Source organism: Bradyrhizobium sp. AT1, from assembly GCF_001590795.1.
In the GTDB taxonomy this organism is placed as follows: Bacteria; Pseudomonadota; Alphaproteobacteria; order Rhizobiales; family Xanthobacteraceae; genus Bradyrhizobium.
The window spans coordinates 2,460,834-2,514,702 of record NZ_JXDL01000001.1 but is presented as its reverse complement, the minus strand read 5'-3'; the positions used below and the strand labels follow the sequence as shown (position 1 = coordinate 2,514,702).

Here is a 53,869-nt window from a genome sequence, read left to right as displayed (position 1 = left end):
AGGCCATCGGCGTCATCGGCTTCCTCAAGCTGGAGGAATCCATTCCCGCGCTCACCGCGCTGATCAACGATCCCGATGCTCATGTGCGCCGGGCTGCCGTAAGCGCGCTGGCATTCTCGCAGTTGAAACCTGCGGCCGAAACCATCACGCGAGCGCTGAAGGACGCCGACTGGATGGTTCGCGAGATGGCCGCGGAGACGCTGGGTCTCAACGTCAACGGGGCGCTGGCCGCCGACCAGCTCATCGCCTGCCTTGCCGACGAGTTCTGGCAAGTGCGGCTGAAGGCGATCCGCAGCCTCGGCCGAATGAAGATCGAGCGCGCGGTGCGGCCGATCGGGAATGGCATCAATCACGATCAGGCGAACTTGCGGAAAGAGGCGGCCGCCGCGCTCGGCGAGATCGCTCATCCTGATGGCGAGGTCTTCCTGGCCGTGATCGCCGACGATCCCGATCCCGATGTGCGCAAGAACGCACGTTGGGCGCTGCAGCAGATCGCGGCGAGGAAGGCGCGGGCAGGAGCATAGCAGCGGGGCATCCTGCCGCTCTGGACTTCCCCGGCCAGACGTTTATTGGTCTTCGCCAATGGGACCGGCTGCTGCAAAGACGCCGGTCCTTAGAAACAGCGAGGGCGCGGCCATGACGACATTGACGGTGAAGGACCTTCTCCCCGAGGATGGAACGAAGGGGACGCTGGTCGGCCGCGTCTGGCTGCCGCAGGTGAATGGTCCGGCCGTCGTCGCGGTGCGCGGTGATGGCGTGTTTGACGTCACCTCGAGCTTTCCGACCGTCAGCGCACTGTGCGAGGAAGACAATCCGGCCAAGGCGCTTGGCGCGACCAGGGGCGAACGCATCGGCGAACTCGAGGCTATCGTGGCCAACACCGCTCCCGACGGGCGTGATCCGAACAAGCCCTGGTTGCTCGCGCCTGTCGATCTCCAGACATTGAAGGCGGCCGGGGTCACCTTCGCGATCTCGATGCTGGAACGCGTGATCGAGGAACGCGCCAAGGGTAATCCGGCCTCTGCCGAAGCCATCCGCAAAGAGGTGACGCGGCTGATCGGCGACGATCTGTCGAAGCTCAAGCCGGGCTCGGACCAGGCGATGCATCTGAAGCAGGTGCTGATCGATCAGAATGCCTGGAGCCAGTATCTCGAGGTCGGCATCGGTCCCGATGCCGAGGTCTTCACCAAGGCCCCGACCATGTCGTCCGTCGGCACCGGCATGGATGCCGGCCTCCATCCGAAATCCACCTGGAACAACCCCGAGCCGGAGCTCGTGCTGTTCGTGTCCAGCCGCGGCAAGATCGTCGGCGGCGCGCTCGGCAACGACGTCAATCTGCGCGACTTCGAGGGGCGCTCCGCGCTGCTGCTGTCGAAGGCCAAGGACAACAACGCCTCCTGCGCGATCGGCCCGCTGTTGCGCCTGTTCGACGACAGCTTCACACTCGATGACGCGCGCAAGCTCGACATCAGCCTGAACGTGACGGGGGCGGACGGCTTCGTTCTCGATGGCCATTCCTCGATCAGCAAGATCAGCCGCGATCCGACCGACCTCGTCGCGCAGACCATCGGCAAGATCCATCAATATCCTGATGGTTTCGTGCTGTTCCTCGGCACGATGTTCGCACCCGTGAAGGACCGCGATGCCCCGGGGCAGGGTTTTACGCACAAGCGCGACGACATCGTCACCATCTCCGCGCCGGAGCTCGGCAAGCTCGTCAACCGCATGCGCACCAGCGACGAGTGCGAGCCCTGGACTTTCGGCATCGGCGCGCTGATGAAGAATCTGGCGCAGCGGGAGCTGATCTAGTTCGCTGTTCTTCGCCTCTCCCCGCGTGCGGAGAGAGGCCGACACGCGAAGCGTGGCGGGTGAGGGGACTCTCCACGAGTCGTTTGGGCCGATAACGGCCGAACCTCCACGTCATTGCGAGCGCGGCGAAGCAATCCAGAGTCTTTCCGCGGAGGGATTCTGGATCGCAATGACGGGGGAGAGAGCTGGCACCACGTTTATCGCCGCCGCCGCGGATGAAGCCAGCATCCCCACCGCGTAAAATTCCCTTCATCTTCCCGTTGCATCACCGGAACAAAATCGCGCTGAGCGTGTCATAAAACCGCGCGCCGCGCTCCCGCGCGTTTTCCCTCCAATAGTCAAATAATATGACTAGTCGGAACCCAACTCCTGTGAAATAGTGCCTCCCGCCGCCTCAAAGGCTGGCCTTTAGGTGCCATGTTACCGAACGGCGCCAGAGATAAACATTTGGGAGACACGCCTGATGACCCTCAAAGCCCTCTTTGCGGCCAGCGCCACGACCGCGTTGCTGCTCGCGTTGCCGGCCAGTGCCGCCGAGCTCACCATCGGCTTCTCGCAGATCGGATCGGAATCCGGCTGGCGCGCGGCCGAGACCTCGGTCTCCAAGCAGGAGGCCGCCAAGCGCAAGGTCAATCTCAAGATCGCCGACGCACAGCAGAAGCAGGAGAATCAGATCAAGGCGATCCGTTCCTTCATCGCGCAGAACGTCGATGCGATCTTCCTCGCGCCCGTCGTCTCGACCGGCTGGGATTCGGTGCTGAAGGAAGCCAAGGAGGCCAAGATCCCGGTCGTGCTGCTCGACCGCGACATCGATCCCTCCGGCAAGGAGCTCTATCTCACCGCCGTCACCTCCGATAGCGTGCACGAAGGCGCGGTCGCGGGCGACTGGCTGGCCAAAACCGTCGGGACGAAACCCTGCAACATCGTCGAATTGCAGGGCACGGTCGGCGCCAGCGTCGCCGCAAACCGCAAGAAAGGTTTTGACACGGCGATTGCCAAGCACGCCAACCTGAAAGTGGTGCGCAGCCAGACCGGCGACTTCACCCGCGCCAAGGGCAAGGAGGTGATGGAAAGCTTCATCAAGGCCGAAGGCGGCGGCAAGAACATCTGTGCGGTCTATGCCCACAATGACGACATGATGGTCGGCGCGATTCAGGCCATGAAGGAAGCCGGTCTCAAGCCCGGCAAGGACATCCTTACCGTCTCGATCGACGCGGTCCCCGACATCTTCAAGGCGATGGTCGCGGGCGAAGCCAATGCCACGGTCGAGCTGACGCCGAACATGGCCGGCCCGGCCTTCGATGCCGTCGCGGCGTTCAAGGAGAAGGGCACAGTTCCGCCGAAATGGATCCAGACTGAATCCAGGCTGCTCACCGCCGCCGACAATCCGCAGAAGGAATACGACAGCAAGAAGGGCCTCGGTTACTGAGGCGTGACGCACCGCCGCGACGTCCGTTGCGGCGGTGCCCCCCTTTTCGGAACCGGTGCGCGAGCGACTAGGCTGGGTGTCCGCGGCATAAGCAGGCGCCGGTGGGAGTGAATTTGCCATGCAGAACAGTGCTTCCCTGCTGGAGGTGCGCGGGATCAGCAAGAGCTTTGGCGCCGTGCGTGCGTTGCAGGAGGTCGACTTCACGCTGCGCGCCGGCGAGATCCATGCGCTGCTCGGCGAGAACGGCGCCGGCAAGTCGACGCTGATCAAGGTGATCACGGGCGTGTTTCCGCGCGACGCCGGCTTCGTCAGGATCGGTGGTGAAGAGATCGCGCCGCGCTCGGCCAAGGCGGCGGTGGCAGCGGGCATCGCCACCGTCTACCAGGAGGTCAATTTGCTGCCGAACCTTTCGGTGGCGCAGAACCTGTTCCTCGACCGCCAGCCGATGCGCTTCGGCATCGTCCGCGAAGGCGAGATGCGCCGTCGCGCCAAGGCGCTGCTGGCGGATTTCGGTCTCGATATCGACGTCGCTGCGCCGCTCGGCAGCTATTCCGTCGCCATCCAGCACGTCACCGCGATCGCCCGCGCGGTCGATCTCTCGGCCCGCGTGCTGATCCTGGACGAGCCGACCGCGAGCCTCGACCGCCACGAGGTCGAGATCCTGTTCGGCATCATGCGCCAGCTCGCCAAGCGCGGCATCGGCATAGTTTTCGTCAGCCATTTCCTTGATCAGGTCTACGAGATCTCCGACCGGATCACGGTGCTGCGCAATGGCCGTCTGGTCGGGGAGCGCGAGACCGCGTCCTTGGCGCGGCTCGAGCTGATCCGGATGATGCTCGGCCGCGAGTTGGCGGAGACCACCAGTGCGCGGGCGGCGGCGAGCGAACATGAAGTGCGCGAGGTCTGCGCGAGTTTTGAGAATTTTGGCAAGGCCGGTTACGTTGCGCCGTTCAATCTCGAGCTGCGTCATGGCGAGGTCGTCGGCCTTGCTGGACTGCTCGGCTCGGGCCGCACCGAAACCGCACGGCTGGTGTTCGGTGCCGAGCGCGCCGATCGCGGGCAGGCGAGGGTGGAAGGCGCGCCCGTCCGCCTTCAGTCGCCGCGCGACGGCGTCCGCCATGGCTTTGGCTATTGCCCGGAAGAGCGCAAGACCGACGGCATCGTCGCGGAGCTCACGGTGCGCGAGAACATCGTGCTCGCGCTCCAGGCCAAGCGCGGCCTGCTTCGGCCGCTGTCGCGCCGCGAGCAGGACGAGATCGCGCGCCGCTACGTCAAGATGCTCGACATCCGTCCGGCCGATCCCGAGCGTCCCGTCGGGCTGTTGTCCGGTGGCAATCAGCAGAAGGTGCTGCTGGCGCGCTGGCTCGCGACCTCGCCGCGGCTCCTCGTGCTGGACGAGCCGACCCGCGGCATCGACGTCGGCGCCCATGCCGAGATCATCCGGCTGATCCGCGAGCTCTGTGACGATGGCCTCTCGCTGCTCGTGATCTCCTCCGAACTCGACGAGATCGTGACTTATTCGGACCGCGTCGTGGTGCTGCGCGACCGCGCCCATGTCGAGGAGCTCGCGGGCGAAGCGGTCGACGTCGGCAACATCCTCGCCGCCATCGCCGCCGATAGCGTCACTGTTGCGCTTGAGGCTCACACATGACAGCGCTGCTGCCGCGCCGCGGCCTCGCCCAGATCCTCGCGCTGATCGTCATCCTCGCGGTCGACCGCGTGGTGTCGCCGCAATTCTTCGACCTGCGCCTCCAGGACGGCCGTCTGTTCGGCAGCCTGATCGACGTCCTCAACCGCGGCACGCCGGTGGCGCTGCTCTCGCTCGGCATGGTGCTGGTGATCGCGACGCGCGGCATTGATCTCTCGGTCGGCGCGGTGATGGCCATCTGCGGCGCGATCGCCGCAAGTCTCGCCGACAGTCACAGCCTTCCGGTGGTACTGGCGGCCGCGCTGGGGGCGGGCCTTGTCTGCGGCCTCTGGAACGGATTTCTCGTCGCCGTGCTCGGCATGCAGCCGATCGTGGCGACGCTGATCCTGATGGTCGCGGGCCGCGGCATCGCCCAGCTCATCACCGAAGGACGTATCGTGACGTTCTCCTCGCCGGATCTGGTCTGGCTCGGGAATGGTTCGGTGCTCGGCCTTCCGGTGCCCGTCGTCATTGCCCTCGGTATGCTCATTCTCACTGGCGCTGTGGTGCGCGGCTCGGCGCTCGGGCTGCTGATCGAGGCGACCGGGGGCAACGCGCGCGCGAGCGAGCTTTCCGGCGTCGGCACCCGTGCGATGATCCTGTCGGTCTATGTCTGGTGCGGCGTCTGCGCCGCGCTCGCGGGCGTGATCGCGGCGGCCGACATCATGGGCGCTGACGCCAACAATGCCGGCTTGTGGCTTGAGCTTGATGCAATTCTGGCCGTGGTGATCGGTGGCACCTCGCTGTTCGGCGGCCGCTTCAGCCTCGTGCTCGCGGTGTTGGGTGCGCTGATCATTCAGACCATGAACACCGGCATCCTCCTGTCCGGCTATCCGCCGGAGTTCAATCTGCTGGTCAAGGCGGTGGTGGTGCTCGCGGTGCTGCTGTTGCAGTCGCCGAAGCTGTCCGGCTTTGCCGGTATCGCCGCACGGCTGCGGAGGACGAAAGCATGAGAGGCCTGCCGCCCGTCCTGATCACGGCGATCGTGCTCGTCGCAGGCTTTGCGCTCTGCGCGGTGCAATTTCCCAACATCGCCTCGACCCGCGTGGTCGGCAATCTCCTCACCGACAACGCCTTCCTCGGCATCGTCGCGACCGGCATGACATTTGTGATCATCTCCGGCGGCATCGATCTCTCGGTCGGCTCGGTGATCGGATTCACCACGGTCTTCGTCGCGCTCGCGATCGAGCGCTGGGGCATGCCGCCGCTGGTCGCCTTCGTTGCCATCCTCGCGCTCTCGGCGGCCTTCGGCGCGGCGATGGGCGCGGTGATCCATGTCTTCGATCTGCCGCCGTTCATCGTGACGCTCGCCGGTATGTTCCTGGCGCGCGGCGCTGGCTTCCTGCTGTCGACGGAATCGGTGCCGATCACGGCACCCGTCTATTCCACCGTCTCCGACTTCGCGCTGCGAATGCCCGGCGGCGGGCGATTGACCTCGGTCGCGATCATCATGCTCGTCATCGTGATCGGCGGCGCCTTGCTGCTGCAGCTCACAAGGTTCGGCGCTAACGTCTATGCGCTCGGCGGTAGTCGCGCGACCGCGGGCCTGATGGGCGTTGCGGTCGGCAAGATGACGATCAAGATCTACATGCTGTCGAGCCTGCTGGCGGGGATCGCCGGCATCGTGTTCTCCTTCTACACCAGCGCCGGCTACTCGCTTTCCGCCGTCGGCGTCGAGCTCGACACCATCGCCGCCGTCGTGATCGGCGGTACGTTGCTCACGGGCGGGCAGGGCTCCGTGATCGGCACCTTCCTCGGCGTGCTGATCCAGGGCCTGATCCAGACCTACATCAATTTCGACGGCACGTTGTCGAGCTGGTGGACCAAGATCGCGACCGGCGTTCTGCTGTTTGCCTTCATCGCCCTGCAGCAGGGGCTGGTTGCGCTCGCGCGCCGGCCGAGGACAAAGAGCCTGGGAGCCGCGACATGACCTCGCGCATCGTCGTCATCCGGACGCGTCGGGCTCATTCCAACCATGCGGAGGTGGCCCGCTCGATCGGTGTCGACATCATCGCCGGCCGCTATGCCGAGGGCACGCGCCTGCCGGGTGACGCCGAGATGATCGCGATGTTCGGCGTGTCGCGGCCGGTGCTGCGCGAAAGCGTGAAGACCCTGGTCGCCAAGGGCCTGCTCACCACCAAGGCGCGGGTCGGCACGGTCGTGCGCGAACGCGCGGCCTGGAACATGTTCGACGCCGACGTGCTGGCCTGGCACCTCGATGCCGGCATCGACAAGCGTTTCCTCAACGACCTCGCGGAGATTCGCCTTGCGGTCGAGCCGCGTGCCGCGATGCTGGCGGCGGCGCAGCGGTCGGAGGAGGATCTCGTCGAGCTCCGGCGCAGCATGGAGCGCATGCGGCTCGAAGCGTCTGACTCGGTCGGCTTCGCCGATGCAGATCTGGCACTCCATGTCGCCGTGGCGCGCGCCTCCGGCAATCTGTTCATGCGCTCGATCGGCCACGTCATCGAGGCCGCGCTGCGCGCCTCGTTCCTGCTGAGTGCGCCGGTCGAATCGGAAGATCGGGATACAGTGTTGCTCTGGCACCAGAAGATCGTCGACGCGATCGCGGCCGGCGATGCCGAGGCCGCGTCGGAGGCGATGGTCTATGTCATTCACAACGGCATGCGCCGCCACGATGGTACGGTGATCGAGACCGCGCCGGCCGAGGCGTTGCCATCCGTACAGTCCGGAGAACGCTCGTGACGGAACTTCGCATCGCCATCGTCGGTTTCGGCAAGATCGCACGCGACCAGCACGTCGGTGCGATCGCCGCGGTGCCGGGCGCAACGCTGGCGGCAATTGCCAGCCGGAACGCCTCGCTGCCGGGACTGCCGCATTTCGCTACCATCGAGGAACTGCTGGAAAAGGGGCCTGATGTCGATGCGGTCTCGCTCTGCACGCCGCCGCAGGTGAGGCGCAAGCAGGCTGCAGCGGCACTCGCCGCCGGCAAGCACGTGATGCTGGAAAAGCCGCCGGGGATCGGGGTTGCCGAGCTCGATCCGCTGATCGCGATGGCGGCGGAAGCCAAGCGGACGCTGTTTGCGACCTGGCATTCGCGCTACGCGCCGGCGGTCGAGCCGGCCCGGCAATGGCTCGCCGGACGCCAAATCCATTCTGTTCATATCAATTGGAAGGAGGACGTTCGCGTCTGGCATCCCGGGCAGGGCTGGATCTGGGAGCCGGGCGGCCTCGGCGTGTTCGACCCTGGCATCAACGCGCTGTCGATCCTGACCAAAATCCTGCCGCAGCCTGTGTTCGTCACCGCGGCCGAGCTGGCGTTCCCCGCCAATTGCCAGGCGCCGATCGCGGCGAGCCTGACGCTCGCCGACATCGAGGGTCTTGCCGTCACAGCTGAGTTCGATTTCCGCCAGACCGGACCGCAGAGCTGGGATATCGTCGTCGAGACCGATCAAGGTCGGATGACGCTGTCCGGCGGCGGCAGGCACATGGCGATCGAAGGCAAGACCATTGCCGAGGCACCTGATGAAGAATATCGCGGACTCTACCGGCGCTTCGTCGAGCTCGCGGCGACCGGCGCAAGGGATGTCGACCTGACGCCGCTTCGCCTCGTCGCCGACGCCTTCCTGCTCGGCCGGCGTACAATCGTCGAACCGTTTATGGATTAGACATGGCTGGCTCAAAGATCGAGAAAGACATCTTCGGAACGCTGCCGGATGGCCGCAGCGTCGAGCGCATCGTGCTGCGCGGTGAGGATGGGTTCGAGGCGCGTATCATCACCCATGGCGCGGTGATCCAGGCGCTGATCGCGCCGGATGCCAGAGGCGGATATGACGACGTCGTGCTCGGCCATGATTCCTTCGCAGGCTACCTCGCCGAACGGAAGTTCCTGGGCGCCACCGTCGGCCGCTACGCCAACCGTATCGCCAAGGGACAATTCTCGCTCGATGGTGAGACTGTGCAGCTCCCCGTCAACAACGGTCCGAACGCGCTGCATGGCGGCCTCGACGGATTCGACCGCAAGCTCTGGGACATCGCGGAGATCGACGAAGGCGCCCAGCCCGCGGTGACGCTCACCTATACGAGCCCGCATGGCGAAGAGAACTATCCCGGCAAGCTCGACGTCCGCCTGACCTATCGCATCACCGGGCCGTCCGAGCTGTCACTCGAGATGGAGGCGCGGAGCGACCGGCCGACCATCGTCAACCTGACCAACCACAGCTTCTTCAATCTCGAGGGCGCGACATCCGGCATTCCCATTCTCGACCACCGCTTGACGGTGGCCGCCGAGCATTTTCTCGCCATCGATCCCACCGCCATTCCCTTGCCGGGGCCGCCGCGTCCCGTCGCTGGCACGCCGTTCGACTTCCGCGAATCTCGACCGGTCGGCGAGCGTATCCGGCAGGGCGATCAGCAATTGCAGAACGGCCGGGGCTACGACCACACCTACTGCCTCGGACGCGACGGCAAGCTCGCGCTCGCGGCGCGGCTGGAAGCGCCGCGTTCGGGACGGATCATGGAGCTGTTCACCAACCAGCCCGGCCTTCAGGTCTATTCCGGCAACTATCTCGACGGCACGATTTCGGGGAAGCGCGGCAAGCTGATCCGGCAGTCGGATGCCATGTGCCTGGAGCCGCACATCTGGCCCGATGCGCCGAACCGCCCGGATTTTCCGAGTCCGCGCCTCGATCCCGGCGAAGTCTACCGCCATCACACGGTGTATCGCTTCGGAGCAAAGACGCCATGATGGAACAGGTGCCGACGTCCGTTCTCTCCAGCAATCCCTGCCATCTCGGCGAGGGCCCGACCTATGACGTCACCACCGATACCGCCTGGTGGTTCGACATCCGCGAGGGACGCCTGTTCGAGGCGCAACTTGGCAGTGGCGGCATCCGCGTCCATGCGCTCGGCCGCATGGCGAGCGCGCTCGGGCGCATCGATGCCGAGCGGCAGTTGATCGTTGCCGAGGACGGGCTTTACATCCGCAAGCTTGCTGACGGCGAGATGACGCTGTTCCTTCCGCTCGAAGCTGACAATCCCACGACGCGCTCCAATGATTGCCGCGTGCATCAATCCGGCACGTTCTGGATCGGCACCATGGGCAAGAAGGCCGAGCCGAAGGCAGGCGCGATCTACGCATTCCACCGCGGCAAGATCTCGACGCTGTTTCCCGGCATCAGCATCCCCAACTCGATCTGCTTCTCGCCGGATGGTGCCATCGGTTACTTCACCGACACAACGCGCGCCGTGCTCTATGCCGTGCCGCTCAACCCCGCGACCGGCCTGCCGCGCGGCGAGCCGGAGGTGCTGCTGCGTCATACGGGCATCGGCGGCCTCGACGGCTCGGTGTGCGATGCCGATGGAAACATCTGGAATGCCTGCTGGGGAGCGAGCCGGGTCGATGTCTATTCTCCGCAAGGCGAGCGTCTGCGCTCGCTGAGCGTGCCGGCGACACAGGCGAGCTGCCCCGCTTTCGTCGGCCCCGATCTGTCGCGTCTCCTCGTCACGTCGGCCTGGCAGGATATGGACGCGGCGGCACGCGCCGCCGATCCGCAAGCCGGTTTCACTTTTCTACTTGAGGCATCCGCGCGTGGTCGTGCGGAGCCCGACGTCAAGCTCGCATAGGAGACCCGAAAGCAGCCTCACGACGATTTTCTTCGACGAAACCAAGAACAGTCTGACACCCAAGGGAGTGAACCATGCTGAAACTGAAGATGACATTTCTCGCGTTGGCGCTGGCCGGCGCTGCGTCCATGGCCGCAGGCGTGACTGCCTCCGCCCAGGACAAGGCAACCGTCGGCATCGCGATGCCGACCAAGTCCTCGGCACGCTGGATCGACGACGGCAACAACATGGTCAAGGTGCTGAAGGAGCGCGGCTACAACACGGACCTGCAATATGCCGAGGACGACATTCCGAACCAGCTCTCGCAAGTCGAGAACATGGTGACCAAGGGCGCGAAGGCGTTGGTGATCGCCGCGATCGACGGTACTACGCTGTCCGACGTGCTCAAGCAGGCGAAGGCAAAGGGCATCACCGTGATCGCCTATGACCGCCTGATCCGCGGCACGCCGAATGTCGACTATTACGCGACCTTCGACAATTTCCAGGTCGGCGTGCTCCAGGCGCAATCGATCGAGAAGGGCCTCGGCCTGAAGGACGGCAAGGGCCCGTTCAACATCGAGCTGTTCGGCGGCTCGCCCGACGACAACAACGCCTACTTCTTCTACAACGGCGCGATGAGCGTGCTGAAGCCCTACATCGACAGCGGCAAGCTCGTCGTCGCCTCGGGCCAGATGGGCATGGACAAGGTCGCGACCTTGCGCTGGGACGGCGCCACCGCCCAGGCGCGCATGGACAACCTGCTCAGCGCCTATTACGGCAACAAGAAGATCAACGCCGTGCTGTCGCCCTATGACGGCATCTCGATCGGCATCATTTCGTCGCTGAAGGGCGTCGGCTATGGCAGCGCCGATCAGCCGATGCCGATCATCTCGGGCCAGGATGCCGAGGTGCCCTCGATCAAGGCGATGCTGCGCGGCGACCAATATTCGACCATCTTCAAGGACACCCGCGACCTCGCCAAGGTGACCGCCGACATGGTCGACGCCGCGCTCGCCGGCAAGCAGGTCACGGTCAACGACACCAAGACTTACGAGAACGGCGTCAAGACCGTGCCGTCCTATCTGCTCAAGCCGGTCGTGGTCTACAAGGACAATTGGGAGAAGGTTCTGGTCGAGAGCGGCTACTACAAGAAGGCTCAGTTCCAGTAAGACTCTCTCGTCTTCCTCTCCCCGTTCTTGCGGGGAGAGGGGCTTTCTCCACACGGGCAGTGGTTGCTACGCACTCCGTCATTGCTTCGCTGCGCTCGCAATGACGATGTGGATGCCGCGATATCAGCCAACGGCTCCCCGCACGCAGGGAGACGCGAGTAACGCAAGGAACAACCACGATGACGGCCATGCTGGAGATGCGCAACGTCAGCAAGAGCTTTGCCGGTGTGCAGGCGCTGCGCGACGTCAACTTCTCGGTTCACGCCGGCCAGATCCACGCGCTGGTCGGCGAGAACGGCGCCGGCAAGTCGACGCTGATGAAGGTGCTGAGCGGGGTCTACCCGTACGGCAGCTACGAAGGCACCATCGTCTTCGAGGGCGAGGAGCGGCGCTTCCGCGACATCAACGATTCCGAGGCGCTCGGCATCATCATCATCCACCAGGAGCTGGCGCTGATCCCGCTGATGTCGATCGCGGAGAACATTTTTCTGTCGCATCCGCCCTCGAAGTTAGGGGTGATCGATCGCGACGAGGTGTATCGGCGCACGCGCGAGCTGCTGGCGCAGGTCGGCCTGAACGAATCCCCGGACACCCTGATCACCGATCTCGGCGTCGGCAAGCAGCAGCTGGTCGAGATCGCCAAGGCGCTCTCCAAGCGGGTGCGGATGCTGATCCTGGATGAGCCGACTGCCAGCCTCAACGAGGCCGACAGCGCCGCGCTGCTCGAACGCCTGATGGCGTTCCGCGCGCAGGGCATTGGCTCGATCCTGATCTCGCACAAGCTCAACGAGGTCGCCAAGGTCGCCGACCACATCACGGTGCTGCGCGACGGTCGCACCGTCGACAGCATCGATTGCCATGCCGAGCCGATCCAGGAGGACCGCATCATCCGCAGCATGGTCAACCGCGATATGGCGCACCGTTTCCCCGAGCGTAGCGTCAAGATCGGCGAACCCGTGCTCGACGTCGCGAACTGGTCGGTCTATCACCCCATCCATCCCGAGCAGCAGGTGATCAAGAACATCGATTTCAGCGTCAGGCGCGGCGAGGTCGTGGGCATCGCCGGGCTGATGGGCGCCGGCCGTACCGAGTTCGCCATGAGCCTGTTCGGCCGCTCCTGGGGCACTGCAATCAGCGGCTCTCTGCGGCTCGAAGGCAGGGAGATGGTGCTGCCGAGTGTCGCGGCCGCGATCGACGCCGGCCTGGCCTATGTGACCGAGGACCGCAAGCAGCTCGGCCTGATCCTGGCCGACGACGTCCGCAAGAACATCACGCTCGCCAGCCTCGACCAGGTCGCACCAGGCCGGGTGATCGACGACATCGCCGAGCTGAAGATCGCCAGCGACTATCGTACCCGCATGCGCATTCGTTGCTCGGACGTCTACCAGGAGACCGGCCAGCTCTCCGGCGGCAATCAGCAGAAGGTGGTGCTGTCGAAATGGCTGATGACCGACCCCAAGGTCCTGATCCTGGACGAGCCGACGCGGGGCATCGACGTTGGTGCCAAATACGAGATCTACTGTATCATCAACGAGCTGGCGAAAGCTGGCCGCGGCGTCGTGGTGATCTCCTCGGAGATGCCCGAGCTGCTCGGGATTTGCGACCGCATCTGCGTCATGAACGAGGGCGCCTTCGTCGGCGAGTTCAAGGGCGCTGACGCGACGCAGGAGAAGATCATGCGCGCCATCATGCGCAACGAACGAAACATTGGGAACGCCGCGCCAGCGGCCGCCGAGATGGGAGGATCGCAGCCATGACCGACAAGACGGTATCGCTGCCTGAGGAGCGCCGGCACGGCAGCTTCATCAAGAACAATTTGCGCAACTACGGCATGCTGATGTCGCTGATCGCGATCATGCTGTTCTTCCAGGTCATGACCGGCGGCACGCTACTGCAGCCGCTCAACCTGACGAACCTGGTGCTGCAGAACAGCTACATCGTGATCATGGCGCTGGGCATGCTGCTGGTGATCGTCACCGGCCACATCGACCTCTCGGTCGGCTCGGTCGCCGGCTTCGTCGGCGCGGTCGCCGCCGTGCTGATGGTGACTTACAAGGTCGACTACACGCTCGCCTTCATCGCCTGCCTGCTGCTGGGTGCGGCGATCGGCGCGGCGCAGGGCTATTGGGTGGCCTATTTCGGCATTCCGTCCTTCATCGTGACACTGGCGGGCATGCTGGTGTTCAAGGGGCTCGCGCTCGCGGTGCTGCAGGGCCAGTCGCTCGGCCCGTTCCCGGCGACCTTCCAGAAGCTGTCATCCGGCTTCATTCCGGAGCTGCTGCCTGAGGCCGGCACGCTGCATCCGACCTCCATGTTGATCGGCGCCGTGCTCGCGCTCAGCCTCGTCTATGCCAGTGCCAAGGGTCGCTCGCGTGAGCAATCGCACGGCATCGAGGTCGAGCCCTATGCGTTCTTCCTGGGCAAGAGCGTCCTGCTCGCCTGCGCCGTGCTCTATTTCACCTATCTGATCGCCTCGCATCGCGGACTGCCGAACGTGCTGGTGATCATGACCGCGCTGATCGCGCTGTACGGCTTCGTCACCCGGCGGACCGTGATCGGCCGGCAAGTCTACGCGGTGGGCGGCAATGCGAAAGCGGCAAAACTGTCAGGCATCAAGACGGAGCGGCTGACCTTCCTCACCTTCGTCAACATGGGTGTGCTCGCCGCGCTCGCCGGCCTCGTCTTTGCCGCACGCCTCAACACGGCGACCCCGAAAGCCGGGCTCGGATTCGAGCTCGATGTCATCGCCGCCTGCTTTATCGGCGGTGCCTCGGCCTATGGCGGAGTAGGGCGCGTCGGTGGCGCCGTGGTCGGCGCCATGATCATGGGCGTGATGAACAACGGCATGTCGATCCTCGGCATCGGCATCGACTATCAGCAGGTCATCAAGGGCCTGGTGCTGCTGGGGGCGGTCTGCATCGACGTGTATAACCAGCGGCGATAGCATATCGAAGTGACCCGAAAGGGGTTGCGGATATGTGCGGAAATTTGCAGTGTCTGCGAAGCGAGAGGTATCTTTGGAGAAAGAGCTTGGAGTCGTCGGGGAAGCTCGAATGGCATCAGCGGCAATCTGAGACGCGGTGCCGCCCTTCAGTCAAACGGATGTCCTGGCCCTGGTTCTCCGCTGAGTTGCTGCGGTTCTGGCGAACGGAGCTGGAGTTTCGCGTCGAGGGAGATGCGAACTTTTTGGCGTTGCATGATTCCGTCCGCGCCGCGGGAGAGACGACGATCGACGGAGAGAGCCCGTCGACGCGAACCGATCTTCGAGACAGGATGACGTTCGTGCCTGTCGGATCTTCGGTACAGGGTTGGAATCGTTTCAACGGCGGCGTCTCGTCCGTCTTTGCGGTGCATTTCACCCCGGCCAAGTCGGTTCGCAAGGCAGACGATATCTCGGAGATTCCTCCCTCTCTTTATTTCGAGAACGACAATCTCAAGGCGACGCTCCAGAAGCTCCAGAGCGTCGTTAATGGATCCGGCATCAACGACCATGCCTATGCGGAGACGCTTGGGTTGTTGCTCTTGTGGGAACTACGGCATGCCGCCGACCCGATGCGTTCACCTCGTAGCCAGGTCCGGGGAGGTTTGACTTTACGTCAGCTGAGGCGCGTTCGGGAATTCGTCGATGCTCAGATCGAGACCGAAATCTCGATCTCCGACCTGGCAAGTGTGGCAGGGCTGAGCCATTATCACTTCATCAGAACGTTCAAGGAGGCAACGGGACACTCGCCCTACCAGTACGTCCTGTCGGAGAGGACACGCCGTGCAAAAGGGCTGCTGCTGTCGGCGACCGATCTCTCGCTCGAAGACGTTGCACGCGCGGCGGGGTTTGGCGATACGTCGCAATTGAATCGGGTATTTCGAAAGTTCGTTGGCGTTACACCGACGGTTTTCCGGCGGGAAATCGGCTCGCGTCTTCCCTCGAGTTGCGCCCGTCCCGTTTAGTGGTCACGCGAGCCGACGCCCAGGCGCCCGCCGATCAACACGAGTTCAGCCAGACTTGGGGCTCTCATCTTCTCCATCACTCTCTTGCGGTGTGCCTTGATCGTCCGTACCGACGTCCCCAGCTCGTGAGCCATCTGTTTGCTGATCTTCCCTCCGACAAGAAGTACAAATACCTGCCGTTCACGCGGGGTCAAGCTTGCAAAGCGATTTCGCAAGTCATCGAATTCGCGTTTGACCGCAAGCGACGACCGGTGACGCGCCAGAGCTCGCTCGATCGCGTGAAGCAGTTCATCCGGCTCGACAGGCTTGATCAAGAAGTCTTCGGCGCCTGCCTTGATGGCCTTGACCGTAGTGCTCACGTCGGAATGGCCGCTGAGAAACAGAATCGGAAGAATCGAGCCGAGCTCCAGCAAGCTGCTTTGTAGCTCCAGACCACTCAAGCCGGGCATCCGGACATCCAGGAGGATGCAGCCGGGCTCGTCTTCGTTGCACGGCTGCTCCAGCACCTGCTCGGCCGACGCATAGGCGACCACGCGGTATCCGGACTGCTCCAATTGCCGTTGGAGCGCGGCGCGAAAGGGAGCGTCATCATCGACAATGTAGACGGTCCCCGACAACTGCTCTCCTGACAAGGAAGGCGCTGCCTCTGCTTAGTCTTCGCTGCTCCGTGCGCTCCTGGATTCAGGTTTTTGGGTTCCCCGCGATGGAAGTCAACGGCTTGACCTTCTTTCACCGCAGCAAATGGCATTCGTCGCAATTTTTGACACTCTGCCGGCGTTGGCTTGCCAGCCTTGGTGAATCTATTGCGTCGCGAACAGCACCGCCGCGATCGCGGCGGAAAGGCCGACCGCCGAGACGGTGGCCACGGTGGACAGCACCCCCATTCGCCGCAGCGCGATCGCGAACGCGATGATGATGGGGGTCGCGGTCATCAGCCCTAATTGTGCATCGCTCATCTCATCGCTCGCCGTTCTGCGGAGAAGCCGGATGCATCCACCCTATGACGGCGGGGCGGGCGGAACGTTGCGTCAGCGCAAACGCGCTTCCAGCCGGCTGCACTATTTGTCCGGCAACAAAGTCGGAATCGCGCCGGTGGGGTATCTGTTCGGCGAGTTGATGTGGAATTCAGATGTCGGCGACGGATTGCGAGCAACAGGGAACCGGCTCGGGAATTCTGGAAGATCTTCCAGGCGATCCCATGATCTGGGTGCTGATCTTCAGCGAGCTCGCCGCCTTCGGCTTGTTCCTCGGCGCTTTCGTCATCGCGCGTGCGCTTCACCCTGCGGTCTTCGCGGCCGGTCAGGCCACACTTGATGCGCATCTGGCTGGATTCAACACCATCGTGCTTGTGACCAGCGGCTGGGCTGCCGCGCGGGCGACGGCCGCTGCACGCGCGGGTGAACGAGGGCGTGCGCGCGGCTGGCTGTTCGGTGCCATGGCTCTTGGCGGCGTCTTCATCGCGGTCAAGCTGACCGAATATGCCGGCGAGATCGCGCTGGGAAACGGCCTGGAGACCAGCCCGTTCTTCACGCTCTACTTCCTGCTCACCGGCTTCCATCTCCTGCATGTCGGCCTCGGCATCGTGATCCTGGCCGTTGTTTCCCGGGGGGCCCGGGCAGCGGGCGTCGAGACCGGGACCGCCTTCTGGCACATGGTCGATCTGCTCTGGGTCGTCATGTTCCCCATCATCTATCTGGTGCACCCGTGATTCCGGATCGTCTCGACATCACCTGGCTCATTCTGATCGGGCTTGCGCTTGCGACGCTTCTGGTCCCGGCGCTGGTGTCGCGCCCCTTGCTCGCCAATGCGTTGCTGCTGACGTTTGCCGCGCTCAAGGGCCGCCGTATCGTGCTCGATTTTCTCGATCTTCGCGTCGCACCGGCACTCTGGCGCGGCCTTGTCAGCGCCTGGGTTGTCATCGTGGTGCTGTTCGCCTGGCTCGCATCCGCTGTCGTCGCCCTGATCTGACTGGGGCGCATCGTCGCGCTCCTTGCTCCCCGTCAAAGAGCGCCCCGCACCGATCGGCAATAAATCGCATCACCGATTTTCTCTCGACGACTCACACCGGAAAGGATTGGCAATGGCTGAACGCCTGACCAAGTCGGCCGCTCGAAATGTGTTCTACGGCGGTTCGGCCTTCTTCTTCGCCATCTTCATAGGGCTGACGGCGCACAGCCATTATTACATGGCCACGACGTCCACGGACGCGACGACGCTGACGTCATCGGTGGCCCGCGGCAAGCATGTCTGGGAGAAGAATTCCTGCATCAACTGCCACACGCTGCTGGGCGAGGGCGCCTATTTCGCCCCCGAGGTTGGCAACGTCTGGGATCGCTGGGGCGGCAAGGAGGATCCGGCCGCTGCACGCGAGACACTGAAAGCCTGGATGCAATCGCAACCCTCCGGCGCAGAGGGTCGGCGGCAGATGCCGCAGTTCAACCTGACCGACCAGGAGCTCAACGACCTCGCTGACTTCCTGCAATGGACCAGCACGATCAAGCGTCAGAATTGGCCGCCGAACAAGGCCGGCTGAGCATGATCCGGAAAAGTGTGAGGCGGTTTTCCGAAGAGATCATGCTCAAACGATAAACTGAGCACGCTGCATTCTTCTCAAAGACACAGAGAACCCGAGATGAAATATCAAACCCAGAAAGTCGCGATGCTGTATTTCTACGGCGCGCTGACCTTGTTCCTGGCCCAGGTCCTGTTTGGCCTTCTCGCCGGAACGATCTATGTGCTGCCCAACACGCTGTCTGTCATTTTGCCGTTCAACATCGTCAGGATGATCCACACCAACGCGCTGATCGTATGGTCGCTGATCGGATTCATGGGAGCGACCTACTATTTGCTCCCGGAAGAAACCGAGACCGAGCTCTACAGCCCGCTTCTGGCGAAGATCCAGTTCTGGATGTTTTTTGGCGCGGCAGGTGTGGCCGTGGTGGGATATCTCTTCCATTACCATGAGGGTCGCGAGTTCCTCGAACAGCCCTTCATCATCAAGGTCGGCATCGTCGTCGTCTGCCTGATGTTCCTGTTCAACGTCACGATGACGGCGCTGAAAGGCCGCAAGACCACGATCACGAACATCCTGTTGTTCGGCCTGTGGGGCGTCGCGATCTTCTTCCTGTTCGCCTTCTACAACCCGGCGAACCTCGCCGTCGACAAGATGTACTGGTGGTACGTCGTCCATCTCTGGGTCGAGGGCGTCTGGGAGCTGATCATGGCCTCCGTGCTCGCCTATCTCATGATCAAGCTCAACGGCATCGATCGTGAGGTCGTCGAGAAGTGGCTCTACGTCATCATCGGCCTTGCCCTGTTCTCCGGCATCCTCGGCACCGGCCATCACTTCTACTGGATCGGCGCGCCGGGCTACTGGCAGTGGATCGGCTCGCTGTTCTCCACGCTCGAGGTTGCCCCGTTCTTCACCATGGTGATCTTCACGGTGCAGATGACCTGGAAGGCCGGCCGCAAGCATCCGAACCGCGCCGCTCTGCTTTGGTCGGTCGGTTGCTCGGTGATGGCGTTCCTCGGCGCCGGCGTCTGGGGCTTCCTGCACACGCTGTCCTCGGTGAACTACTACACCCATGGCACCCAGGTCACCGCCGCGCACGGGCATCTCGCCTTCTTCGGTGCCTATGTGATGCTGAACCTGTCTGTCATGGCCTACGCGATCCCGCAGCTCAAGGGACGGGCGCCGTATAATCAGTGGCTCTCCATGACCAGCTTCTGGATCATGTGCACGGCGATGATGACTATGACCTTCGCGCTGACCTTCGCCGGCGTGGTCCAGGTTCACCTGCAGCGCGTGCTCGGCCAGGGCTACATGGACGTGCAGGACCAGCTCGCGATGTTCTACTGGGTCCGTCTCGGCTCCGGTGTGTTCGTGGCGATCTCCGCGCTGATGTTCGTCTGGGCCGTGCTGGTGCCGGGCCGCGAGAAGCAGGCGACCATTCCCGCCGCGCTGCAGCCGGCTGAGTGAACGTGAAAGGGCGGCCGCGGTTTGCCGCGGCCGCCTGCTTGCCAAAGAAAGTCCGGAGAAACATCATGAAAGCTGCCCTTCACACGGTGACCTCGGCCCCCGAACTGCCGGCCTATGTTCCATCCGGAAACGAATGTGAGCTTTTCGAGCATGCCTGGCGGCGTCGTTTGCCGGTGCTGCTCAAGGGACCGACCGGCTGCGGCAAGACCCGCTTCGTCGCGCACATGGCGGCGCGGCTGGGACTGCCGCTTCACACCGTCGCCTGTCATGACGATCTCACGGCCGCCGATCTCACCGGCCGCTATCTGCTGAGGGGCGGCGACACCGTCTGGACCGATGGTCCGCTGACGCGCGCCGTACGCGAGGGCGGTATCTGCTATCTCGACGAGGTCGTGGAGGCCCGCAAGGACGTCACCGTCGTGCTGCACCCTCTGACCGACGATCGCCGCATCCTGCCGCTGGAGCGTACCGGCGAGGAGCTGGTCGCGCCGAACAGCTTCATGCTCGTCGTCTCCTACAATCCCGGCTACCAGACGCTGCTGAAGGCGTTGAAACCCTCGACGCGGCAGCGCTTCGTCGCCATTGAATTCGACTTCCTGCCGCCAGAGCAGGAGATCGGCGTCGTGTCCGCCGAAAGCGGGCTGTCGCCCGAGCGCGTGCGGCCGCTGGTCGGGCTGGCTGGGCGGCTGCGCGCGCTCAAGGGCCACGATCTGGAGGAGGGCGTCTCGACCCGGCTCGTGGTCTATTGCGCGACCTTGATCGCCGCGGGCACGCCGATCGCCGATGCCGTGCTGGCCGGCATGATCGAGCCGCTTACCGACGATTACGACGTGAAGGCGGCGTTGCTGGACGTCGCACGCGCCGTCATCGGGTAAGGCCGCGTCCATGCTCGACTTCCTCGAACTGGAGGAGACGGTCGGCCGCGCCTGGCACAGGATGGTCGGCGGCACCGCGAGCTATCCGGTTCACGGCGCTCACGCCGTCGCACTGACCGAGGTGAGGGGCCGGCTCGCGGTGATGTTCCGCGCGCTCGGCGGCGAGACCGGGGTGCAGATCGCAAGCGCAGGTGCGAGGAAATCGGGACACCGTCTCGGCTGGCGCCAGCGCATCGGCCTCGGCGACGAGCGATTGGAGCAGCCGGGCCGCGATGCCGCGACCATTTTCCTTCCCGATCGCATCTCGATCTTTCCCGACCGCGCGCTCAACGCGGCGCTCTATCGCTGGCTTGCGGCGTGGTTCGCGGCCGCGCCGATCGAAACGATCACGGAAGCCGATCCACTGCGGCGGGATCTTCTGGTGTTGCGCCGGGCCAGCGAGACAGCGGTCTGGGTGCTCACGCAGTTTCCCGGCCTCGTCGCCGATTATGCGCAGCTCGCCGCGGCAACGGCCGAGGCCCGGCCTTGCCGCCCTCTACCGCGCATCGAGCAGGAGGTCGAGCAGATCGTGCTGGCTCTGCTCGGCGCGGGCAAGGCCCCTGCGGGCAGGCTGTGGCCGGCGATGATGGGAACCGGCCCGCTGCCGGACAAGGCACCCCCGGGCTATCATTCGATCCTGCCATGCCCGCTCTGGGGGGATTGCTGGACGCGCGAGCTCTCGCCCGCGCATGCCGGCGAGGATGAATGCGCACCGGGCGCGGAAGCGGCGGCCGAGAACGATCGCAAGCGCTTTGCCGTCCGCGAGCGCGAGGACAATGCCAACCGCCGCGATCCCTTCGTGCTCAATCGCTTCGAGAAGATCCTCGCGATGGCCGAAATGGTCAATGTCGACCGTCCCTCGGACGACAGCGAGGACGAGGATGCGCAGAAGGCGGCCGACGATCTCGAGGAGATCACGCTCAGCCGCCGCACTGGCAAGCCGGCGAGCCGGTTCAAGTTCGATCTCGACCTGCCGCCGGAAGCCCTCGATGCATCCAGGCTGAACGCGGACCTGACCTATCCCGAATGGGACTACCGCAGCGGCTCCTATCTGCCGGATCATTGTCGCGTCCTCGCGGGTGCGGCCTCCGAGCAAGGCGAGGATTGGCGACCTGACGACACCATGCGCCAGCATATCCGCCAGGTGCGCCGCCGATTCGAGGTGTTGCGGCCGCGCCACGAGCTGATGCGCGCCCAGGCCGACGGACACGACCTCGATCTCGACGCGCTGGTGCGTGCGCAATGCGATCTCCGTGCCGGCAGCGGCGGCAGCGGTCTCGATCGCATCCATGTCGCCATGCGCCCGCAAGGGCACGATCTCGCCGTCACGCTGCTCGTCGACGTCTCGCTGTCCACGGACGCCTGGGTCGACGGCTACCGCGTGCTCGACGTCGAGAAGGAGGCGCTGCTGGTGCTTGCCCACGGGCTTTCGGCCTGCGGCGATCACCACAGCATCCTGACCTTCACCTCGCGCCGGCGGTCCTGGGTGCGGCTCGAAACGGTCAAGGCCTTCGGCGAGCCGATGAGCGGGGCGGTGGAGCGCCGGATCGGGGCGCTGAGACCCGGTTATTACACGCGGATCGGCGCGGCGGTGCGCCATGCCGCCGCCGAGCTCGCCCGCCAGCCGCAACGCAAAAAGCTGCTGATCGTGCTCACCGACGGCAAGCCGAACGACGTCGATCACTACGAGGGCCGCTTCGCGGTCGAGGACACCCGCAAATCGGTTCAGGAGGCGCGCCGGCTCGGCATCGCCGCCTTCGGCGTGACGGTGGACGCAACCGCGCAATCCTACTTCCCGACCCTGTTCGGCCGCGGCGGCTACGCCATCGTCGGCAACATCAGGCGGCTGCCCGCGGCACTGCCGGCGATCTACCGCCAGGTCGCGCACTGACGGCGCTAAAGCCCTGAACGTCACGATCCAGAGTGAGCTATTGCTCATCAATTGGGTATATGATCGTATGACCGGATGGATCCCGGCCGACCAAGACCCGATCTGATCATCTTCGACTGCGACGGCGTGCTCGTCGACAGCGAACTGTTGAGCTGCCAGTGCCTGTCCGAGGTGCTGGCCGAGTTCGACATCGCGCTCAGCCAGGAGCAGGCGCTCGAGCTCTTCCTGGGACGCAGCACCAAGGCGATCGAGCAGCATTATCGTGATCTCGGCCAGATCCTGCCGGACGGTTTTCTGCCGCGCTTGAAGTCGCAGGTGCTGACGACGTTCCCAACTTCGCTGCAGCCGATCCCCGGCATTGCCGGCGTGATGTCCGACCTGTCCGTGCCGTTCTGCGTGGCCTCGTCCAGCGACATAGACCGCGTCGCGCTCTCGCTCGATGTCACTGGCCTGCGGACGTATGTCGGCGACCGGATCTACACCGCGCAAATGGTCAGGCACGGCAAGCCGGCACCCGATCTCTTTCTCCTCGCGGCAGAGAGGATGGGGATACAACCCGCGCGGACGCTGGTGATCGAGGACAGCGTCAGCGGCGTTGAGGCGGGCAAGGCGGCCGGCATGACCGTCTGGGGATTTATCGGCGGCAGCCATTATCGCGGACGCGATGGGCGGGCTATATTGTCCGGTGCGGGGGCCGACCGGGTCTTTGCGCGAATGAGCGATTTCTGGGAGGCGTGAGCCGCATGGCCGCCGAGAACGACAAATCCCGACTCGACGACGCCGCGCGTGCCGGCTGGCTTTATTTCATCGCCGGTCACACCCAGGACGAGATCGCAAAGATGCTCCAGGTCTCGCGCGCCTCGGCCCAGCGGCTGGTCTCGCTGTGTCTCGCCGAGCGCCTCATCACCTTCCGGCTCGAGCATCCCATCGCCGCCTGCATGGAGCTCGCGGCGCGGCTGAAGGAGCGCTTTGATCTCGTGCATTGCGAGGTGGTGCCGGCCGATCCTGCCGCGCCACAAGCCACGGCGGGGATTGCCGAGCGTTGCGCCAACCTGCTCGATTCCACGCTGCGTTCGGAGACGCCCGTGATCGTCGCGCTCGGCACCGGCCGGGCGGTGCGCGCCGCGGTCGAGCGCGTCACGCCGATCGACCGGCCCAATCACCAGATCGTCTCGCTGGTCGGCAACATTTCCGCCGACGGTTCGGCGAGCTTTTACGACACCGTCGGCCGGCTCGCCGACCGCACCGGCGCGCGGCACTATCCGATGCCGCTGCCGTTCCTGATGTCGTCGGAGGACGAGCGCAACAAGATGGTCCGCATCGAGCCGATCACCAAGGTGAGGGCCGTTGCGGCCAAGGCGGATTTGCGCCTCGTCGGCATCGGCCAGATGGACCAGAAGGCGCAGGTTCACATCGACGGCTTCGTCACCCGCGACGAATTGTTCGAGATGATGCGGCTCGGTGCCATCGGCGAGATCACCGGCTGGGCCTATGATTCCAAGGGGCGCCTGCTCAAGTCGGGCACCAACAAGCGCCTCACCAGCATCCCGCCGGAAGTGCCGGCGAAGACCACGACGATCGCCGCGGCGATCGGTGCAGCCAAGGTGATGGCGATCGCGGCGGCGCTGAGCGGCGGCCTGGTCAACGGGCTCATCACCGACGAGACGACGGCAAAGGCGATTTTGGAGCGATAGGCGAAGCTAGCGCGGCAGCGGCGCTGCGCTCCCTCTCCCGCAAGCGGGAGAGCTCGAGCAAGCCGCGCGTCCGCCCGAGCAACTGCCGTCGCTCCGCGCGGCGACTCCCACCCCCTCCCGCATCGCAGCACTCATAAGTTGCGCAAACGCCCGCACGCCTGCTTGACAATCGTCCTTCCTTGCGTTGAACATACGCTCAACGCGTGGGTATATGCTCAAAACGCGAGTTCGAGGGAGGTCACCGTGAAACATGTCCTGGGCGCCGTCTGCGGCGCGTCTGCACTTTTGCTGGCCGTCCCCGCGGTGGCCGAAACGACCCTGACGATCGCCACCGTCAACAATGGCGACATGATCCGCATGCAGGGGCTGACGGCCGAATTCACCAAGAAGAACCCGGACATCTCAGTGAAATGGGTGACGTTGGAGGAGAACGTGCTGCGCCAGCGCGTTACCACCGACATCGCCACCAAGGGTGGCCAGTTCGACGTGCTCACCATCGGCACCTACGAGGTGCCGATCTGGGCCAAGAAGGGCTGGCTGGTGCCGCTCGCCAATCTCGGCGCCGATTACGACGTTGCCGACCTGCTGCCCAAGATCAAGGACGCGGTCTCCGTCGACGGCAAGCTCTATGCCGCGCCGTTCTACGGCGAGAGCTCGATGGTGATGTACCGCACCGATCTGTTCGAGAAGGCCGGCCTGAAGATGCCGGAGAAGCCGACCTGGGAATTCGTGATCGACGCGGCCAAGAAGCTGACCGACAAGACCGCCGGCACCTACGGCATTTGCCTCCGCGGCAAGGCCGGCTGGGGCGAGAACATGGCGTTCCTCTCGGCCATGGCCAATTCCTACGGTGCGCGCTGGTTCGACGAAAAGTGGCAGCCGCAGTTCAACACGCCGGAATGGAAGGCGACGCTGACGACCTACGTCAACCTGATGAAGGAAGCCGGCCCTCCCGGCGCGAGCTCCAACGGCTTCAACGAGAATCTGGCGCTGTTCAATGCCGGCAAATGCGCGATGTGGATCGACGCCACGGTGGCGGCATCCTTCGTCACCAACCCGAAGGACTCCAAGGTCGCCGACAAGGTCGGCTTTGCGCTCGCGCCCAACACCGGGCTCGGCAAGAACGCCAACTGGCTGTGGGCCTGGAACCTCGCGATTCCCGCCGGCTCCAAGAAGACGGAAGCCGCCGAGAAGTTCATCGCCTGGGCGACCAGCAAGGACTACACCAAGCTCGTCGCCTCGAAGGAGGGGTGGGCCAACGTGCCGCCGGGCACGCGTACCTCGCTCTACCAGAACCCCGACTATCTCAAGGTCGCCCCGTTCGCGAAGCTGACGCTGGCCTCGATCGACGCCGCCGATCCGAACAAGCCGACGGTGAAGCCGGTTCCCTACGTCGGTGTGCAATACGCCGCGATCCCCGAATTCCAGGGCATCGGCACCCAGGTCGGCCAGCAATTCTCGGCCGCGCTTGCGGGCTCGATGACGGTTGATGCCGCGCTCACCGCGGCGCAATCGGCGACCGAGCGCGAGATGAAGCGCGCCGGCTATATCAAGTGAATCCGAGCTCTTCCTCCTGAGCTCTGACTTGCGGCCATCCGGCGTCATGGATGGCCGCCTTCTTCCCGAGGTTTCATTTTGACGCGTTTTCTTCCCGCGAACCGGTCTCCACTTCGCTCGAAAACGCTCTGAAGGAGAAGCCAAAGATGGCAACCCGGCAGACGCAGTTCCTTGCGCGCTCGCTCCTGACGCCGGCGGTCGGGCTGCTGTTCATCTGGATGATCGTTCCGCTGGCGCTGACGATCTACTTCTCGACCCTGCATTACAGCCTGCTGGATCCCGGCTCCGAGTCGTTCGTGGGTCTGGAGAACTTCCGCTACTTCCTCACCGATCCCGCCTTCCTGGCTTCGCTTCAGAACACGCTGGTGCTGGTCGGCTCCGTGCTGGCGCTGACGATCCTGCTCGGTATTCCCTTGGCGCTGTTGATGGACCAGCCGGTGATCGGACGCAATTTCGTGCGGCTGATGGTGATCGCACCGTTCTTCGTGATGCCGACGGTCAGCGCGCTGGTCTGGAAGAATTTGTTGATGCATCCGGTGTCCGGCCTGTTCGCCTGGCTCGCCTCGCTGTTCGGCCTGACCCCGATCGACTGGTTCAACGACGTACCGCTGTTTGCCGTCATCCTGATCGTGACGTGGCAATGGCTGCCGTTCGCGACGCTGATCCTGCTCACCGCGCTGCAATCGCTCGACGAGGAGCAGAAAGAGGCCGCCGAGATGGACGGTGCCAGCGCGGTCTCGACCTTCATCTACATCACGCTGCCGCATTTGGCACGGCCCATCACGGTGGTGATCCTGATCGAGACCATCTTCCTGCTCACGGTCTTTGCAGAGATCTACGTCACCACGGGCGGCGGCCCTGGCCTGTCGACCACCAACATCGCCTTCCTGATCTATTCGCAGGCGCTGATTCAATATGATGTCGGCACGGCCTCGGCGGGCGGCCTCGTCGCGGTCGTGATCGCGAACATCGTCGCCTTCTTCCTGGTCCGCATCGTCGGCCGCAATCTGGAGGCGTGAGATCATGGCACGGAGGGCGACGACGCAGCAGGTGGTGGTCTCGACGATCGGGGCCTGGTTCTTCGGCTTCGTGATCTTCTTCCCGATCCTCTGGATGGTGCTGGCGAGCTTCAAGACCGAGCTGGAAGCCTTTGCGATCCCGCCGTCCTTCCTGTTCTTCCACTGGACCACCGAGAATTACGCGACGGTGCAGGAGCGCAGCGACTATCTTCATCACGCGATGAACTCGATCATCATCGCCGGCGGCTCGACGCTCATCGCTCTCCTGATAGCCGTTCCAGCGGCCTGGTCGATGGCGTTCTCGCCGACCAAGCGCACCAAGGACATCCTGCTCTGGATGCTCTCGACCAAGATGATGCCGCCGGTCGGCGTCTTGGTGCCGATCTACCTGATCTACAAGAGCTTCGGTCTGCTCGATTCCCGCATCGGCCTCGTCTTCATCCTGTGCCTCGGCAACTTGCCGATCGTCATCTGGATGCTCTTCACCTACTTCAAGGAGATCCCGCGCGACATTCTCGAGGCTGCGCGCATGGACGGCGCCACCATCGGCCGCGAGCTGGTCTATGTGCTGACGCCGATGGCGATCCCGGGGCTGGCGTCCACGATGCTGCTGAACCTGATCCTCGCCTGGAACGAGGCGTTCTGGACGCTCAATCTGTCGACCTCGAACGCGGCGCCGCTCACCACCTTCATTGCCTCCTATTCCAGCCCGGAAGGGCTGTTCTGGGCAAAGCTGTCGGCGGCTTCGACGCTGGCGATCGCACCCATTCTCGTCCTCGGTTGGTTCAGCCAGAAGCAGCTCGTGCGCGGGCTCACCTTCGGCGCGGTGAAGTAGAGGGGCTGCCGGATCATGGGTCAGATTACACTTCAAGGCGTGCAGAAATCCTTCGGTCCCGTGCACATCATCAAGGGCGCCGATTTGGAGATCGCCGACGGCTCCTTTGTGGTTTTCGTCGGCCCGTCCGGCTGCGGCAAGACGACCTTGCTGCGCCTGATTGCCGGGCTCGAAGATGTCTCCGGCGGCAAGATCCTGATCGACGGCAAGAACGTCGTCGACACGCCGCCCGCCAAGCGCGGGCTGTCGATGGTGTTTCAGTCCTACGCGCTCTATCCGCATATGAGCGTGCGCGGCAATATCGGCTTCGGCCTGAAGATGGCCGGCCTTGCCAAGGACGAGATCAACCGCAAGGTCGAGGCGGCGGCCGCGACGCTGAACCTCACGCCCTATCTCGATCGCAAGCCGCGCGAGCTTTCCGGCGGCCAGCGCCAGCGCGTCGCGATCGGCCGCGCCATCGTGCGCGAGCCCAAGGCGTTCCTGTTCGATGAGCCGCTGTCAAACCTCGATGCCGCGCTGCGCGTGCAGATGCGCATTGAGGTGACGCGGCTCCAGAAGCAGCTCGGCACCACCGCGATCTATGTCACCCACGATCAGGTCGAGGCCATGACCATGGCCGACAAGATCGTCGTGCTCAATGGCGGCAAGATCGAGCAATATGGCTCGCCTCTGGAACTCTATGAGCGGCCCGCCAATCTCTTCGTCGCCGGCTTCATCGGCTCGCCCAAGATGAATTTCGTCACTGGCGAGCTCGCCCTGCAACGTGGCGCGGCCACCATCGGCGTGCGGCCGGAGCATCTCAAGATCGAGCGCGAGGGCGACAGCGGCTGGCCGGGAACCATTGCCGTCGCCGAGCATCTCGGCAGCGACACTTTCCTTTACGTCGATGCCGGTGAGCTCGGGATGCTGACGGCACGCTACGTCGGCGAGTTGAGCCTGCATGCCGGCGACCGCGTATCGCTGCTGCCGGACCCCGCGCGCATCCATCGCTTCGACCATGGCGGCAACGCGCTGCGAGGCTGACAAGAGACGGCAAGAGACGGCAGAGAAACGGAAAGACCACCATGTACCTGGAAAAATTCAAGCTCAACGGCAAGACGGCGTTCATCACCGGCGGCGGGCAGGGCATTGGCCTTGGCTGCGCGGAGGCGTTGGCCGAAGCCGGCGCCAGGGTCATCATCGGTGACCGCGACGGCAAGGTCGCGGACAGCGCGAAAGCCAGCCTGAAGGCGAAGGGCTTTGACATCGAAACGGCGATCATGGACGTGACCGACACCAAGCGCGTGGCGGAGGTCGCGAACGACCTCGTCGCCCGCCATGGCAAGGTCGACATCCTCGTCAACAATGCCGGCATCGCCCGCAGCGAAACCCCGGCGGAGACCGTCACCGACGAGCACTGGCTCAATGTGATCGACGTCAATCTCAACGGCACCTTCTGGTGCTGCCGCGAATTCGGCAAGCACATGTTGAAGGCCAAGAGCGGCGCCATCGTCAATGTCGGCTCGATGTCCGGCTTCATCGTCAACAAGCCGCAGGAGCAGTGCTTCTACAACGCCTCCAAGGCCGGGGTGCATCATCTCACCAAGTCACTGGCCGCCGAATGGGGCGCGCGCGGCATCCGCGTCAATGCGGTGGCGCCGACCTATATCGAGACGCCACTCAACGCTTTCGTGAAGAGCAATGCCAAAATGTACGACGCCTGGATCGGTGGAACTCCGATGGCGCGGATGGGGCAGGTCGAGGAGATCGCCTCCGTCGTGCTGTTCCTCTCCTCGGAGGCCGCGAGCCTGATGACCGGCAGCATCGTGCTGGTGGATGGCGGCTACACTTGCTGGTAGGCTTGCGTCAAAACTGACGAAGCTGGAGCGACAATGCCGCGAGCGTATATCGGCGTCGACGTGGGGACCACGAGCACGCGGGCAGGGGTGTTTGACGAGGCCGGAACCCTGCTTGCGACCGCGCGGCATCCGATCCGAATCTGGCACGAGCCCGGCGATATCGTCGAGCAGTCTTCGCAGGACATCTGGGACGCCTGCGTAACTTCGGTGAGAGCGGCGATGGCGGAAGCCGCCATCGCACCTGATAGCGTCGGCGGCATCGGCTTTGATGCCACCTGTTCTCTGGTCGTCCTCGACAGGCAGGGCGAGCCGCTCACCGTCAGCGCGTCCGGCGACGGGCAACGCAATGTCATCGTTTGGATGGACCATCGTGCCATTGCCGAGGCGCGGCTGATCAACGAAACCGAGGATGCCGTATTGCGCTATGTCGGCGGCTCGATCTCGCCCGAGATGGAGATGCCGAAGCTGTTATGGCTCAAGCGGCACCTTCGTGCGAGCTTTGACGCCGCCGGCCACTTCTTCGATCTCGCGGATTATCTGACCTGGCGCGCGACCGGCTCGCTGCAGCGCTCGACCTGCACCGTCACCTGCAAATGGAACTATCTCGCCCATGACGGCGGCGGCTGGAGCGCGCAGTTCTTCAAGCGCATCGGCCTGTCGGATTTCGTCAACGAGAACTACGTCCGCATCGGCACCGAGATCGTTGCTCCCGGCACGCGGCTCGGCACCGGTCTCGCCCGCGCGGCTGCGGCCGAGCTTGGCCTGTCGCCGGGTATACCGGTCGGTGCCTCGCTGATCGACGCCCATGCCGGCGGCATCGGTGCGATCGGCGGGCGCGACGGCGCGGGCGGGGCGAGCGATGTCTGCGACCGGCTCGCCTACATCATGGGAACGTCGGCCTGCATCATGGCGACGACCCGCGAGCCGTGCTTCGTGCCCGGCGTGTGGGGGCCTTATTACTCCGGCATGGTCCCGGACTTCTGGCTCAACGAGGGCGGCCAGTCTGCCGCGGGCGCGGCGATCGACCATCTCCTCAAGTCGCATCCGGGTCATGCCGAGGCGAGTGCGGCGGCGCGCAACGAGGGTCTCGAGCTCATCGACTTCCTCGAAAGTCGCATCATCGCGCGCGCGGGCAGTGCCAGCCGCGCCGCGCTGCTCGCCCGCGACGTCCATGTGCTCCCTGAATTCATCGGCAACCGATCGCCCTACGCCGATCCCGATACGCGTGCGGTGATCGCGGGGCTCGATCTCGACACCGACATCGCCTCGATGGAGCGGCTGTTCGTCGCCGGCCTGTGCGGGCTCGCTTATGGGCTCGCTGAGGTGATCGAGGCCTTCGCCGCGCATGGCGTGCGCTCCAGCATCATGATCATGGGCGGCGGCGCCAGTCGAAGCCCGCTGGTGCGGCAGATCATGGCGGATACGACGGGCCTCACCGTCGCGCTGCCCCAGACCAGGGAGCCGGTGCTGCTGGGGGCGGCGATGCTTGGCGCGGTGGCCGGCGGCGCTTATGCCTCGATCGGCGAGACCATGGCGAAGATGTCGGCGCTGGGACCGAAGAGCGAGCGGACCGCGCCCGACATGGCGGCGTTTCACACGCGCAAGCGCGCGGTCTACAAGCTGCTGCGCGACGTCGACCGCGGCAGCCGCGCCGCGATGCGCGACATCGCGAAGGATTGAAGCCCATGCTGATTGCCTGCGGTGATGCGCTGATCGATTTCGTGCCGACGCAAAACGCCGACGGGCGCGAGGCGGTGATGCCGGCGGTCGGCGGCTCCTGCCTCAATGTCGCGGTCGGCATGGCGCGGCTCGGCGCGCCGACCGCATTTGTCGGCGGCATCTCGAGCGACCTGTTCGGGCGCATGATCGCCGACCACGCCGCCGCCTCGCATGTCGACCTCAGCCTTGCCACCCGCAGCGATCGCCAGACCACGCTCGCCTTCGTCCGCATGGTCGCCGGTGAGTCGCACTACGCCTTCTATGATGCCGAGACCGCGACGCGGAGCTGGGTCTACCGGCGCGGGACAATTTCGTTTGCGGAGGTTGAGGCGCTCCATGTCGGCTCGACCACGCTGGTCAACGATCAGGGCGCGGCCGAGACCAAAGCGCTGATTACGGATGCGCGCGCGTCCTCGACGATCTCCTTCGATCCGAACTGCCGTCCGAACCTGGTCAAGGACAAGCCGGCTTATCTGGCGCGTATGGCCGAGTTCGCGAACCAGGCCGATCTCGTCAAGATGTCGGACGTCGACTTCGCCTATCTCTTCGGCGACGAGCCGTATCAGCAGCGTGCGAGCGTCTTGCTCGGGCAGGGCACGAGGCTCGTCGTCATCACCCGCGGCAACAACGGCGCCGTCGCGTGGCATGCGGGGGCGGGGCAGATCGAGGTTACCGCGCCGAAGATCGAGGTCGCCGACACCATCGGCGCAGGCGACAGCTTTCAGGCCGCGCTGCTGTTCGCCCTGCACAAGCAGCAACGCCTTGCGCGCGAGCGGCTCAAGGAGATCAGCGCCGACGAGCTCCGCCGCGCGCTGTCCTTTGCCGCCAATTGCGCCGGCCTGACCTGCACCCGCCCGGGCGCTGATCCGCCCTGGAGCCATGAGGTCAATTGGAGCTGGTAGCGCCGCCTCACATCCGAGCGACGGCCTTCTCGGCGCATTTGATGAAGGTTCCGATCAGCGGGCTCTGGGAATCCCGCCGCCAGCAGACCGCGATATCGAGGGAGTCGGTAGCATCGCGCAGCGGCCTGAACACGATGCCGCGTGGCGCGCCGAGCTGCGCGCAGGCCGGCAGGATGGCGAGACCTTCGCCGGCCAGAACCAGGCTCATCGCCGAATGCACCGTCTCCACCCGGCTCGCGATCGGCATCACCACTTGGTGCCGGCGCAGCAGCGGGACCACGGCGGACGATGCGGGACCGTGATCCGGATGCGGCAGCGCGATCAGCGGACGGCCGTGCAGCCGGGCCATCGGCACGGAGCCCAGGCGGGCGAGGGGCGAGCTCGTCGGCATCGCCAGCATGAAGCGTTGCGCGCCGATCCGCGCCACCTGGATCTCGGGATGGTTGATGGCCGGCATGCACAGCGCGACCGTGACGCTGCGGTCGAGCACCCGGGCCTCGCGCGTCGAGGCGCTGAGCTCAGCGAACTCCAGGTCGACGCCGGGAACCGAGCGGCGCAGCTCGGGGATCAGCCGCGGCAGGATCGCATTTGCCAGCACGAACATGTAGCCGACCGAGAGCCGCCCGCGCTTGCCGGCGGCAACCGCGCGGGCGGCTTCGGCGCCGTCGACGGCCAGCGCCAGTGCCTCGCTCGCGCGTGATAGCAGCGCCTGGCCCGCCTCGGTCAGGTCCATGCCGCGGGTGCCGCGGCGGAACAGCGGCGCGCCGATCTCGGCCTCGAGCTTGCGGATCTGGACGGACAGCGGAGGCTGCGCCATCCGCAGCCGCTCGGCGGCCTTGCCGATGCTGCGCGCCTCGGCGACGGCGACGAAATAGCGGAGTCGACGAAGATCCATTGGCATACCGAAAATATATGGGTTGACGATCAAAATCGTATTGGACGGCGAGTTAACAAAACTGTCATTCTCGCTGTCAATGTCCTCGGGCCAATGGCGGCCCGTGCTTCGGAGCGTGATGTGACGATGAACGGCGATCCCTGTCTGTTGTCCGCAACCGAGCTGCGCGGCCTCATCGCCGGAAAGCGGATTTCGCCGGTCGAGCTCACCCGCGCCGTGCTCGCCCGCGCCGAGGCGCTACAGGGCGAATTGAACTGCTTCATCACGATCTGCGGCGACGAGGCGATGGCGCAGGCGCGCGCGGCGGAGCGCAAGGTCATGGCCGGCGAGCCGCTCGGCCTGCTGCAGGGCATCCCCGTCACCGTCAAGGACATCGTCAACACCGGCGGCGTCAAGACCACCTTCGGCGCCGTTCCCTACAAGGACAATGTGCCGACAGAGGACGCCGTGGCGGTCGTGCGGCTGCGCAGCGCGGGCGCGATCCTGATCGGCAAGACCACGACGCCGGAATTCGGCAGCAAGTGCCTGACGGATTCACCTTTGTTCGGCCGCACCCGCAATGCCTGGAGCGCCGAGCGTTCCTCCGGCGGCTCCAGCGGCGGCGCGGCGGTGGCGGTGGCGAGCGGCATCGCGCCGCTGGCGATCGCGACCGATGGCGGCGGCTCGACCCGTATTCCCGCCGCCTGCAACGGCGTTGTGGGCTTGAAGCAGAGCAACGGCGTGATCCCGCACAGTCAGGCGCTGGACGTGTTCGGCAACCAGACCTATGTCACGCCGACCACGCGTACCGTGGCCGATACCGCGCTGATGATGCAGGCCATGGCGGGCGGGGACGCCTGCGATCCCTGGTCGATCGGCGTGCCCGTGCCTGATTTCGTCGGTACGACTGCCGCGCGCGGCGATCTGCGCGGTCAGCGGATCCTGTACTGCCTGACGCCGCCGGGCCGTCCGGTGTCCGCGGACGTCGCCGCCAATTTCAAGGCGAGCCTCGACCGGCTGGCCAGTCTTGGCGCCGAGCTCGAGGAATTTTCCGGCGAGGGCTTCGACATCGAGCCGATCTGGCGTGCCATCAACCACACAGTCTGGCGCACGCGCTTTGCAAAGCTTGCGGCTGAGCACAAGGACGAGCTGAGCGAGGCTTTCCTCAAACAGCTCGCGCTCGCCACCGAAGTCAGCGGCGTCGACTACCAGGAGGCGATGTTCGCGCGCACCGCGCTGTTCCGCCGGGTGCAATCGCTGCTTGTCCGCGGGCATTGCTTGGCGATGCCGACCCTCACGCGCACCGCGCTGCCGATCGAGCAGGATCTGTTCGGCAGCATCGAGATCGATGGTCGGCATTTCGGCAGCGTCCGGCCGAACTGGTTCCCCTGGACCATGCCGTTCAACATGACCGGCCATCCCGCGATCAGCCTGCCCTCGGGTTTCGGCCGCGACGGCCTGCCGATCGGGCTCCAGCTCGTCGGCCGCTTCCGTGCCGATGCAGAATTGCTGCGCGTCAGCGCACTGTTCGAGGCTTCCGCCGACCTTCTGTCCCGCCGGCCGGCCTGAGGAGATGGACATGCAGCAAAGGGCTTGCCTCGGCCGCCCGGACATGTTGATCGTGCCGCAGCTGAGCTTTGAGCCCGAGCGCGCATGAGCGTATTTGTCCTCCGACGTCTGGTGACCTTGCTGGCGACGCTGGTCGGCGCCTCGCTGATCATCTTCCTGGTGCTCGACGCGCTTCCCGGCAATGCCGCGCAGATGCTGATGGGCGCCGATGCCTCGCCGGACGCGGTCCGCGCGCTCACGGTCAAGCTCGGGCTCGACCAGCCGCTGGCGGTTCGTTATCTGCAGTGGATCAGGGGGCTTCTCTCCGGCGATCTCGGCAACTCCTATGTCTACGGCACGTCGGTCGCCAGCCTGATCGCGGAGCGGATGGTGCTGACGTTTCCGCTCGCCATCATGGCCATGACGATCACGGTGACGCTGGCGCTCTCGGCCGGCATCTATACCGCCGCCAACCACAACAAGCTCGGCGACGTCGGCGTGATGTCGTTGACGCAAATCGGCATCGCGCTGCCGAATTTCTGGTTCGCCATCCTGCTGGTGCTTCTGTTCGCGGTGCGACTGCAATGGCTCTCGGCGGGTGGCTTTGCCGGCTGGGAGGACGGCATCTGGCTCGGCATCAAGTCGCTGCTGCTGCCGGCAATTTCGCTCGCGGTCGTGCAGGCCGCGATCCTCGCCCGCGTCACGCGCTCCGCCGTGCTGGAAGTGCTGCGCGAAGACTTCGTCCGGACCGCGCGCGCAAAAGGGCTCGGCAAGCGCGAGGTGCTGTGGAGCCACGTGCTGCGCAATGCCATGATCCCTGTCATGACGGTGATGGGCCTGCAATTCGCCAATCTGCTTGCCGGCACCATCGTGATCGAGAACGTGTTCTACCTGCCGGGCCTTGGCCGCCTGATCTTCCAGTCGATCGCCAACCGCGACCTGATCGTGGTGCGCAACTGCGTGATGCTGCTCGCCACCATGGTCGTCATCGTCAATTTCGTGGTCGACGTGCTCTATGCCTTCATCGATCCTCGCATCAAGGTTCACGACCTGTGAGCGCGCCTGTCACCATTGATGCCCCGGTTGCGGCGCGCCGTCTGCCGGCCAAGACCTTCTGGGGCCGCGCGCTGCGCCACCGCAGTTTCGTACTGGGCGGATCGCTGAGCGTTCTGGTGCTGGCGTCGGCGCTGTTGTCGCTGGTCTGGACGCCGTGGTCGCCCTACGAGATCGACATCGCCTCCAAACTCCGGCCGCCCTCGGCAGCGCACTGGCTCGGCACCGATTCCTTTGGCCGCGACATCGTCTCGCTGCTGCTCGCCGGCGCCCGCTCTACCATCATGGTCGGCGTCATCGCGGTCGGCATCGGTCTCAGCTTCGGCGTCACGCTCGGCTTGATCGCGTCGGCCCGGCGCGGCTGGACCGAAGAGATCATCATGCGCTTTTCCGACTTCACCTTCGCCTTTCCGGCCGTGCTCTCCGCGATCATGCTCGCCGCGGTGGTAGGACCGGGCATGGTCACCTCCATCGTCGCGATCGGAATCTTCCAGGTTCCAACCTTGACCCGGCTGACGCGCGGCTCGGCCAACGCGATCTGGGCGCGCGAATTCGTGCTGGCCGCGCGCGCGGCGGGCAAGGGCAAATTCCGTATCACCATCGAGCACGTGCTGCCCAACATCCTGTCGATCCTGATCGTGCAGGTCACCATCCAGTTCGCGCTCGCCATTCTCGCCGAAGCCGCGCTGTCCTATCTTGGCCTTGGCACGCAGCCGCCGCAGCCGTCCTGGGGGCGGATGCTGAACGATGCGCAGACGCTGCTGTTCCAGTCGCCGATGCTCGCGGTCTATCCGGGCGCTGCGATTGCCATCGCGGTGCTCGGGCTCAATCTGCTCGGCGACGGATTGCGCGACCTGCTCGATCCCAGACTGGCGCGGGAGCGATGACGATGGCCGAGCGCTCCAACATGCCGCTGATCGAGGTTGCGAATCTCGGCGTCCGCCTCAACACCAGCCGCGGGCCGGCGCAGGCCGTGCGCGGCGTCAGCTTTGCGCTCAAGCGCGGCGAGACGCTCGGCCTCGTCGGCGAGTCCGGCTGCGGCAAGTCGGTGACCGCGATGTCCCTGATGGGGCTGCTGCCCGACAGCGCAATGGTCTCGGGCAGCATCAAGCTCGACGGCAACGAGCTCGCGCGATTGCCGGACGCGGATTATTGCCGCCTGCGCGGCAACCGCATCAGCATGATCTTCCAGGAGCCGATGACCGCGCTCAATCCGATGCACACGATCGGCGATCAGGTCGCCGAGCCGCTGCGTCGGCACAAGAAATACTCGGCGGCGCAGGCGCGCAAGGAAACGATCGCCTTGCTCGACCGCGTCGGACTGCCCGATCCGGCGCGGCGCGTCGATGCCTATCCGCACCAGTTTTCCGGTGGCCAGCGCCAGCGCATCACCATCGCGATGGCGCTCGCCTGCGAGCCTGATTTGCTGATCGCGGACGAGCCGACCACCGCGCTCGACGTCACCATCCAGGGCCAGATCCTCGATCTGATCGCCGATCTGGTCGAGGAGCGCGGCATGTCGATGATTCTGATCTCGCACGATCTCGGCGTCATCGCCGAGAACGTGCAGCGCATGATGGTGATGTATGGCGGCACCGTCGTCGAGAGCGGACCGACCGACGAAGTCTTCCGCCGCATGGGCCATCCCTACACGCAAGGTTTGTTCCGCGCCCGGCCGAAGCTCGGCGCGCGCAAGGGGACGCGGCTGAAGACGATCTCGGGCACCGTCCCGGAGCTCGCCGATCTGCCGTCCGGCTGCACCTTCTCCGATCGATGCCCGCTCGTGATCGATCAGTGCCGCGCCGCGCTGCCACCGATGGTCGATGTCGGACCCGGGCACTTCGTGCGCTGCATCAGGACCGATGTCTCGATGGCAGAACGCGTCGGAGCGCTGTCCGCATGAGCGCCGCAGCAGAACCGCTTCTCGACGTGAAGGATCTCGAACAGCGCTACGCCCTGCCGCGAGAGAGCCTGTTTCGTCCGCCGGGGCAGGTGCGTGCGCTCAACGGCGTGAGCGTGCAGGTCCAGGCCGGCAAGAGCCTCGGCGTCGTCGGCGAATCCGGTTCGGGCAAGTCGACCTTCGCGCGGCTGGTGATGGCGCTGGAGCGGCCGACATCGGGGCAGGTCGCGCTGCTCGGCCGCGATCTCAATCGCATCTCCGCCGACGAGCTGCGCCGCGCCCGCCGCGATTTCCAGATGGTGTTCCAGGACCCTTACGGCTCGCTCGATCCGCGCCAGACCATCGCGCGCATCGTCGCCGAGCCGCTGACGGTGCTGGAGGGGGGCGATCGCTCTACGTTCCGCGCGCGCGTCGCCGGGGCGCTGCGCCAGGTCGGCTTGCGCGATGCCGACATGGACAAATATCCGCACGAATTCTCCGGCGGCCAGCGCCAGCGCATTGCGATCGCGCGCGCGCTGATCACCCAGCCCAAGCTGATCGTCGCCGACGAGCCGGTCTCCGCGCTCGACGTCTCCGTGCAGGCGCAGGTGCTGAACCTGATGCAGGACCTCCAGGAGCAATTCGGCCTGAGCTTCATCCTGATCAGCCATGACCTCGCCGTCGTCGACTATCTCTGCGACGAGGTCGCGGTGATGTATCTCGGCCGCGTCGTCGAGCAGGGCCGGCCCGAGGATCTGTTCGAGCATTGCGCCCATCCCTATACGCGGGCGCTGCTGGAGGCGGTGCCGCGGGCGCGCGCCGGAGGCGCAAGGCGGCGGCGCGGAGGCCAGGCGATCGCCTCGCAATCGGCGGCGACGGCCGGATGCCCCTATGTCGCGCGCTGTCCGCTCGCCGACCAGCATTGCCGCGAGGCCCTGCCTGAGTTACGCAAGGTCGGCGAAGGACACCTTGCCGCCTGCCACAGGGCGGAGGCCGTGATGGCGTTGCCGCAGACGGCCATGGAAGGTTAGTGTCCGGCGCAGGATTGGCGTAGGCTTAAAGAACAGAACAGGCCGGGGAGTTCCGCATGTTGAGGAAACTATCGATCGTCGCCTTTGCCGCCGCTCTGGTCGCGGCTCCGCTGCCGGTGCTGGCGCAGAGCAAGAAGGACAGTGTCGTCATGGCGATGGCGCTGGAGCCACCGGGGCTCGATCCGACCAATGCCGCCGCTGCCGCGATCGCCGAGGTCACGCTGTACAACATCTATGAGACCCTGACCAAGATCAACGAAGACGGCTCCGTCTCGCCGCTGCTGGCCGAGAGCTGGACGGCTTCGCCCGACCTGAAGACCTATACGTTCAAGCTGCGCAAGGGCGTCAAATTCCAGAACGGCGAGCCCTTCGATTCCGCGGCCGTGAAATTCTCGTTCGAGCGTAACGCGGCGCCGACCAGCACCAACAAGGACAAGAGCCTGTACCAGGCGTTCGAGAAGGTCGAAGCGCCGGATGCCGACACCATCGTGATCACGGTGAAATATTCCGAGCCGAACCTGCCGTTCCTGCTGGGGCAGGCGGGCGGCTCGATCGTCGAGCCGAAGAGCGCGCCCACCAACATCACGCAACCGGTCGGCACCGGGCCCTATCAGCTCGGGGCCTGGGCCAAGGGCTCTTCGATCACGCTGACCAAATGGGCCGACTATCGCAACGCCTCCGCTATCAAGCTGTCCAAGGTGACGATCCGCTTCATCTCCGATCCGGCGGCGCAGGTGGCGGCGCTGCTGTCGGGCGACGTCGATGCATTCCCCCGCGTCGCCGCGGCGCGTGCCCTGGCGCAGTTCAAGGCCGATCCGCGCTTCACCGTCCTGGTCGGCGGCTCCAGGGCCAAGACTATCGTCGCGATCAACCACCGCAAGAAGCCGCTCGACGACGTCCGCGTCCGCCGCGCCATCCTCGCCGCGATCGACCGCAAGGCGATGATCGACGGCGCCGTCGAGGGTTTCGGCACGCCGATCGGCAGCTTCTACGTGCCGGGCGCGCTCGGCTATGTCGACACCACCGGCGTCAATCCCTACGACCCCGAGAAGGCCAAGAAGCTGCTGGCAGAGGCCGGCGTCACCACGCCGCTCGAATTGTCGCTGAAGCTGCCGCCGCCGTCCTATGCGCGGCAGGGCGGCGAGATCGCCGCAGCCCAGCTCGCCAAGGTCGGCATCATCGCCAAGATCGAGAACGTCGAATGGGCGCAATGGCTGTCGCAGGTGTTCGCCGGTAACGGGCCGCACAATTTCGATCTCACCATCATCAGCCATGTCGAGCCGTTCGACCTCGTCAAGATCACCGAGGCGGACTACTATCTCGGCTACAACAACGAGGCGTTCAACGCGCTCTACAAGCAGATCGTGTCGACGCCGGAAGAGGCCGCCCGCGCAAAGCTGCTCGGCGACGCCCAGCGCATGCTCGCGACCGACGCCGTCTCCGCCTACCTGTATCAGCCGCAGCTGATCACCATCACAGCCAAGAAGCTGAAGGGTGTCTGGAAGGACGTGCCGCAATACGAGAACGATTTTTCGACGTGGCATTGGGAGTAGGGCGGGGCCGGCACGTTGCTCTCTTTCCTTCTCCCACAAGGGAAAAGGAAGGGCATGCCAAACCAAAATCTGGAAAACAACCCCATGCACAGTAGACGGGGTTAGTCATTTCAATGGCTTGCGCGTAGCTTGCTGCGCTGGTTGGCGCGATGTGCGGGGACGTTGACCCGTCGGGCAAAACACTGGCAATATCAAGTCATCGCGGCGTCATGGTTCGGGACGCGCCGTCAGGCGAGGCACGCCATGAAGAAGCCAACCGGCCTCGCCGCGGCCGGCATCGCAGTGCCGGTCCCCCTCAGGCTCGACGACGCATCGATGAGCGATATCGCTCAAGCCCTCGCCGATGGCCGGGTCGATGCGACGGCGCTGGCCAAAGCTTACCTTGCGCGCATCGAGGCCTATGATCGCGGCGGGCCCGCGCTGAACGCCGTGCGCGCGCTCAATCCCGACGCGCTCGGGATCGCAGGAAAGCTCGACGGCACAAAACCGTCGGCGAGCCAGCCGCTGGCCGGCCTGCCGATCCTCGTGAAGGACAACATCGCCACCGGCGACAAGCAGCCGACGACCGCGGGCTCGCTGGCGCTGGAAGGCGCGCACGCGAGGGACGACGCCACGATCGTCGAGCTGCTGCGCGATGCCGGCGCGGTGATCCTGGGCAAGGCGAACCTCACCGAGTTCTCCAACATGCTCGCGGTCGACATGCCCGCGGGCTACTCCTCGCTCGGCGGCCAGGTGAGGAATCCCTATGCGCCGACGCTGATGGACGATCGCGGCATCCCGCTCGTGCCGCCGGGCGGATCGAGCGCGGGGTCGGCAGTCGCGGTGGCGGCCGGCCTGTGCGCGGCCGCCGTCGGCACCGAGACCTCGGGCTCGCTGCTGTACCCCGCCAGCCAGAATGGCCTCGTTACCGTCAAGCCGACGGTCGGGCTCGTCAGCCGCGCCGGCATCGTGCCGATCGCGCACAGCCAGGACACCGCGGGACCGATGACGCGCACCGTGCGCGACGCGGCGATGATGTTGAACGTGCTGGCCGCCAAGGACGTGCTCGACCCCGTGACGGAGCGGCAACGGCGGCCGGCCGATTACACGGCCGGCCTGACGCGCGATGCGATGAAGGGCGCGCGCATCGGCGTGCCGAGCGACCCGGCCGACCCGCTGAACGATCCCTATTTCGACAAGCTGCCGTCCAGGTCGGCCAAGGTGATCGCCGACGCGATCGCGGTGCTGGAGGATCTCGGCGCCGTCATCGTGCGCGCCAGCATGCCGACGCCTGGCTGGATCGGCGGGCCGGGGACGACGATGGCCGTGCTCAACCGCAATCCGTTGAGCCGCTTCAAGGGCACTGTCGCGAGGCCGCCGGTGGTCTTCATTTACGAGCTGAAACGCGATCTCGACCTCTATCTCAGAGATTGGGCGACCGACACCGAGATCAAAGGCATTGCCGACATCGTCGCCTTCAATGCCGCGCATGCGGAGACGGCGCTACGCTTCGGCCAGGACCACTTCCTCGCCGCCAGCATGACCAGGGGCGATCTCAGCGAGCGCGAATACAAATCCGCACGTGCCATGGATCTACTCTCCGCCAAGACGCGCGGCATGGACGCCTACATGAACCAGCACAAGCTCGACGCGGTGCTATTCCCCGGCAGTGCCGGCTGCGGGATCGCCGCCAAGGCGGGCTATCCCAGCGTCATGGTGCCGGCGGGCTTGATCTCGGGAGCAGACGACATGGATACGCCCGACTACCCGCTCGGCATCACCTTCGCAGGCCGGGCGTGGAGCGAGCACAAGCTGCTGCGTCTGGCCTACGCCTATGAGCAGGCCTCCAACATGCGCAAAGCGCCGCCGGGGTTGGCGGGGGTTTAGACTTTGCACGAGCGAATGTGTTCACTGAAAGCAAGGTGGAAAGCACATGAAAGACTTGTCTGGACAGACAGCATTCGTGACAGGCGCTGCCTCGGGGATCGGTCTCGGGATCGCGACCGCGCTGTCACAGGCGGGGGTGAAGGTCATGCTCTGCGACATCGAGGAAGAGGCGCTGAAAAAAGCGGTCGCGGATCTGAAGACACGAACCAACGCCGATGTCGATGCCGTGAAAGCCGATGTCTCGCTCAAAAGCGAACTTCAAGCGGCAGCGGACGCGACCGTCGCGCGGTATGGCAAAATCCACATCCTGGTCAACAATGCGGGCGTGGGTGGTGGCGGCGTCTATGGTGACTGGACCGATGGGGGCTGGAGCTGGGTCCTCGGCGTCAACCTGATGGCGGTGATCTGGGGCTTCGAGATTTTCGGTCCGCTGATCGAGGCGCACGGCGAGGGAGGGCAGGTGGTTTCCACGGCGTCCGTCTCCGGACTGATTGCGGGACCAACTCCGGCATACGATGTGAGCAAATATGGCGTGGTGGCGCTATCCGAGGGGATGCGTGGCGTGCTCGCGCCGAGGAAGATCGGGGTCTCCGTTCTGTGTCCGGGTATCATCCGCACGCAGATCCTGAGCTCCAGGCGCAACGTGCCGCAGCGATTTGCCGGGGCCGTCGGCAACCCTCCGCCGAAAGAAGGACCCCGGGCCGAATTCATCAAGGCACTGCAGGGACGGATCGACACCGGGATTGATCCGCTCTATGTGGGCGAACTGGTTCGCGAGGCCATCGAGAACGACTGGCCCTACATTTTCACCGATACTGAGCACGAACCGTTCATCGACCAGCGCTTCGCAGCGATCAAGCAGGGCTTCGACCGTATCCGCGGACGAACGCCGCGACGATAGCTATCGCATATGCCACTGACGCTTCTGATCCAAAGCCGACGTTAAAGCCGCACCGGCCGATACCCGCTTTTGATCCGAAGCGGACGTCGACAGTGCCGCTGGGAGGGGTCAGCGAAAGTCGCGATCGAGCAACCCCATTATGCAGTCGTCGTGCCATTCACCGTTCACCAGCGCGGCTTCCCGTTCACGACCTTCAAGCACAAAGCCACACTTCTCATAGGAGCGAATAGCCCGACGATTGTAAGCGAGCACACGCACAGAGATACGATGCAGCTGCAAGCGGTCAAAGGCAAATCGCAGAACGAGACGCATTGCCTCAGTTCCAATGCCCCTCCCAAGGCACTGCGGATCGAGAATGCCTATGGCAAACGATGCGCGCCGATCTTGCATGTCAACGCGATCTAGCCGGGCTTCTCCGATCACTCTTGATCTATGCTCAATCACCCATGCGAACGGATGATCCGATAGCCGCTTGACCATGGCATCAGCAGCCTCACGAGTCATGGTGCGACAGCTGTCGCGGCTGCCTCCGAACATTTCGTGTATTTCTGGATCGCCCTGCAATGCAAAGAAGCCGTCGCGATCGTCGGGACGAGCCGTTCTGATTGTGACGTTCGGGCCTGAAAGAGTGGGCACTGCTTGTTGCGTGGCCCAGTCTATCTTAGGACTTGGTCGATGTCGCCTCATGACCCAAAGCGGACGTTTACCGTCCCCAGCTACTGAGCTTCAACGTATCGGATGATGCTCTGGTTCTGGACGTTCGCGACCAATTCATCCGTGCGTGACAATAGCCGCCGCAGCAAGGGCGACGGATTTGCCTGATTGTATCCCAAGGCCAAATCGACCGTTGGAGTGCCGCCCTCAAGCGCCCTGGCGACGACGTTCGGTGCAAGCATGTTCTGCGCATAGAGCGGGACGAGGCTAATTCCGCCCGTGGAGGCGACGAGCGACATGGCCGATGATATGTTTTCGCCTTCATACTTCGCCTTGAGGATGATGCCGACCCGGGATGCGTAGTTTTGTATGACATCCTGCAAGACCGGCGATGTTCTTGCCGAGCTGACATAGATCTCGCGGGCGAGATCCTGCGGACGAATCTTCTTCCGTGATGCCAGGCGGTGTTCGGCCGGCAGCACTGCAATCAAGGGCTCCTTTGCCAATATCTTGAAAACGACGCCCTCGTTGTCTCTCTCCGGACGAAGGAAAGCGATGTCCAGCTTTCCTCGCATCAATGCCAGTGCGAGTTCTGGCGAAGATTGCGTACTGAGCGTCACGTCGACATCGGGTGCCTCCTCGCGGAGCATACGCAGCAGCTGCGGTAGCCACATCACCTCCAGCCCGACGAGAAAACCCATCGAAAGGACGGGCCGTTGCGGTTGCGCCGTTTGCCGGGCGCCCTCCGTTGCGGCCTCGACTTGCAGCAACGCCAGCCGCGCATGATCGAGAAACACGCGTCCAGCGGCGGTCAGCGCTACGCCGCGCGCCTGGCGCTCCAATAGTTGAACGCCCACCTCGGCTTCAAGATCGCGAATTTGCCGACTCAGCGACGGCTGGGAGGTGTTCAGTCGCCTCTCGGCGGCGTTCAGCAGGCTCCCCTCTTCAGCGACGGCAACGAAATAGCGCAGGTGCCGGAGCTCCATGATCCCTCGTATATCTTCCAGGCATAGCTTGAAGCCTACAAGGTCTTGGTCAGGAGCCAAAGAGGGATTTAGACCGTTTCGCAGTCTTCAATCAAAAGGACAACGAACAATGCTTCGCCGAAGCCTCGTCCCGTCTTCAGCAAAGTCATCCCAGCACTCCAGGCGATAGGCACGGCGTGATCGCAATTCCGTACGGCCTCAACAATTCTGCGGCGGGGCGAGGCTGCCGAATATCGTTTCATTTAGAAAGCCAGGAGCCGCAATCCGTGGCCTGATCAGCTTGGGCTCGTTTGCCGTTCTTAGACTCCCGTCCACAAATTTTTCAATAGCAATGGAGCTCTCGATGCCCACGATCAGGACGACAGACGGCGTAAAAATCTTCTACAAGGATTGGGGATCAGGTCAGCCGATCGTTTTCAGCCACGGTTGGCCGCTGACAGCGGACGACTGGGATGCCCAAATGATGTTCTTCCTTCGTCAGGGCTACCGCGTAATCGCCCATGACCGGCGCGGCCACGGCCGGTCTGACCAGCCCAGCACCGGCAACGACATGGACCACTGGGTTGCGGACCTCGCTGCTTTGACTGAACACCTCAACTTGCGCGACGCGATCCACATTGGCCACTCTACAGGTGGCGGCGAGGTGGCTCGCTATGTCGCTCGCCACCAGGAGCGCGTCGCGAAGGCGGCGCTGGTGGCTTCACTGACGCCGAACATGTACCGGAGCGCCGAGAACCCGTCTGGGCAACCGCCAGAGTGGTTCGAAGCGATCCGCGGGGGCGTGCTGGGCAACCGGTCAGAGTTCTATCGTTTCGTTCCTGAGAATCCGTTCTACGGCTACAACCGAGATGGGGCGAAGCCTTCCGAGGCGGTCATTGCGAACTGGTGGCGCCAAGGCATGGCCGGTAGTGCTCTCGCGCACTACGCGACGGTCGACTCTTGGCTCGAGGATTATACTCAAGACCTCAAGAAAATTACCGTGCCGGTGCTGGTGATGCATGGCGACGCTGATCAAGTCGTCCCGTTCGCAAGTTCCGTACCGCGTGCGGTGGGCTTGCTTGAGAACGGATCGCTGAAGACGTATCCCGGCTACCCTCATGGCATGCTAACCACGCATGCAGATGTCCTCAATCCCGACCTACTCTCATTCATCAGGTCTTGACGACATCTCTCATCCATCATTGCCGTTCCGGACGAAGGAGATGCCGTTTGCGAAGGCGACGTCTCCTTCCAATTCAAGAGACCGTATGCGACAGCCGCTATTGGCCCGTAGCTGACCTTCACGACAATCCCGACTGAGGCCCGCTTATGGCCTTTCGCCGACATTCATTGTCGCACTGTTGACATCCGCTTTGGTCGGAATGCGGACTGCGCCCGAAGCTTAAGGCAACCGGGCCGCAAGACATTGAACGTTTGGAACCGTGATGCGTTAGCCCGCCAGACATCACATGCCGGTGCGGCCACGGAGTTCGGTTCTTGCTCAAGCTTTACAGGTGGCCGTCCGACGACTGGCGGAGTATCGGCGCGGACATGCCCTCGGAGATCATCTGGGCTGATCTCCTGAACGCGACCGATGAGGAAAAGCGGTTCGTCGAACGGTTGCTCGGCATCCGCATACCCTCGGAAGAGTCCCTTAGCGAGATCGAGGCGTCGAGCCGCCTCATTCTCGACCACGGCACGCTCTATCTCAGCTCGCCGGCGGTCCGGCTCGACGAGGGCAACGAGGCGGAGATCACGCCGGTGGGATTCGTCATCGGCCCGCATGTGCTGGTCACGGTGCGCTTTGCCGAGCTGCCGATCTTCGACGACATCGGCAAGCGCATCGGCTCCGACGACAGCCTGGAAAACGGCATGTGCGTGTTCACCAGCCTGCTGGAAGCCATGATCGATCGCGGTGCCGATGTTTTGGAGCATCTCGGTGCAAAGGTGGACCAGCTCTCGCGGGGCGTCTTCAGGGGTGGCCTCGTTCGCGGCCAGCGGCCGGTGCGGTCCAGCCGCAGGATGCGCGAGGCGTTGGAGAACATCGGCGAGCTGGCCGATCGCCTCGCCAAGGCGCGCGATGTCCTGCTCGGCGTTGGCCGCATCGCGTCGTTCGCGGGCGATGTCGGCAGTGAATGGATCACGGCCGCGTCGAAGAAGCGCCTCGAGGCCGTGTCGAAAGACGTGGTCTCGCTCAGCGATTACGAGACGCGTCTCTCCGACAAGATCCAGCTGCTGCTCGATGCCGTGCTCGGCTTCATCAACATCCAGCAGAACGAGCTGTTCAAGATTCTGACCATCGTGTCCGTCGTTGGCGTACCGCCGACCATCATGGTCGGCATCTGGGGCATGAACTTCAAGCACATGCCCGAGCTGGACTGGAGCTTCGGCTATCCGCTGGCGTGGCTCGCGATCATCGCCAGCGGCGTGCTGCCGCTGATCTGGTTCAAGCGGCGCGGCTGGTTCGAGTGATAAGCGGCGGCGCACCGTTTGGAGACGATGCGCCGCCTTTGAGTCACGCCGCCTGCGCGTTGGCGCTGCCGATCCAGTTGCGGGCCAGCGTCACGTCGGCTTGCGACAATTGATGGCCCACCGGCAGCACCTTGTGGTCGACACGCGCTCCGGCATCCGACAGCAACGTCGCGAGCTTCGCCGAATTGCTCGCCGGCACGATCGGATCGGCTTGGCCGGACAGCAGCAGCACCGGCTTGCCACCAAGTTCGGCCTTGGGCGGATCCGATAACGGCACCATGGCGCGCAGCAGGATGGCGCCTGCAAGCACCTCCGGCCGCAGCAGCAACAATGCCGCCGCGATGTTGGCGCCGTTGGAGAAGCCGACCGCAACCGGTGCGGCGATGCCGTACTGCTTGCGCGCCTCGACGACGAAGTCACCGAGCTCGATCGCGCGGCGGCGGACGTCCTCCTCGTCGAACACGCCTTCGGCGAGCCGGCGGAAGAAGCGCGGCATGCCGTGCTCGAGCACGCGGCCGCGCGGCGAGAGCAGGGCGGAGGCGGGCGAGATCATCTTGCCGAGCCCGAGCAGGTCGTTCTCGTCGCCGCCGGTGCCGTGCAGCAGCAGGAGCGGCGGGGAGCCCGCGCTGGTCGCGGGCTCGAAGCGGTGGATGAATGCAGTCTCGGTCATGACACGGTCTCTTCCAAATTCGGCAACACACCCTCGATCTGCTTGCGGTGCTGCTCGAGGAAGCTGGGCAACTTGAGGTCACGTCCCAGCGTCGCGACGGGCTCGTCGACGGCGAAGCCGGGGATGTCGGTCGCGATCTCGAACAGCACGCCGCCGGGCTCGCGGAAATAGACCGAGCGGAAGTAGTTGCGGTCGCGCTGCTCGGTCGGATGCAGGCCGTGATTGCTCACGAGCTTTTGCGCCATCTTGCCCTGCTCGGCATCGTCAACCGCGCGGAAGGCGATGTGATGCACCGACCCGCCGCCCTGATGCCCGCGCAGAAAACCCTTGGCCTCGTAGATGTCGACGACGCTGCCTTCGGCATCGCCAGGGGCCTTGAAGCGGATCACTGAGCCTTCGCGGCCAGTCTCCTTGAAGCCGAACACGTCGGTGAGGACGGCGGCCGTCTTCACGGCGCTGTCGAGCAGCAGGGTCACGCCATGGAAGCCGCGGATGGCGTGCTCGGCCGGCACGTCGCCGTTGCTCCAGCCGGGCTCGTTCTCCGCACCCGGTACGCCGACCAGCGCGAGCGCCATGCCGTCAGGATCGGTGAAGGGCAGCACGGATTCGCCGAAACGCTTTTCCAGCGCTTCATAGGCGATGCCCTTCTCGGTGAAGCGCTGGGTCCAGTAGCCGAGCGAGCGCTGCGGCACTCGGAAAGCGGTCTGATGGGTCTCGCCGACGCCGCGGCGTCCGGGCGATGCACCGGCCCAGGGGAAGAAGGTGAGGATGGTGCCGGGGCGGCCGGTCTCGTCGCCGTAGTAGAAGTGATAGGTGCCGGGATCGTCGAAATTGACCGTCTTCTTGACGAAGCGCAGGCCGAGATCCCGCGTGTAAAAGCCGAAATTGCGGATGGGGTCGCCGGCGATCGCGGTGACATGGTGCAGTCCAGACATTGTCGTCCTCCAAAGCTTGGGGAGCGTCGTGCTCTGGTCGGAAATATTGTTCCGCTTTGGATTGGAGACAATCCATGCAAATATGACGGCTATGTCTACGATTTGGAAACAATCGGTCGAGGCCGGCCTTGGATAAGCTCGGCAGCCTGCGGGCGTTCGTGAAGGTGGTCGAAAGCGGCAGCTTTGCCGAGGCCGGCCGGCAGCTGCGGCTGTCGCGCTCGGCGATCAGCAAATACATCGCCGATCTCGAGGAGAGCCTCGGCGTTCAGCTGCTGAACCGGACCACAAGGCACGCCAGCCCGACCGAGAACGGCCAGCGCTATTTCGAGCGCGCGCTCGTCATCCTCTCGGAGGTCGAGGCGGCTGATCAGGCGGTGACGCAGGCCCAGTCGGCGCCGCGGGGGCTGCTGCGCGTCAACGCGCCGATGTCGTTCGGCACCATGCGGCTCGGGCCCGTGCTCGCCGATTTCATGGCGCGATATGCGGAGCTCCAGCTGCAGATCGTGCTCAGCGACGACCTGCTCGATCCCGTCCAGGACGGCTTCGACGTGACCTTGCGGATCGCGGAATTGGAGTCCTCCAGCCTGATCGCGCGAAAGATCATGCCGGTGGCGCGCATGATCTGCGCCTCGCCGGATTATCTGGCGCGGCACGGCGCGCCAAGACATCCGCAGGACCTGCGCGAGCATGTCGCGCTCACCTACGGCTTCCTGCTAACCGGCAATCAATGGAAGCTGACCGGCAGCGACGGCGATCACTGGATCCAGCCGGCATGGTCGCTCTGCGTCAACAACGCCGAGGTGCTGCGCGACGTCGCGATCAAGGGCCGGGGACTGGCGCTGCTGCCGGAGTTCATCGCGGCGGATGCTTTGCGGAAGGGCGAGCTGCGCGCCGTGCTGAACGACTATTCCGCGCCGCCGCTCGCGCTCTATGCGGTCTATCCGCCGACGCGGCATTTGTCGGTGAAGGTGCGGCTGTTTATCGACTTCCTCGTCGAGCGGTTTGGGCGCGACGAGGAGGTGGGCACGCGCCCGCGCTGAGGACTGGGCCTGAGCGCGTCGCTTGTGCCTCGTCAAGGGGGACGTCCGCTACGGCCTCTTGATACACGTCCTTTTTCGCGCAGAGCCCTTCCTGGGTTTGCCCGTAACGAGATCCACGTCGCTTCCGCCAGTGACTTTTTTGATCTTCCCTGGCCCACAGGTGCCGTCGTCGACGAGAACGCTCTGACCTGCCGGAAGCGTGCCAGGCGCCGGCTCAGACGTGAGTTGCGCTTGGGCCGACGTTGCAGCGAGAACGAACGCCGATGCGAAAAATAGTCTTTTCATCTAACTAACCCCAGGTTGAAAGAGGGCCACTCTATCAATCAAACGATTTCCGTAAAGAAACTTTCGATGGTTCTCCCGCTTTGGCCTCAGCCGGAGATCCTGCGATCAGCCGAGCGCTGTCCCGCCGGCCGCAGCAACTCGTCCAGCGCACTCATCGAGGCTTTCTGGAGCGCGGCGAGGTCCTGCGCGGCGCGCTCGCACTCCGGCGCGGACATCGCGGGCGCGGCGTCCTCGACCTCGCGGCAGCGCTCGAACAGGCGGACGAGGCCGAGCGCGCCGGCGGCGCTGCCGAGCTGGTGGGTGAGGCGCGCGAGCTGCTTCTGATCGCCGGTGGCCGCGGCCCTGGCGATGTCCGCGATCAGTCTGTCGCTGGTCTTCTGCAGCAGATCATGCAGCTTCGCGATCTGCGTCGGGCCCAGCAGTTCCCTCTGGTCGTCGAGAAAGTGGCGGTCGATCAAGGCGCCGGTCGCAAGCCGCATTGCGCTCGGCTCTTGCGCTGGATCGTCCTCCATCGCTTCGCGCAGGGCGTTGATCAGGATCGGCTTGCTCACGACCTTGGCGATGCCGGCGCCTGCGAGCCGCTCGCGGGCGCCAGTGGACACGTCGGCCGTCACGGCGATGATGCGCGGCATCTTCGGCAGGCCGAGCGTGCCGATCCGCGAGGCCGCCTCCACGCCGTCCATGTCGGGCATGTGCAAATCCATCAGGATGACGTCGAACGCCTGATCGCGGGCAAGCGCGACGGCCGATGCGCCGTCTCTTGCGATGGTGGGGTGGTGGCCGAGCCGCTTCAGGATCGCTTCGCCGACCTCGCAATTGACGGGGTCGTCGTCGACCAGGAGCACGCGGAGCCGCCGCGACGGCATCGGAAGCTCGCCTTGCGCGTTGCCGCTCGCGGCGATGCCGAGCGGCACGTGAAGCGTGAACGTGCTGCCCGCGCCCGGCGTGCTCGCAACCGTCAGCTCGCCGCGCATCAGGCGGGCCAGGCGGCGCGCGATCGCAAGGCCAAGGCCCGTGCCGCCGAACCGCCGCGCGATGCTGTCGTCGGCCTGCACGAAATCCTCGAAGATCCGTTCGTGCATGTCGGCCGCGATGCCGATGCCGGTGTCGCGAACGGTGATGCGCAGCAGGATATGATCGTCGTGCCGCTCGGCGACCGCGTTCACGGCGATCCCGCCGGACGGCGTGAACTTGATGGCGTTGCCGATCAGATTGAGCAGGATGCGATTGAGCCGGACAGGATCGCCGTGCGCCGAGGTATGGACCGAGGCATCGCAGGCGAGGTCGAACGTCAGGCCCTTGCCGAAGGCCTGAGGACGCATCAGCTCGGCGGCGGCGTCGATGAGCTGGTCGAGGTGAAAGTCGCGCGTCTCCAGCGTCTCGCTGCTGGCCTCCAGGCGTGCATATTCCAGAATCGCATCGACCAGCGCGATCAGCGTTTCGCTTGACGCTGCGGCGGTCGCGAGGTGGCGCCGCTGCGCTTCGCCGAGGCCGCCGTCGTCGAGCAATTGCAGCACGCCCATGACGCCGTTCAGCGGCGTGCGCAGCTCGTGGCTGACGACGGCAAGGAAGCGCGACTTGGTCTCGTTGGCCTGCACCGCGAGGCTGCGCGCGCGCTCGGCGGCATCGTGCTCGGCAAGGGCGTGATCGCGGGCTTTCTCGAGCTCGGAGGTGCGCTCGATCACCTTGCGCTCGAGCGTGGCGTAGGAATAGCGCAGCTGCGCGGCCATGCGGTTGAACTGGTCGCCGAGTGCTTCCAGCTCGTCGCCGGACTTGATCGCGAGCCGCAGGCCGAGATCGCCGCTCCCGATCCGCCGCGCGCCCTGCGTCAGGAGCTGGATCGGTTCGGTCATGCGCCGGCTGAGAAAGAAAGACACCAGCACCGCACCGGCCAGCAGGACGACGAGGAGAAAGGTCGAACGGCCGATCGATGCGTAGATCGGCGCATAGGCTTCGGCGAGCGGCAGCTCGACGAACACCACCCAGCCGAGCGAGGGGACCGTCGCATAGGTCGAGAGCACGCGCTGACCGGTCAGATCCTCCTTGATCAATCCGCCCGAAGCCGGCCCTACGCCGTCGAGCGCGGCGCGGACGTCCGCGTGGCCGGAGAGGTCGCTGCGCTGCAGGGCCCGCCACAAATCGGGATGCGCGATCAGGACCCCCATGCGATCGACCACGTAGGCCTTGCCGGTGTTGCCGACCCTGATCCCGGTGACGAGGTCCCAGATGAAGCGCAGGTTGACTTCGGCGACGATCACATTCGGACTGCGGCCGGTGCCGCGCGTGGCGAGCGTCATGTACGGCTCGGTGTCGCCGAAGAAGTAGACCGGCCCGTAATAGGCCCGGCTTTCGTTCGCGCCGCGGAAGGCGGGGGAGGCGGACAGGTCGGCCTTGCTGCCGACCCGGTCGGCGACACGGCGGGACACGCGCACCTGCTCGAGCCCTCGCGAGTCCAGCTCGGCGATTTCCGCGATCGCCGGCGAGAGGCGCAGCAGACGAATCGTGTTCAGGCGCTCGTCTTCGTTGGTCGACAACTCCGGCGGCAGCCGCGAGAGCCACCGGATCTGGTTTTCGATCTGGTTGATGAACTGGCCGATCTGAATCGCCGCGGACGCCGCCTGCTCGCGCTGGGTTGCCGCCAGAAGCTGCTTCTGCTCGCGATAGGAGAACCAGACGTCGAAGCCGGTGTTGATGGCGAGCGCGGCAAAGGCGAGGGCGACGATCGAGTAGAGATATTTGCGGAACAGCCGGCCGGGAGGCGTCCGCAAATGTCCCTGGTCGGCCGTCTCGCTCACTCGCGGATCTCGTCGGCGCGCGCGAGCAGGGTGAAAGGCAGCGTCAATCCCAGCGTGCGGGCCACAGTGCGATTGATCAGCAGCTCGTATTTCCGCGGCGATTGCACCGGAAGATCGCCGGCCTTGGTGCCGCGCAGGATGAGATCGACGTAATCGGCCGAACGCACCTCCAGCGTCGGCCCGTAGCTCATCAGCCCGCCCGCATCCATGAAGTAATGGAACGGGTAGATCGTGGGCACGCGATATTTGTCGGCGGCCGCGACCACCGCCTTGCGGTTGATCACGAGGAAGCTGTCGACCAGTGCGACCATCGCCGCCTTGGGCGGCTCGGAAAAGCGCCCGACGACCTCGTCGATCCCCGCAGGCGCGTCGACCGGGGCGGGGATCACGGATACGCCGCATGAAGCGGCTTCCTGCTCGATCGATTCGAGGAAGAAGCGTCCGCCGCGCGGCGTGGTCGCGGGGTTGAACAGGATGCCGACACGCACGATGTCGGGCACGGCCTCGCGGATCAGCTGCAGCCATTTGCCGCCCATCTCGGCGGTGCTGTTGGTGAAGCCGGTGACGTTGCCGCCGGGATGCGCAAGGCTTTCGACGAAGCCGTTGCCGACCGGATCGTTGGCGGTCGCGAACACGATCGGGACGGTCTTGGTGGCTGCGAGGACAGCCGCAGTTTCGACCGTCGAGCCGGTCAGGATCACGTCCGGTTTGAGGTCGAGCAGTTCCTGAATCGCCGCCTTCAGCCGGTCCGGTGCGCCGAAGGTCGAACGGAGCTCGAGGCGGAAGTTGACGCCTTCGACCCAGCCGCGCTGTCTCAAGCCGACGACGAGACCGCCAAGGCGGGAGGTCGCGCTGTCGATCATGCTCCGCCTGGTCAGCTCGTCGTCGAGCGGCAATGCAGTCAAGGATGCGACGATGCGCATGCGATCGGACGTTGCGCCGAGCGCGATCCATCCCGCAGCGGTAGCTCCCGCAAGACCAATGAAGCCGCGGCGATCGACCGCGAAAGCGGAACGCCGTTCGGTCATGGAATTCTTTGCATGATGGCCTGCCCCGGTTCGATGCTTAGCGCGAACGGCCGGTGACCACAATTGATCAAAAAAAGCACTTGTGAATGTTCATTCGCAGCGTTTGGCAGCCTGATCCCGTATTCCTACGCTGCCAAAGAGTCGCTGTTTCGAACCTTGTCTCCTCGGTGGCATCTTGTAACGCTTTGTCGCGTTGCAACATTTTCCGTCTCGGTTGCGACGACGGTCCGGGGAGCCTGATTTCGCAGCTGCCGATTTTTGAAGCGTTCTTTCAAGTTTGTTTCGAAGGTTTCGATGCGCAAAATCTATCTCATTCCGGCCGTCGTCGGCCTTGCTCACCTCCGTTGCCGCCGGGCCGCTCGCGGCCCAGG

Annotated in this window: 50 protein-coding genes; 40 read left to right on the top strand and 10 right to left on the bottom strand. The window is 64.7% G+C overall.

Annotated features, from left to right (window positions below):
* The 14 genes from SE92_RS12035 to SE92_RS11970 all read left to right on the top strand — a co-directional run.
* Positions 1–524 (top strand): HEAT repeat domain-containing protein (locus tag SE92_RS12035; protein ID WP_198172616.1); only part of this gene is annotated, 524 nt, incomplete at its 5' end.
* 112 nt (positions 525–636) lie between these two features.
* Positions 637–1,809, top strand: coding sequence for a fumarylacetoacetate hydrolase family protein (locus tag SE92_RS12030; RefSeq protein ID WP_063203479.1), 1,173 nt, complete (start codon positions 637–639; stop codon positions 1,807–1,809).
* 463 nt (positions 1,810–2,272) lie between these two features.
* Positions 2,273–3,238 carry a galactofuranose ABC transporter, galactofuranose-binding protein YtfQ gene (gene ytfQ, locus SE92_RS12025; protein ID WP_063195897.1) on the top strand — a complete coding sequence of 322 codons (966 nt, stop codon included), beginning with the start codon at positions 2,273–2,275 and terminating at the stop codon, positions 3,236–3,238.
* A gap of 118 nt (positions 3,239–3,356) precedes the next feature.
* Positions 3,357–4,889, top strand: a complete 1,533-nt coding sequence (locus SE92_RS12020) for a sugar ABC transporter ATP-binding protein (protein WP_063195896.1) — start codon at positions 3,357–3,359, stop codon at positions 4,887–4,889.
* Positions 4,886–5,878 carry an ABC transporter permease gene (locus SE92_RS12015; protein ID WP_063195895.1) on the top strand — a complete coding sequence of 331 codons (993 nt, stop codon included), beginning with the start codon at positions 4,886–4,888 and terminating at the stop codon, positions 5,876–5,878. The genes SE92_RS12020 and SE92_RS12015 overlap by 4 nt, the downstream gene beginning before the upstream one ends.
* Complete coding sequence (gene yjfF / locus SE92_RS12010) at positions 5,875–6,855, top strand: galactofuranose ABC transporter, permease protein YjfF (protein ID WP_063195894.1); 981 nt, start codon at positions 5,875–5,877, stop codon at positions 6,853–6,855. The genes SE92_RS12015 and yjfF overlap by 4 nt, the downstream gene beginning before the upstream one ends.
* Positions 6,852–7,628, top strand: a complete 777-nt coding sequence (locus SE92_RS12005; RefSeq protein WP_063195893.1) for a FadR/GntR family transcriptional regulator — start codon at positions 6,852–6,854, stop codon at positions 7,626–7,628. The genes yjfF and SE92_RS12005 overlap by 4 nt, the downstream gene beginning before the upstream one ends.
* Positions 7,625–8,551: a Gfo/Idh/MocA family protein gene (locus SE92_RS12000; protein WP_063195892.1), complete on the top strand. Its 927-nt coding sequence runs from the start codon at positions 7,625–7,627 to the stop codon at positions 8,549–8,551. Before SE92_RS12005 ends, SE92_RS12000 begins: the two co-directional genes overlap by 4 nt.
* A 2-nt stretch (positions 8,552–8,553) precedes the next feature.
* Positions 8,554–9,630 carry an aldose epimerase family protein gene (locus SE92_RS11995; protein WP_063195891.1) on the top strand — a complete coding sequence of 359 codons (1,077 nt, stop codon included), beginning with the start codon at positions 8,554–8,556 and terminating at the stop codon, positions 9,628–9,630.
* Positions 9,630–10,508: an SMP-30/gluconolactonase/LRE family protein gene (locus tag SE92_RS11990; RefSeq protein WP_063195890.1), complete on the top strand. Its 879-nt coding sequence runs from the start codon at positions 9,630–9,632 to the stop codon at positions 10,506–10,508. Before SE92_RS11995 ends, SE92_RS11990 begins: the two co-directional genes overlap by 1 nt.
* Positions 10,509–10,582: 74 nt before the next feature.
* Positions 10,583–11,656 (top strand): multiple monosaccharide ABC transporter substrate-binding protein, encoded by a 1,074-nt coding sequence (chvE, locus tag SE92_RS11985; protein ID WP_063195889.1) that lies wholly within the window; start codon positions 10,583–10,585, stop codon positions 11,654–11,656.
* Between the two features lie 179 nt (positions 11,657–11,835).
* Positions 11,836–13,413, top strand: coding sequence for a multiple monosaccharide ABC transporter ATP-binding protein (gene mmsA, locus SE92_RS11980; RefSeq protein WP_063195888.1), 1,578 nt, complete (start codon positions 11,836–11,838; stop codon positions 13,411–13,413).
* A complete protein-coding gene (gene mmsB, locus SE92_RS11975; RefSeq protein ID WP_063195887.1) occupies positions 13,410–14,600 on the top strand; it encodes a multiple monosaccharide ABC transporter permease in 1,191 nt (396 codons plus the stop codon). The genes mmsA and mmsB overlap by 4 nt, the downstream gene beginning before the upstream one ends.
* 158 nt (positions 14,601–14,758) lie before the next feature.
* The gene (locus tag SE92_RS11970) at positions 14,759–15,601 is read left to right on the top strand and encodes a helix-turn-helix domain-containing protein (protein WP_084251798.1); all 843 of its coding nucleotides are present in this window, start codon (positions 14,759–14,761) and stop codon (positions 15,599–15,601) included.
* On the opposite strand, the gene SE92_RS11965 is transcribed toward SE92_RS11970, so the two are convergent.
* Together SE92_RS11965 and SE92_RS36620 are read right to left on the bottom strand one after the other, a co-directional pair.
* A complete protein-coding gene (locus SE92_RS11965) occupies positions 15,598–16,218 on the bottom strand; it encodes a response regulator transcription factor (protein ID WP_063195885.1) in 621 nt (206 codons plus the stop codon). The two genes, SE92_RS11970 and SE92_RS11965, sit on opposite strands and share 4 nt — an antisense overlap.
* Before the next feature lie 183 nt (positions 16,219–16,401).
* Positions 16,402–16,557 (bottom strand): hypothetical protein, encoded by a 156-nt coding sequence (locus SE92_RS36620; protein WP_198172613.1) that lies wholly within the window; start codon positions 16,555–16,557, stop codon positions 16,402–16,404.
* 173 nt (positions 16,558–16,730) lie between these two features.
* Here SE92_RS36620 and SE92_RS11960 point away from each other — a divergent pair, with 173 nt between their 5' ends.
* From SE92_RS11960 to SE92_RS11890, 15 genes are all read left to right on the top strand, one after another.
* The gene (locus SE92_RS11960) at positions 16,731–17,309 is read left to right on the top strand and encodes a cytochrome c oxidase subunit 3 family protein (protein ID WP_063195884.1); all 579 of its coding nucleotides are present in this window, start codon (positions 16,731–16,733) and stop codon (positions 17,307–17,309) included.
* On the top strand, positions 17,309–17,569 hold the full coding sequence (locus tag SE92_RS11955) for a cytochrome C oxidase subunit IV family protein (RefSeq protein ID WP_063203478.1): 261 nt from the start codon (positions 17,309–17,311) through the stop codon (positions 17,567–17,569). Before SE92_RS11960 ends, SE92_RS11955 begins: the two co-directional genes overlap by 1 nt.
* Before the next feature lie 112 nt (positions 17,570–17,681).
* Complete coding sequence (locus SE92_RS11950) at positions 17,682–18,134, top strand: c-type cytochrome (protein ID WP_063195883.1); 453 nt, start codon at positions 17,682–17,684, stop codon at positions 18,132–18,134.
* Positions 18,135–18,233: 99 nt separating this feature from the next.
* Positions 18,234–19,580, top strand: coding sequence for a cbb3-type cytochrome c oxidase subunit I (locus SE92_RS11945; RefSeq protein ID WP_063195882.1), 1,347 nt, complete (start codon positions 18,234–18,236; stop codon positions 19,578–19,580).
* A gap of 65 nt (positions 19,581–19,645) precedes the next feature.
* The gene (locus tag SE92_RS11940; RefSeq protein ID WP_063195881.1) at positions 19,646–20,455 is read left to right on the top strand and encodes a CbbQ/NirQ/NorQ/GpvN family protein; all 810 of its coding nucleotides are present in this window, start codon (positions 19,646–19,648) and stop codon (positions 20,453–20,455) included.
* Between the two features lie 10 nt (positions 20,456–20,465).
* Positions 20,466–22,385 carry a nitric oxide reductase activation protein NorD gene (locus SE92_RS11935; protein WP_063195880.1) on the top strand — a complete coding sequence of 640 codons (1,920 nt, stop codon included), beginning with the start codon at positions 20,466–20,468 and terminating at the stop codon, positions 22,383–22,385.
* A gap of 75 nt (positions 22,386–22,460) precedes the next feature.
* Positions 22,461–23,123, top strand: a complete 663-nt coding sequence (locus tag SE92_RS11930; RefSeq protein ID WP_063195879.1) for an HAD family hydrolase — start codon at positions 22,461–22,463, stop codon at positions 23,121–23,123.
* A gap of 5 nt (positions 23,124–23,128) precedes the next feature.
* On the top strand, positions 23,129–24,079 hold the full coding sequence (locus SE92_RS11925) for a sugar-binding transcriptional regulator (protein WP_063195878.1): 951 nt from the start codon (positions 23,129–23,131) through the stop codon (positions 24,077–24,079).
* Between the two features lie 243 nt (positions 24,080–24,322).
* On the top strand, positions 24,323–25,636 hold the full coding sequence (locus SE92_RS11920; RefSeq protein ID WP_063195877.1) for an ABC transporter substrate-binding protein: 1,314 nt from the start codon (positions 24,323–24,325) through the stop codon (positions 25,634–25,636).
* Between the two features lie 146 nt (positions 25,637–25,782).
* Positions 25,783–26,655: a carbohydrate ABC transporter permease gene (locus SE92_RS11915; RefSeq protein ID WP_063203477.1), complete on the top strand. Its 873-nt coding sequence runs from the start codon at positions 25,783–25,785 to the stop codon at positions 26,653–26,655.
* Between the two features lie 4 nt (positions 26,656–26,659).
* Positions 26,660–27,490: a carbohydrate ABC transporter permease gene (locus SE92_RS11910; protein WP_063195876.1), complete on the top strand. Its 831-nt coding sequence runs from the start codon at positions 26,660–26,662 to the stop codon at positions 27,488–27,490.
* A gap of 15 nt (positions 27,491–27,505) precedes the next feature.
* Positions 27,506–28,513: an ABC transporter ATP-binding protein gene (locus SE92_RS11905; RefSeq protein ID WP_063195875.1), complete on the top strand. Its 1,008-nt coding sequence runs from the start codon at positions 27,506–27,508 to the stop codon at positions 28,511–28,513.
* A gap of 41 nt (positions 28,514–28,554) precedes the next feature.
* Positions 28,555–29,328, top strand: coding sequence for an SDR family NAD(P)-dependent oxidoreductase (locus SE92_RS11900; protein WP_063195874.1), 774 nt, complete (start codon positions 28,555–28,557; stop codon positions 29,326–29,328).
* Positions 29,329–29,361: 33 nt separating this feature from the next.
* Positions 29,362–31,008 (top strand): FGGY-family carbohydrate kinase, encoded by a 1,647-nt coding sequence (locus tag SE92_RS11895; protein ID WP_063195873.1) that lies wholly within the window; start codon positions 29,362–29,364, stop codon positions 31,006–31,008.
* Positions 31,009–31,013: 5 nt separating this feature from the next.
* Positions 31,014–31,949, top strand: a complete 936-nt coding sequence (locus SE92_RS11890; RefSeq protein WP_063195872.1) for a carbohydrate kinase family protein — start codon at positions 31,014–31,016, stop codon at positions 31,947–31,949.
* Between the two features lie 7 nt (positions 31,950–31,956).
* Here the strand turns inward: SE92_RS11890 and SE92_RS11885 are convergent, their stop codons facing one another.
* Positions 31,957–32,844, bottom strand: coding sequence for a LysR family transcriptional regulator (locus tag SE92_RS11885; protein WP_063195871.1), 888 nt, complete (start codon positions 32,842–32,844; stop codon positions 31,957–31,959).
* Positions 32,845–32,970: 126 nt separating this feature from the next.
* On the opposite strand from SE92_RS11885, the gene SE92_RS11880 reads away from it, so the two are divergent.
* The 8 genes from SE92_RS11880 to SE92_RS11845 all read left to right on the top strand — a co-directional run bounded on the left by SE92_RS11880 (position 32,971) and on the right by SE92_RS11845 (position 42,654).
* The gene (locus SE92_RS11880) at positions 32,971–34,392 is read left to right on the top strand and encodes an amidase (protein WP_063203476.1); all 1,422 of its coding nucleotides are present in this window, start codon (positions 32,971–32,973) and stop codon (positions 34,390–34,392) included.
* A gap of 84 nt (positions 34,393–34,476) precedes the next feature.
* Entirely contained in the window at positions 34,477–35,427 is a 951-nt protein-coding gene (locus tag SE92_RS11875) for an ABC transporter permease (RefSeq protein ID WP_063195870.1), read from the top strand.
* Entirely contained in the window at positions 35,424–36,311 is an 888-nt protein-coding gene (locus tag SE92_RS11870; protein WP_063195869.1) for an ABC transporter permease, read from the top strand. Before SE92_RS11875 ends, SE92_RS11870 begins: the two co-directional genes overlap by 4 nt.
* A 2-nt stretch (positions 36,312–36,313) precedes the next feature.
* The gene (locus SE92_RS11865; RefSeq protein ID WP_063195868.1) at positions 36,314–37,327 is read left to right on the top strand and encodes an ABC transporter ATP-binding protein; all 1,014 of its coding nucleotides are present in this window, start codon (positions 36,314–36,316) and stop codon (positions 37,325–37,327) included.
* On the top strand, positions 37,324–38,334 hold the full coding sequence (locus SE92_RS11860; protein WP_063195867.1) for an ABC transporter ATP-binding protein: 1,011 nt from the start codon (positions 37,324–37,326) through the stop codon (positions 38,332–38,334). Before SE92_RS11865 ends, SE92_RS11860 begins: the two co-directional genes overlap by 4 nt.
* A gap of 56 nt (positions 38,335–38,390) precedes the next feature.
* On the top strand, positions 38,391–39,887 hold the full coding sequence (locus tag SE92_RS11855; RefSeq protein WP_063195866.1) for an ABC transporter substrate-binding protein: 1,497 nt from the start codon (positions 38,391–38,393) through the stop codon (positions 39,885–39,887).
* A gap of 243 nt (positions 39,888–40,130) precedes the next feature.
* On the top strand, positions 40,131–41,753 hold the full coding sequence (locus SE92_RS11850) for an amidase family protein (protein ID WP_063195865.1): 1,623 nt from the start codon (positions 40,131–40,133) through the stop codon (positions 41,751–41,753).
* A 46-nt stretch (positions 41,754–41,799) separates the two neighbouring features.
* Complete coding sequence (locus SE92_RS11845) at positions 41,800–42,654, top strand: SDR family NAD(P)-dependent oxidoreductase (protein WP_063195864.1); 855 nt, start codon at positions 41,800–41,802, stop codon at positions 42,652–42,654.
* A 108-nt stretch (positions 42,655–42,762) separates the two neighbouring features.
* Here SE92_RS11845 and SE92_RS34955 read toward each other — a convergent pair whose 3' ends face one another.
* Complete coding sequence (locus SE92_RS34955) at positions 42,763–43,290, bottom strand: GNAT family N-acetyltransferase (protein ID WP_245324554.1); 528 nt, start codon at positions 43,288–43,290, stop codon at positions 42,763–42,765.
* A gap of 80 nt (positions 43,291–43,370) precedes the next feature.
* Positions 43,371–44,294: a LysR substrate-binding domain-containing protein gene (locus tag SE92_RS11840; protein ID WP_063203475.1), complete on the bottom strand. Its 924-nt coding sequence runs from the start codon at positions 44,292–44,294 to the stop codon at positions 43,371–43,373.
* A 343-nt stretch (positions 44,295–44,637) separates the two neighbouring features.
* Here SE92_RS11840 and SE92_RS11835 point away from each other — a divergent pair, with 343 nt between their 5' ends.
* A complete protein-coding gene (locus tag SE92_RS11835; protein ID WP_063203474.1) occupies positions 44,638–45,456 on the top strand; it encodes an alpha/beta fold hydrolase in 819 nt (272 codons plus the stop codon).
* A 314-nt stretch (positions 45,457–45,770) separates the two neighbouring features.
* Positions 45,771–46,745 carry a magnesium transporter CorA family protein gene (locus SE92_RS11830; protein ID WP_063195863.1) on the top strand — a complete coding sequence of 325 codons (975 nt, stop codon included), beginning with the start codon at positions 45,771–45,773 and terminating at the stop codon, positions 46,743–46,745.
* 43 nt (positions 46,746–46,788) lie between these two features.
* Here SE92_RS11830 and SE92_RS11825 read toward each other — a convergent pair whose 3' ends face one another.
* Both SE92_RS11825 and SE92_RS11820 read right to left on the bottom strand, forming a co-directional pair.
* Complete coding sequence (locus SE92_RS11825; protein ID WP_063195862.1) at positions 46,789–47,415, bottom strand: alpha/beta hydrolase; 627 nt, start codon at positions 47,413–47,415, stop codon at positions 46,789–46,791.
* Positions 47,412–48,350 carry a ring-cleaving dioxygenase gene (locus tag SE92_RS11820; protein ID WP_063195861.1) on the bottom strand — a complete coding sequence of 313 codons (939 nt, stop codon included), beginning with the start codon at positions 48,348–48,350 and terminating at the stop codon, positions 47,412–47,414. The genes SE92_RS11825 and SE92_RS11820 overlap by 4 nt, the downstream gene beginning before the upstream one ends.
* Positions 48,351–48,478: 128 nt before the next feature.
* Between SE92_RS11820 and SE92_RS11815 the strand changes: the two genes are divergently transcribed.
* The gene (locus SE92_RS11815; RefSeq protein WP_063195860.1) at positions 48,479–49,390 is read left to right on the top strand and encodes a LysR family transcriptional regulator; all 912 of its coding nucleotides are present in this window, start codon (positions 48,479–48,481) and stop codon (positions 49,388–49,390) included.
* A gap of 48 nt (positions 49,391–49,438) precedes the next feature.
* On the opposite strand, the gene SE92_RS37535 is transcribed toward SE92_RS11815, so the two are convergent.
* The 3 genes from SE92_RS37535 to SE92_RS11805 all read right to left on the bottom strand — a co-directional run bounded on the left by SE92_RS37535 (position 49,439) and on the right by SE92_RS11805 (position 53,498).
* The gene (locus SE92_RS37535) at positions 49,439–49,675 is read right to left on the bottom strand and encodes a DUF6719 family protein (RefSeq protein WP_502686758.1); all 237 of its coding nucleotides are present in this window, start codon (positions 49,673–49,675) and stop codon (positions 49,439–49,441) included.
* Between the two features lie 86 nt (positions 49,676–49,761).
* Complete coding sequence (locus SE92_RS11810; protein WP_063195859.1) at positions 49,762–52,470, bottom strand: hybrid sensor histidine kinase/response regulator; 2,709 nt, start codon at positions 52,468–52,470, stop codon at positions 49,762–49,764.
* Positions 52,467–53,498: an ABC transporter substrate-binding protein gene (locus tag SE92_RS11805; protein WP_063195858.1), complete on the bottom strand. Its 1,032-nt coding sequence runs from the start codon at positions 53,496–53,498 to the stop codon at positions 52,467–52,469. The genes SE92_RS11810 and SE92_RS11805 overlap by 4 nt, the downstream gene beginning before the upstream one ends.
* Positions 53,499–53,869 lie beyond the last annotated feature (371 nt).

What these genes read in the sequence shown, in the direction of transcription:
- SE92_RS11885 (WP_063195871.1), bottom strand. Translation starts at nt 32,844, where the DNA reads ATGGATCTTCGTCGACTCCGCTATTTCGTCGCCGTCGCCGAGGCGCGC.
- SE92_RS36620 (WP_198172613.1), bottom strand. Translation starts at nt 16,557, where the DNA reads ATGAGCGATGCACAATTAGGGCTGATGACCGCGACCCCCATCATCATC.
- SE92_RS11835 (WP_063203474.1), top strand. Translation starts at nt 44,638, where the DNA reads ATGCCCACGATCAGGACGACAGACGGCGTAAAAATCTTCTACAAGGAT.
- SE92_RS11825 (WP_063195862.1), bottom strand. Translation starts at nt 47,415, where the DNA reads ATGACCGAGACTGCATTCATCCACCGCTTCGAGCCCGCGACCAGCGCG.
- SE92_RS11880 (WP_063203476.1), top strand. Translation starts at nt 32,971, where the DNA reads ATGAACGGCGATCCCTGTCTGTTGTCCGCAACCGAGCTGCGCGGCCTC.
- SE92_RS11805 (WP_063195858.1), bottom strand. Translation starts at nt 53,498, where the DNA reads ATGACCGAACGGCGTTCCGCTTTCGCGGTCGATCGCCGCGGCTTCATT.
- SE92_RS11900 (WP_063195874.1), top strand. Translation starts at nt 28,555, where the DNA reads ATGTACCTGGAAAAATTCAAGCTCAACGGCAAGACGGCGTTCATCACC.
- SE92_RS11905 (WP_063195875.1), top strand. Translation starts at nt 27,506, where the DNA reads ATGGGTCAGATTACACTTCAAGGCGTGCAGAAATCCTTCGGTCCCGTG.
- SE92_RS11940 (WP_063195881.1), top strand. Translation starts at nt 19,646, where the DNA reads ATGAAAGCTGCCCTTCACACGGTGACCTCGGCCCCCGAACTGCCGGCC.
- SE92_RS11890 (WP_063195872.1), top strand. Translation starts at nt 31,014, where the DNA reads ATGCTGATTGCCTGCGGTGATGCGCTGATCGATTTCGTGCCGACGCAA.
- SE92_RS12020 (WP_063195896.1), top strand. Translation starts at nt 3,357, where the DNA reads ATGCAGAACAGTGCTTCCCTGCTGGAGGTGCGCGGGATCAGCAAGAGC.
- SE92_RS11840 (WP_063203475.1), bottom strand. Translation starts at nt 44,294, where the DNA reads ATGGAGCTCCGGCACCTGCGCTATTTCGTTGCCGTCGCTGAAGAGGGG.
- SE92_RS11845 (WP_063195864.1), top strand. Translation starts at nt 41,800, where the DNA reads ATGAAAGACTTGTCTGGACAGACAGCATTCGTGACAGGCGCTGCCTCG.
- SE92_RS11910 (WP_063195876.1), top strand. Translation starts at nt 26,660, where the DNA reads ATGGCACGGAGGGCGACGACGCAGCAGGTGGTGGTCTCGACGATCGGG.
- SE92_RS11865 (WP_063195868.1), top strand. Translation starts at nt 36,314, where the DNA reads ATGGCCGAGCGCTCCAACATGCCGCTGATCGAGGTTGCGAATCTCGGC.
- SE92_RS37535 (WP_502686758.1), bottom strand. Translation starts at nt 49,675, where the DNA reads ATGAAAAGACTATTTTTCGCATCGGCGTTCGTTCTCGCTGCAACGTCG.
- SE92_RS11855 (WP_063195866.1), top strand. Translation starts at nt 38,391, where the DNA reads ATGTTGAGGAAACTATCGATCGTCGCCTTTGCCGCCGCTCTGGTCGCG.
- SE92_RS11895 (WP_063195873.1), top strand. Translation starts at nt 29,362, where the DNA reads ATGCCGCGAGCGTATATCGGCGTCGACGTGGGGACCACGAGCACGCGG.
- mmsA (WP_063195888.1), top strand. Translation starts at nt 11,836, where the DNA reads ATGACGGCCATGCTGGAGATGCGCAACGTCAGCAAGAGCTTTGCCGGT.
- SE92_RS11995 (WP_063195891.1), top strand. Translation starts at nt 8,554, where the DNA reads ATGGCTGGCTCAAAGATCGAGAAAGACATCTTCGGAACGCTGCCGGAT.
- chvE (WP_063195889.1), top strand. Translation starts at nt 10,583, where the DNA reads ATGCTGAAACTGAAGATGACATTTCTCGCGTTGGCGCTGGCCGGCGCT.
- SE92_RS11915 (WP_063203477.1), top strand. Translation starts at nt 25,783, where the DNA reads ATGGCAACCCGGCAGACGCAGTTCCTTGCGCGCTCGCTCCTGACGCCG.
- SE92_RS12005 (WP_063195893.1), top strand. Translation starts at nt 6,852, where the DNA reads ATGACCTCGCGCATCGTCGTCATCCGGACGCGTCGGGCTCATTCCAAC.
- SE92_RS11950 (WP_063195883.1), top strand. Translation starts at nt 17,682, where the DNA reads ATGGCTGAACGCCTGACCAAGTCGGCCGCTCGAAATGTGTTCTACGGC.
- SE92_RS11860 (WP_063195867.1), top strand. Translation starts at nt 37,324, where the DNA reads ATGAGCGCCGCAGCAGAACCGCTTCTCGACGTGAAGGATCTCGAACAG.
- SE92_RS11970 (WP_084251798.1), top strand. Translation starts at nt 14,759, where the DNA reads ATGTCCTGGCCCTGGTTCTCCGCTGAGTTGCTGCGGTTCTGGCGAACG.
- SE92_RS11850 (WP_063195865.1), top strand. Translation starts at nt 40,131, where the DNA reads ATGAAGAAGCCAACCGGCCTCGCCGCGGCCGGCATCGCAGTGCCGGTC.
- ytfQ (WP_063195897.1), top strand. Translation starts at nt 2,273, where the DNA reads ATGACCCTCAAAGCCCTCTTTGCGGCCAGCGCCACGACCGCGTTGCTG.
- SE92_RS12015 (WP_063195895.1), top strand. Translation starts at nt 4,886, where the DNA reads ATGACAGCGCTGCTGCCGCGCCGCGGCCTCGCCCAGATCCTCGCGCTG.
- SE92_RS11935 (WP_063195880.1), top strand. Translation starts at nt 20,466, where the DNA reads ATGCTCGACTTCCTCGAACTGGAGGAGACGGTCGGCCGCGCCTGGCAC.
- SE92_RS11990 (WP_063195890.1), top strand. Translation starts at nt 9,630, where the DNA reads ATGGAACAGGTGCCGACGTCCGTTCTCTCCAGCAATCCCTGCCATCTC.
- yjfF (WP_063195894.1), top strand. Translation starts at nt 5,875, where the DNA reads ATGAGAGGCCTGCCGCCCGTCCTGATCACGGCGATCGTGCTCGTCGCA.
- SE92_RS11945 (WP_063195882.1), top strand. Translation starts at nt 18,234, where the DNA reads ATGAAATATCAAACCCAGAAAGTCGCGATGCTGTATTTCTACGGCGCG.
- SE92_RS11875 (WP_063195870.1), top strand. Translation starts at nt 34,477, where the DNA reads ATGAGCGTATTTGTCCTCCGACGTCTGGTGACCTTGCTGGCGACGCTG.
- SE92_RS11960 (WP_063195884.1), top strand. Translation starts at nt 16,731, where the DNA reads ATGTCGGCGACGGATTGCGAGCAACAGGGAACCGGCTCGGGAATTCTG.
- SE92_RS11925 (WP_063195878.1), top strand. Translation starts at nt 23,129, where the DNA reads ATGGCCGCCGAGAACGACAAATCCCGACTCGACGACGCCGCGCGTGCC.
- mmsB (WP_063195887.1), top strand. Translation starts at nt 13,410, where the DNA reads ATGACCGACAAGACGGTATCGCTGCCTGAGGAGCGCCGGCACGGCAGC.
- SE92_RS11930 (WP_063195879.1), top strand. Translation starts at nt 22,461, where the DNA reads ATGGATCCCGGCCGACCAAGACCCGATCTGATCATCTTCGACTGCGAC.
- SE92_RS12030 (WP_063203479.1), top strand. Translation starts at nt 637, where the DNA reads ATGACGACATTGACGGTGAAGGACCTTCTCCCCGAGGATGGAACGAAG.
- SE92_RS11820 (WP_063195861.1), bottom strand. Translation starts at nt 48,350, where the DNA reads ATGTCTGGACTGCACCATGTCACCGCGATCGCCGGCGACCCCATCCGC.